Source organism: Litorilituus sediminis (assembly GCF_004295665.1).
GTDB lineage: Bacteria > Pseudomonadota > Gammaproteobacteria > Enterobacterales > Alteromonadaceae > Colwellia > Colwellia sediminis.
The window spans coordinates 2076175-2133845 of the sequence record NZ_CP034759.1 but is presented as its reverse complement, the minus strand read 5'-3'; the positions used below and the strand labels follow the sequence as shown (position 1 = coordinate 2133845).

Below are 57671 nucleotides of genomic sequence, written 5' to 3'. Positions count from 1 at the left end.
CAGTGACTTTTTCCAGCAGGCACTAGCTGAAGGGGTTAGCTTTACCCCAGGAGTGGTGTTTTCCCCTTCTGGAAAATATAGCAACTATATGCGTGTTAGTTATGGCGTTAAGTGGGGTGATGAAATAGAGGCAGCCATTATGACTTTAGCTAAACTAGTACATCAATACTCAGATAAAACTCTGAGCATGGGTGAGAGTTAATGGCCAATCAATCGATATCTTTAAAGCTGTTATTACCTTTATTGGCGGCCATATTGGCGGTATCGCCATTAGCGGTTGATATGTATTTGCCTGCCATGCCAACCTTGGCTGCGCATTTAGGTACAGATATGCCAATGATCCAAAATAGCCTAAGTATCTATTTACTCGGTTATGCTCTTGGCCTAATTTTATTCGGCCCTATGGCAGATAAATACTCGCGTCGTAAATTAGTGCTGTTTGGTATAGGTGGTTTTGTTATCGCAAGTTTAGCCTTACCGCTGGTTAGCAATGTTGAGCAGTTTTTAGCAATTCGTTTTGCCCAAGCATTTATATCGAGCGCAGCTACTGTGGTCGTGCCTGCAACTATTCGTGAATTTTATGGTAAAGATACGGCTAAAGGTTTGTCGTACGTGAGCATGATCATGATGGTGGCGCCTATGATAGCGCCTAGCATTGGCAGTGTTTTGTTAGTTGCGCATAGTTGGCAATTAATTTTCTATGTGCTTTCTGGTTATAGTTTGCTGGTCTTTATTTTAGTGGCAAAGTATTTACCTGAAGTGGTGCGCAGCCAGCAAGTGCAAGAACTGTCGTTTGTGCAGCGCTATAAAATTGTTTTTGCCAATAGTGAAGCTAGGTTAGATATTATTACTTCTATGGTGATATCGCTGGCATTCTTTGCTTATATCACTGCCATTCCCTTTGTCTATTTAGAGGTGTTTGCTACCTCAGAATTTACCTTTAGTTTATTGTTTGCCCTAAATGTAGTTGCCTTGATGACAGCACATTTTACTAATACGCGATTGGTAGTACGAAAAGGCTCTAGAGCTATGTTATGGTATGGCTTAACCTTAGCTTGTGTTGCCGCCAGTGCGCTAGTTTTGGTGAACTATTTTGCCCTACCGTTAGCTTATACTGTGATGGCAATACTGCCGCTGATGGGTAGTATTTCTATGGTGGCGGTCAATAGTGATGCGCTTATACTAACCAAGTTTCCTGAGCAGTCAGGTACGGCAACCGCAGTTATTGGTACTTTACGTTGGGGAATTGGCGCATTGGCAGGACCCATTCTGGCATATTTTTATAATGGTACGGCACTGCCATTTGCTGGCTTGATGTTTACCTCGGTATTAATTGTATTAGTGTGTCAGTTGTTAATTAAACTGAGATCGGCTTAATTAAAGTGAAAGAAAAATAGGAATAAGAAAATGAAAAAAGTTGCGGTAATTTTAAGCGGTTGTGGTGTCTATGATGGTAGTGAAATTCACGAAGCAGTTTTAACTTTACTTGCCATTGAGCAGCAAGGGGCGAGTTATCGCTGTTTTGCTCCGAATATTGAGCAACACCATGTTATTAATCATCTTACTGGTGAAGTGAGTGAAACTGAAAGCCGCAATGTTTTGGTAGAGTCAGCACGTATTGCTCGTGGTGATGTTGAAGACTTAGCAGAGCTTCGCGTTGATGATTATGACGTCCTGATTGTCCCGGGCGGTTTTGGCGCGGCAAAAAATCTCTGTAATTTTGCGATTGATGCCGATAATTATACGATTAACGAGCAGGTGCTAGCTGCCGCACAAGCCTTTGCTAAGGCAGAAAAGCCAGCAGGTTACATGTGTATTGCACCAGCGTTATTACCGTTAATTTACCCTCAAGGTATTCAAGGCACTATAGGTACAGATACTGGTACTGCTAACCTTATTGCCGCTAAAGGCCTAGTTCATAATGACTGCCAAGTTGCCGATATCGTCGTTGATAATGCCCATAAAGTAGTGACAACACCTGCCTATATGTTAGCAACCTCAATGAGTGAAGCGGCGGCGGGCATTAATAAACTCGTGAAAAGTGTTTTAGCGTTAAGTTAATAAAGTGCCTACATAATGACTAAGCCCCTTGATAACGAGCCGTTAGTGTTTAGCGAATTAGAAAAACTGGTCGCGCAAAAAATTACGTTAGATATCCGCCACTTTGCCCAAAGTGATGATGCTGATGCGCAAGTTGGCGTTACTGAACTGCCTGCTGAGTTAGCTGAGATGATCACTCAGTCAAACCTAGGCTCTGTGGTATTATTCGCCGAGAACTTTGCTAATACTGAACAGGTGGTGAAGTTAACGCATGACTTACAGCAAGCCGCATTGGCATCAGCTGCGGCTAAGCCATTAATTATTTCGGTAGATCAAGAAGGCGGTCGAGTATTTCGTTTTGCTCAAGGCACAGCTTTTGCCGGCAATATGGCACTGGGGGCAACGCAAAATAATCATGGCGTTAAGCTTACCGAACAGGTCAATACCGCTATAGTCAAAGAGCTACTTGCCCTTGGTATAAACAATAATTACGCGCCTGTGGTTGATGTTAATAATAATAGTAAAAACCCGGTTATTAATACTCGCGCTTATGGCGATAACCCTGAGTGGGTGGCAAAGCATGGCATAGCGGCAACGAAAGCGATACAAGCACAAGGTGTGATGGCGACGTTAAAGCATTTTCCTGGGCATGGTGATACCTATGTTGATAGTCATCTAGGCTTACCGCGTGTTGACCATGAGTTTGCCCATATTAATGCCAATGAACTCGTGCCATTTAAGCAGGCCATTGCAGAAGTAAAACCTGCGATGATTATGACAGCGCATATTCAATACCCTGCGCTTGACTCTAGTACCTTCACTAGCAAAAGTGGTGAGCAGTTAATTATTCCCGCCACCATGTCGCGTAAGATATTGCATGATTTACTACGCGTTGAGATGAAGTTTGATGGCATTATCGCCACCGATGCGTTAGATATGGCCGGTATTGCACATTTTTATCAGCCTGTTGATGCGGTGGTGGCAACTTTTGTTGCAGGTGCAGATTTAGCTGTGATGCCATTTAAGGTCAGAAAGCCAAGCGATATAAATAAGTTTTATCATTTTATTAAACAAGTAGCTGCTAAGCTTGAGCAAAAAATTGAGCAGGCTGAAATAACCCAAGCAGAGCTGGAACAATCATTAGCGCGCATTAATCGTTATAAAGTCGCCTATATTAACTCAGTTGAGCTAGCGAAGACGCCACTCGCGCAACAACAGCAACAGGCGCAGCAAGTTGTTGCCAATACTGAGCATTTAGCGTTAGAGCAGAGCTTAATGACTGAAGCTGTGGTGTTAGCCAAAACCGACGCTAAACTTTTGCCGCTTGCTACCGCTAAACCTAAAAATATCCATATTATTGTTGAGAATGACTTAGAGTTAGCAGCATTAAGCCATGCTATTGAGCAAGCATTTCATCAAGCACAATGCGCTAAAGCAAATATAACTGCGCTGGTTGCTAGCAAGGTTAAGGTGGCTGATAAGGCTTCTCTGGATAACTTTATAACTTCAGCAGATCTCGTCATTGCTAGTATTAATGTTAGAACCGCAAGCTTGGTTGATTTAGGCGGTATGGATGATTTATTGGCAACGCAGTTTGCTAAAGAAAAAGGCACAAGTATTAACTATGCTGATGTGGTTGAGCAGCAATTAGTGAAGGCGCAGCAGGCTGGTATTAAGCGTATTGTTATTGCTCGTGGCTCGCCCTATCTTATGAGCAAATATACTCAGTTAAGTAATGTTTTGTTCTGCAGCTTTGATGATCGAAGTTATCTTCACCAAGGACAAGCGTTAAGCCCAGGTTATAACGCTAGCTTAGCTATTTTGCTGGGTAATCAAGCAGCACGTGGTGTTTTGCCGGTGCAGCTATAGTAAAGCGAGTGATAAGCTAGCGGTTTGCTATGACCGCTAGCCATTACAGGTAAGTGCTTATACAGATAAAGCAATACGTGGTTTTGCACCTTTGCTGCTGTCAATTTTTGGTGCACACAATAGCAGTCGTGACGATTCAATCTTACCATGCTCAATAACATAGTCTTTAAAGGCGTGCTCTCGTTGTTCACCAAGTTCTTTTAGGCGCTTAATATTGGCAGGATCTGTTAATGCCTTGCCGGCAGGTAAGCCGATATCTTCAGGCACGCTAATCGCGCAAATAGTGACCTTGGTATCTTTTTTATCTTGCATTAAGGCGATAAAGTCTTGCATATATTTTTGCTGGGCAGATTCAGGTTCAATTTGCTTCACTTGATAGTCAACATCATCAAAGCGTAGTTTTAAGGCAAACTCGCCTGCGGTAATAGCAACCGAAACAATATTGGCATAAGGCACAAAGGTGGTGATCAAGTAATCTTGTGTCGCCGACATAATGGCCTTTTGAGTGATCAGCGTGAGAATACTGCTTAAGCCAAATTTAGGGTCTGAGGTTGAGCCACTCACCGGTACATCTAACTCAACCGCGCCGTTTCTATCTTTTAGCATACCTAAGGCCATATTTAATGGTAAGGCGCCTTGCTCTATCAAGCTGCCAGCTTCATGGCTGTCAACAATGCCGGTTTCTAAGCCTTGTAAGTGCAGCAGCATATTACCGTCTAGCTCATCACCAATTAAGTTGATATTTAAATCGGTACTGAGTTGCCCTGTTTTTACTTCAAGGCTTGCCGCTTTTTTCAGGTAAGATGATAACGCTACTAGCGATAGCTCTTTTAAGTAACCTTCTACATGATAGTTAGGTACATCAACAAAGGGCTGTATATGACCTGTTAAGTTAAAATGCGCGTATTTATTGCTTTTGCCAGCAAAATGAAATGGCGTTTTTTCTTGGCTGGCAGCATCATTAGAGATACGACCTAAATCGAGTTTTTCAATATTTAAGGTTCGCGTAACTACGGGCTCAACACTGTTATCGGTTAACACCACTTTGTTGTCATTAACTAGTGCAAACTTATTTAAAGTGAAAGTAAAGGCATTATCAATAGCGCTTTGTTGTTGACTTGGCTGCTGAGCTAGTTGCTGCTCGTTTGGCTGACTTGCTTGTGCTTGCGCTGCGCTTTCTTCTTGTGCAAGTTTAATTAAGTTGGCAATGACTTTGTCTTTCAACACAATAACATCGCTTTGCAGTGTATCTAAGATAATTTCGTTAACGGCAAGATTAGTTTTAGTGAGGTTAATGTCATTAATGCTAAATTGCTTTAAGGTAACCAATGCGGGTAATTGCTGTTGATCATTTAGCTTTGAAGCGGCGATATCATCAATAATCAAATCAGCAATCTTGATACTAGGCTGTTCAATAAAATGAAAGCTTATATCTTCCATTAATAGGTTATCAAAGCTAAGTAACTGCTTACTATTATCTTCTTGGTTAATGCTGGCTTGGGCGAGTTTAATATCAGAGGTACCTTGGATATTGGTTAATTCATCTTGCTCAACCGTAACGATAACATTAGAGAAATTTTGCACAAAGCTAGCTAAAGTGAGCTCTTGCTGGTTTACTTTTGCAGCTAAATTTTTATTGCTTAGTTGCGCACTTTCAATAGTTATTGTCAGGCCACTTTTTAAGATATCAATTGCTTGTTTACTGTTAAGAGAAAGCTGTCCTGATAATGATGAGACTGGCTCAAGGTATGGTTGCAGTTTAACTAATGGGTAGTTATTTAAGGCTAAGTCACTGATGATTTTGCCTTCACCTTGTTGAAAGTGAGCCTGTGCTGAAAAGTTAAGCTCGGTATCATCAATTTGCGCCTGAAGGACGATATTGGCTTGTTGTTCGATAAGGGTTGCTGTTAACTCATTAACCTCTATGCGCTCAAGCTTGAGGTGGTGCAGCTTTTCTTTACCATGGGCAGATTTTTTTTCTAAGGCAATTTCAAAATTTTCTAACAGCAATTTAGGTAAAACCAGCTGATATGGAAAGCTTAGCTGTTCACTATTTTCGGCAGGGGCTTTGTTTGTATCTGTTGCTTCTTTATTGATGTTAATGCCAGCAACATACAACGTCTCATCAGTTTGCTTAATATGGATAAAACCGTCATTTAACTGTAATTGTGCTATGTTAATTTCATCAAAGAGTAGTTGAAATAGGGTTAGTTTTATTTCGAAGTTTTTCAGTGAAAAGACGGCAACGGAAGGCTCATCTTCACTACTTAAGCTGATATCAGATAAAGTTAACTTGCTTAAAAATGGGTTATATCGAATCGAACTCTCTTTGGCTAATATGAGCTTTTCTTGCGCTAAATAGGGCGTTAACTGTGCTTTAATAATGGGCGATGAGACTAACCAAATAATCATGAATAGCCCGATATAAAGAGCCAATAAAAATTTAATTAATTTATGACGTAAAAATGAGCGCGTTGCCGCCATGGTAACCTTATCCTTGTACTTCGGGGAGTTGCTGTAAAATTGGCCGCATGATAGCAAAAAAATACCTGAACAGATATTAATATCTAGTTAAGAAAATTTACTCTGTTAGATAGACAGGATACAATTGCCTCTGGTGAATTTTTACATTTTATTTACAGACTGAAGGACTAACCTCCCATGGATATAACCGTTGAAAAAGTTGAGCATTATGCACAAATGCTTGGTGAAATGAGCTTGCAATTCGGCGTTAAGTTTTTACTTGCCGTTGTTGTTTATCTTATTGGTAATTTTATTATTAATAAAGCGATTAACTTAATTGAATTAGCGCTGAACAAGAAAAAAGTTGAAGTAACGCTGCACCGTTTTCTATTAAGTATTGCGGCAACCTTATTTAAAGCAATTCAAATAATTATCTTCGCTTCAATGATTGGCATTGAAACGGCGTCATTAATTGCGGTACTCGGTGCAGCAGGTTTAGCGGTTGGTTTAGCCTTACAAGGCAGTTTAGCGAACTTTGCGGGTGGTGTGTTAATTCTATTATTCCGCCCATTTAAAAATGGTGATGCCATTGAGGCTCAAGGTTATGTTGGTGTGGTAGAAGAGATTCAAATTTTTAACACCATTTTAAAAACCTTTGATAATCAACGTATTATTATTCCTAATGGTTTACTTTCAAATGGCTGTGTGAAGAATATTAACGTTAATGGCACACGTCGTGTTGATATGGTATTTGGTATTAGCTATGACGATGATTTAACTAAGGCTAAGCAAATTTTACGTGACTTAATTGAAGCAGATGAAAGAGTATTAAAAGATAAGCCTGTTGATATTTGGATTGGTAGTCACGGCGATAGCTCAATCAATATTTTTGTTCGCCCTTGGTCAAAGGCTGAAGATTATTGGGGTATTTACTTTGATATGATGGAAAATGTGAAGTTAACTTTTGATAAAGAAGGTATTAGCATTCCATACCCACAACGCGATGTACATTTACATCAAGTAGCTGCTAAGTAATTAATTAACTAATTAATCATTTAAAAAGCCGTTAGCGAATACTCGTTAACGGCTTTTTTTATCGGCTTTATTTTTTAGGGTTTATTTTTTATGGCTTTAGCAAGGCTAATGCATCATATACAGTTTTCTAAATTGGCTTGGTGTGACTTCCTTAAACTGCAAAAAGCGTCGATTAAAGTTAGAGATATTATTAAAGCCGCATAAGTCACTGACAGTGGTCACCGGCATTGAGCTGTTAATGAGTAAAGAGCAGGCTTTACTAATACGCAGCTGGTTGACTAACTCGGTAAAGGTTTGCTCTGTTCTTTGCTTGATAAAGCGATGAAAGTGATTGGTACTCATATGTACTAGGTTAGCAACCTCTTCCGCTTTTAAGTTGTCGGTATAATGCTGGTGCAGGTGGCGAATGATTTTATCTAGCTTATCGGTTGAAGCATCTGAAGTGATGGAAATGTTATATCCTGAGCTGGAGAGAATTTCTGATGATTTATCATCAAGCATTAATTGTAAAATTTCCATCAAGCCGATAAAGCGTTGTGAAGGTTGTGCCTTGGCCATGCTTTTAAAAATAGCGGTGACTTTTTTCGCCACAGGCAAACTAAATTTAATGCCACGTCGCGATGATTCTAGCAGGGGCTTTAAGCCAACTAAATCTGGCATAGCGGTTAGTTGCTCTAGCCAAGCGACCGGGATTTGCGCTACATATACTTGTTGCTGTTGGCCGTCTTCTCGTGGCAGTGAACACCAAGTATGGGGTAAATGCGGGCCTAATAGTGTTAAATCAAAATCGCCATAATTTTCAATATTATCACCCACATATCTTTGCCCTGAACTATTCAGGGTTAGCGCAATTTCATATTCCGGGTGATAGTGCCAATTAAAGTCAATATTGTCCAATTCATAAAGCCAATAACGCCAAGATGAGTTTTCCGTTGGCAGTACTTTTTCAAACATTAATTTCATAATTAGCTGAGTTTTTGACCGATTCAAGGTGAATAGAAAAGTATCATAACAAGATAGAAAAGTGTAGCAATTAGTCAGAGGTGAATTGCAAACTAATTAGGCGTTAAGGGAACGTTACTAAAAATTAACATTAGGTTTTTGGCTGTTAGCAAAGTTTGAGGCCTCGACCTAAGTTGCATAAAAAGAGATTCACATAATGTCTAAAGCAAATTCAAGAATACCCAGAGCAATGAACAAAAAGCCGCTCGCAGTTGCTGTATCGTCAGCACTTTTGAGTATGATGACTTTACCTGTAATCGCTGCAGATGAAGCTGAGGAAAAAACTGATAGAAACACGTTAGAAGTGATTGAAGTTACCGCGACTAAACATGTTACTAACCTAATGGAAACGCCTATCGCAGTTACCGCGATGAACCCAGAAACGTTAACACGCCAAAATGTAAAACAATTAGGTGATTTAAGCGGTATGGTGCCCAACTTACAATTGGGATTATCAAATTCAGACTCAGGTGTGAAAGCGTCTATTCGTGGTGTTTCATCAAATAACTTTACTGAAATTGCTGATCCCGCTGTAGGTATTCATATCGATGGCATTTACTCACCACGCCCACAAGGTTCATTAGCGTTAATGTTCGATTTAGAGCAAGTCGAAGTGTTACGTGGTGCTCAAGGTACGCTTTTTGGTCGAAACTCTACCGCTGGTGTGATTAATGTTATTCCAGCTAAGCCTGAGTTTGATGAAAACTATGGTTGGACAACATTACAGCTAGGTAACTATAACGCTCAGCAAATTCGCACTGTATATAATTTTGGCATTAGCGATAACTTTGCCTTACGTGCAGCACTAATGATAGATAAACGCGATGGTTATATTAATCAAAAGCAAGATTTAACCGACCGTGGCATGAAGCTACCTGATCCTGATGGTGAGTGGGGTGATTCAATTTGGAGTGGTCCAGATGGTAAGCCAGATGTTGATATGCGTTTAAATAAAAAACTTGATGCCTCAGATTATTATTCAAATTCAGATCAATGGGGCGGTCGTTTAACCGGTTTATGGCAAATTACCGATGATTTGGCTTGGACTATGGGTTTTGAACATTATCAAAATAATGGTGCAGGTCATGTTAACTTAAAAGACTGTTGGGCGGCAGAAGGTACTGATTATGCTTGTGATACTGAAAGTCATTTTGACCAAGAGGTGCTGATTAATGTACCGGGCAAAATTGATATGAGCATAGATACAGTTCGCAGTTTACTTACCTATGATATTAATGGAAATACCGTATTAGAGCATAGATTTGCCTACGCCAATCAAAAAAGGGTTCAACATCACGATGATGATGCCGGTCAACACTCTTTAATGTCTGAAGTAGATATTATGTACTCTTGGGGTAACTGGGGACGTCAAACCGTTGATGATAGAGCAACCTACACAATAGATTCAGAATATAAATCTTATGTTAATGAACTGCAATTAAAGCAAACTTTTAACAATTGGCAGTATGTGCTTGGCGCATTTTGGATGTATGAAAACAACAAGATGGAATTTGGTCAAGATATGCTAGTGCAAGCGCCTTGGGGTATGCCATATAGCCAATACTATGATCAACCAAAGCGTGAAATTGATTCAAAAGCGATTTTCTTCCAAGCAGATGTAGAGTTAAGTGAAAAATGGACAGCAACTGCCGGTATTCGCTACACCCAAGATGAGCGAATTGATAACGAAGGTGAAACCTGGGGTAGTTGGAGCGCCGACACTCCTTGGTACTACAATGGTGCAGACGGTTTGCCGGTTAATGAGTTAGGCATGGGCTTACCTCATAATGGTACTGATTTAACCATGAATATGGGGCCTTTTGCCGGTAAACCAGCTTATGGCGATACTAAAGTGGTTAACACCTATGCAAAAGATTGGGATCAAACCACTTGGCGCTTGGGCTTAAACTACCAATTGGCTAATAAGCAATTTATGTTTGCCAGCGTGGCAACCGGTTATCGTGCTGGTGGCTTTGGTGATAGAACCGATGCCTGTGGCGGCGGTACTTGTGCAGATGGCAGTACTGAGCAGTGGACGTACTTAGATTATGATCCTGAAACTACCATTAACTATGAATTAGGCTATAAAGCGACCTTACTAGATGACAGCTTAAATTTATCAGCAGTATTCTTCTTCACCCAATATGAAGATATGCAATACACCAATATGCACCCTATCGGTCAGAAAATTGTTGATCGTGAATGTCCTGATTGGGATCCAGCCTGTGACATAGTACAAGCGTGGAAAACTGAAAATATTGGCGACTCAGAGATTTATGGTATCGAGTTAGAGTTTGACTATATTCCTTGGGAAAATGGCCACCTAAATGGTTTCTATGCTTATTTAGGTACGGAAATTACCTCGTATGATTCTTACAATGATGACTGGATGTGTGGCTATCGTGAAGAGAATGGCGCAGAGGCTTGTGCCGAGTTATTCATTGAGCCGGGTAATCCGTTAAGTGGTCGTCAATTATATGATGTTACCGGTAATCAGTTACCTAATTCTCCAGAGCACTCTATGGGTCTGAATTATTCGCACTATATCGAAATGGGTGAGTATCAATTGGTGCCTTGGGTTGGCTTACGCTGGCAGGATAAAATGTACTTTACCCCGCGTAACTTAGATAACCGCGCAGTGGGTGATTACCAAGAAGCGTATGCTAACGTTGATGCCTCGTTAAAATTCTCACCTGTTGATGAAGATTGGTATATAGAGTTATACGGCAATAACTTAACTGATGAAGTGGTGATTAACTGGATGGGCCAAGGCGCAAATGGCGGTTGGAAGTCTAATTCGTATAATCCACCGCGTATGTACGGTATTCGTTTTAATATTTCCTACTAATGAATGGGCGAACACTTTTGTCGGCATGCGCTAAGTGTTCGCTTTATCGGTAGAGTACAGATAACGTACAGAGAAAGTTTTGCTGAGCTTAGGTTACTATTGCCAAACTCAGCAAAAAGTGAGGCGAGATGTCGACTTTCCCACCTCATTTTTTAGCTGATCTCATTGAGATCAGCTCTTTTTATTTTTATCGTTAGGCGTGCTAAGTTTTAAGCGCTGACAGATGTAAGCAGAGGCAGTTATGAAAAGCAATTTTGTTGCAGTAATCTTAGTGTTAGTCACTTTTTTTGCCATTTCATTTATTACCAATATTATTGGGCCAATTTTTCCTTCCTTGGTAAAGGATTTTGATATTAGCCTGGCAGTTGCTGGCTTCTTGCCGTTTTCTTTTTTTGCTGCCTATGGCGTGATGTCGATTCCTGCTGGCATGCTGGTGGATAAATATAGTGAAAAACCGGTATTACTGGCGGCCTTTATTATGTCGGCATGTGGAGCATTGGCATTTGCGCTACTGCCAAGCTTTTTTATGGCCATGGGTTCTTTGTTTCTGATTGGTACTGGTATGGCAATGCTGCAAGTAGCCATTAATCCACTGCTGCGGGTTTCAGGCGGTGAAGAAAACTTTGCTTTTTATTCGGTACTAGCTCAACTGTTATTTGGCGCAGCGGCTACCTTAAGCCCGCTAGTATACAGTGGTTTAGTTCAAGGTATGGCAGAAACAAATGCTAGCGGTATTAGTGGTTTGCTAAGCAATGTAGTGCCAACTGATATGCCTTGGCTGTCTATGTATTGGTTATTTGCCGTTATTTCAGTGCTGATGTTGCTATTTATCGCGGCGATTAAGTTACCTAAAGTTGAGTTAAAGCAAGAGGAGTCAGTGGGTGCTTGGGGTATCTACCTAGAGTTATTTAAAAATAAAACCGTGATCTTATTCTTTATTGGTATCGCCGCTTATGTTGGCACAGAGCAAGGCGTTGCCAATGCTATATCACTATTTTTACAGCGCTATCATGGCCTCGACCCATTAACTGTTGGCGCGAGTACCGTCAGTGATTTTTGGTTAATGCTTACGCTTGGCTGTTTTTTAGGGTTGGCGTTATTAAAAGTGCTTGATAGTCGTTTGGTATTAAAGTTGTTTTCGCTAGGCGCGTTATTATCTCTAACCGCAGCGCTATTTGGCTCAGCTGAGGTGGCATTAATGGCTTTTCCTTTGGTGGGCTTTTTCTTATCGGTTATGTGGTCGGTTATTTTTTCACTGGCACTGAATTCTTTGGCTGAGCACCATGGCTCATTTGCCGGAATCTTATGTACGGGCATTGTTGGTGGTGGTTTAGCATCACCTATTGTAGGTTTGATTGCTGATTTAACCGGCGACCTACGCATGGGCATGATAGTTGTTTATGTTACCCTAGGCTATATCTTTGCTATTGGCTTTTGGGCTAAACCCTTGGTTAATAACAAAACGGTACAGCTATTTAAAAAAACACCTGTAGATAGCAAAGCGCCTCTATAACTTCTTGTTGAGCACGAATAAATGAAAATTAATGCAAATATCCCCTTTTATGCACTGCTAGCTAGCAGTGTTTTATCTCTTAGTGCTTGCCAAGAGCAGCAAGCAACCGGCGCAAAGCAACAAGCTGAGCAAGCAAAGTCAGTGTCTTCGTTATCACAACAAGATATTGATAACTTAGCTAGCTCTTTAGCTGTTAAATATCGCTTTTTAAGTAATATTGAAACAGATTGCCCTGATAAAGATAATCAGCCAGTAGCGCATTGTTATAGTGCGGAAATATTACTGACTAATAATACAAATGCAGATGTATTTGCTGATGATAAATCATGGCAATTAAATTATTCACAAGTGTATCCTGCTTATGCCAGTGAAAGTGATGATTTTAATTTGCTGCACCTTAATGGCGATATTCATCAAATTACCGCTAAAGATAGCTTTGCTGGCTTTAAGGCAGGTAAAACCCATAAGGTAAAATTATGGGTAAAAAGTACGTTAATTGGTGAGCCTGAATTAATGCCCAATTACTGGCTGGCGGCAAATAATTTACAAGCACGGGTTATTGCCAGCACTAAAACCTCACTTGATAGTGAAACTGGTTTAGAAGTACAACCTTATGTGGTGCCGTTTAGCGATACCGTTAAACAAATCAAGTCAGCACCTAATGATATTAATGAGTACTCATCACCGGCTTGGCTTTATGATAATGCCGTAAAAATTGAGACTAGTATTAGCCAGCAACAATTAGCTAGTGCCATTATTCCTACGCCACAATCGGTAAAATTAACAAAGCAAGATACCTATTTAGATATCAGCAAGGGCTTAGCCTTTAGCTTTGTTGGCGATATTAGGCAAAGTGATATTGATGCCGCTATTGAGCGCTTGTCACTGTTAGGTGTTAATCGTGTAGGTTCAGGTGATAAAAGTGATGCAGCAGTTCCTGTGACTATCACATTAAATGAGGCAAAACCTGCTAATTGGCGTGCGGGGCATTATCAACTAAGCATAACTGAACGCGCTATAGATATTAGCGCTCAAGACAAGGCGGGCGCATTTTATGCCTTGCAAAGTATTGCTAGTTTAGTGCAACTTGGCGCAGCTGTTCTGCCATTAGTTGAAGTAACTGATCAACCTCATTACGACTATCGCGGTCAGCATGTAGATGTTGCTCGTAACTTTCATAGCAAAGAATTTATTTTTGCTTTAATCAAGCAAATGGCCGCTTATAAACTTAATAAGTTACATCTGCACTTAGCTGAAGATGAAGGCTGGCGTTTGCAATTGCCAAGTTTTCCTGAGCTTACCCAGATCAGCAGTAAGCGCTGTATGGCGTTAGATGATAAAGCGTGTTTGCAACCTCAATTAGGTGGGGCAGCTGCCAGCGATAGAGATGGTTATTATTCGGTAGAAGATTACCAAGAAATATTAACGTTGGCGAAAGCGCATTATATTCAAGTGATCCCATCGCTTGATATGCCAGGGCACTCGCGCGCAGCTATTAAAGCGATGGAAGCTAGATATCATGCTTATATGAAGCAAGAAAATGAGTTAGAAGCCAAGCGTTATTTACTTACCGATTTTGATGATAAAACTAAATATAGCTCTATTCAAAACTATAACGACAATACCTTAAATATTTGTATGGAATCGACTTATGCTTTTGTTGATAGAGTATTAGAAGATTTAAAAGCCATGCATGAACAAGCAGATCATCCGCTAAACATATATCACATAGGTGCTGATGAAACGGCAGGAGCTTGGTTGGAGTCACCTGTTTGTCAGGCATTAGTGGCTGATAAGAGTAATGAAGTTAACGATATTAAGCATTTAAGTGCTCATTTTATTGAGCGAGTTTCAAACATGGTGGCCAGTAAAGGTATAGGTGTTGCGGGTTGGAATGATGGTTTAAAAGAAACCGATGTATCTCGTATGCCAAGCCAAGTGTATTCCTATATTTGGGATACCCTGCCGTGGGGCGCACATATCCAAGTGAGCGAACAAGCACATCGTAACTGGCAAGTGATCTTATCTACCCCAGATGCCTTTTATTATGATTTGCCTTATCAAGTTGATCCTAAAGAGCGTGGCTATCATTGGGCGGCAAGACGAGTGAATACTCGCAGTATTTTTAACTTTATGCCTGACAATTTGCCAATTCACGCTGAGTTTCGTCTTGATACCTTAGGTCAGCACTTTGTTAGTGATGATACTAAGCAAGTGGATGAGCAAGGTAAATTAGTGCATCAACCGTTACCAAAAAACTTCTCTGTCTATGGCGTGCAAGGTCAGCTGTGGAGTGAAACCATACGCAGCGAACAACAGGCAGAGTATATGATTTATCCACGATTGCTCGCCTTAGCTGAGCGCGCTTGGCATAAAGCAAGTTGGCAAGTGCCCTATAACGAGAAAGGGCAACGTTTTGATAAATCATCAGGCGTTTTTACTGAAGAGTTAGCGAAGCAGCGTGATCAGCAGTGGTCATTATTTTCACAAGTTATCGCACGAAAAGAGCTCGCTAAGTTAGATAAGGCTGGCATTTTTTATCGCATTCCAAGCCCCGGAGCTAAAATTATTGCTGGTAAATTATATGCCAATATAACTTTTAACGGTTTGCCGATTGAATACAAAGATACTTCTGGCGTTTGGCAATCGTACCAACAAGCTGTGGCTGTACAACCGCCAGTTGCCGTACGAGCAAAATCGGCTGATGGTCAGCGTGCTGGTAGAAGCCTAACTCTCACTGAATGATCAAATAGTTAATTCAATTGTTTTTACAATAAAAAGCCAGTGGGTGAAAACCTACTGGCTTTTTTAGTGGATGATTTTTAAAGAAAAATACCACCCTAGATGGCAATTTTTGCTTGGGTTGAAAAGTATTGTTATTGGGTAGATTAGTATCTATGTCGGGCGGTTTTTTTTAGCAAACTAGCCTTAGTTTCTCATGTTATTTAGTGATTTTTTATGAAGCAGTCTTCTATTGTTGTCATAGATCTTGGTGGCACAAAGATTAATATTGGCTTGTATCGGCAAGGGCAAATTATTCATCATAAAGTGCAGCCATTTAATGCCAATGTATCTCAAGCTGAATCTATCTCATTTTTAGCTGAACGTATTTTAGCTATGCTAGAGCCAGATAGCGTTGCAGTTGCCATCGGTGTGCCAAGCATTGTTGATATTGAGCAGGGTATCGTTTTTGATGCGGTGAACATTAGTTCATGGCAGCACGTGCCATTAAAAGCAACGCTTGAAGCCTTAGTTAAACTGCCGGTGTATGTTAATAATGATGTGAACTGTTTTGTTAAAGGTGAGCATAGCTTGCATAAAGCACAACAGGTTTCTGATATGGTGGGCTTGTGTTTAGGTACTGGCTTAGGTGCAGGCATTGTTTTACAAGGTAAGCTTTACACTGGTATTAATTGCTGCGCTGGTGAATTAGGTAGCATTAGCTATTTAAAGTCGACATTAGATGATTATTGCTCAGGAAAGTTTTTCAAAGATCATTACGGTGAGTGTGGCTCGATATTGGCAGAAAAAGCGCGTCAAGGTGAAGAATTTGCAATAGCTGCCTTTGAGCAATTTGGTAAGCATGTTGCGGTGGCGATTAGCCACTTACTGTTAATTATGGATCCGCAGTTAATCGTGTTAGGTGGCTCGGTTGCCAAATCATTTGATTTATTTATCGATTCGGTTTGGCAGCAATTAAATGCCTTTCCTTACAAAAATGTCATAGCGAAATTAACAATTAAACAAAGTCAGTATGAAAATAGCGCTTTGTTAGGGGCGGCAGAGCTTTATTTAGCACAGGAGCGAACAAATGCTTAGGAACTTTAGTAAAGGCTTTTTTTACGGCATATTTGCTGTATTAGTGAGTGCGTTAACAGCGTGCGGGAATCAGGTATCAAACCAGGTATCAAACACAGAAAAACCAATAAACATCGCTGTGCATGTTAATCAGCTTGCCTATGAAAGTAATGGCGTTAAGGTGGCGGTTATTAGCGTGGCAGGACAGGCTGATTTAACGGCAAAGACGTTTCAAGTGCTTGCTAAAAATGGCAGTGCCGTTTATCAAGGTAAGTTAACAGCAGCAGGGCAAGTGCCTGAATGGCAAAGCGCTTATCAAAGTGACGTGCCAGTTAATTACTATCTTGCTGATTTTACCAATTTTAGCTCAATTGAGCACAATGATAACTATCGTGTAAGCATTAATTTTGAAGGTGTTCAGCAGCAAAGTGCGCGTTTTGCTATTGCTAAACAAGCACTATTTCGAAGTACGACATCATCATTGCTAAGCTACTTTAACGGTAGCCGTAATGATGAAGAATATAATTATCAACAAGACAAGCATATTCGTATCTTTGATACTCAGCGTTATGTTGACGTAAGCGGTGGTTGGAATGATGCTGGTGGGGATACAGGAAAGTACTTATCGCATTTATCTTATGCAAATTATATGAACCCACAACAACTTGCTATGGTGGCTTGGGCACTAGCCTATTCCTACCAAGAAGTGCCGCACTTATATGATGAACTTAAGCTAACAGATGCTGTTGTTGATGAAGTCTTTTGGGGCGCAGATTATTTACATAAGATACTCGACCCACAAGGCTATTTTTATATGACGGTTTTCGATAAGTGGAACACAGGTAATGCTGAGCGTGTTGTGACCGCTTATGTTGGCTTAGAAGGTATTTACACTGAAAAATATCAATCAGCGTTTAGGCAAGGCGCAGGTAGTGCAATAGCTGCCTTAGCGCGAGCTTCAGTATTGGCAAAAGCAACGGGAAAACAAGGTCAGTTTAGTGGCGAGCAGTACTTAAAGGATGCAAAAAAAGCATTTCATCACTTAAATGATAACCAAGCGCAAAATAATAAGGCCTATACCGATGATGGCAAAGAAAACATTATTGATGATTACACGGCCTTATTAGCAGCCATTGAGCTGTATAAAGCAACAAATGAAAACATTTATTTAACTGCGGCAAGGCAAAGGGCTGATAATCTAGCCATGAGGCTACATCAGGATGGCTGGTTTATTAGTAATGACATTAACAGTGACAATTTAAGACCATTTTATCATGCCGCAGAAGCAGGGTTTCCGGTCGTTTCGCTAGCCTTATACCATGCGATTGAGCCTGAAAAAACTAAGCAAGATAATGTTGCTGGGGTAATTAGTCGACATATGAGTTACCAATTAGCATTAAATAACAAGGTAGATAATCCGTTTAACTATGCTCGTCAGGCATTTAAAACTTACGATAATGATCAGCTTTCAACTGAGCAGCAAGAAGGTTTTTTTATCCCGCATGCTAATGAAACTAACTACTGGTGGCAGGGAGAGAGTGCGCGACTATCGAGTTTATCTATGGCCGCCAGTTTAGCTAAACCACTCATTCAAGCGAGTGAAAATAAGGCAAGTGTTAAAGCGTTAGATTATTTTGCTCAGCAGCAGTTGGATTGGACTTTAGGTCGTAACCCGTACGATTTAACTATGCTGAATGGTTTTGGCGAAAATAATCCTAAGCCTTATCATGGCTTAAGTATGGTCGCGGGTGGTATTTCTAACGGTATTACTGGCGAGAGAGAAAGTAAGGCTGGACGAGGAATTGAATGGGCGCCAGAGCCAGATTGGAAAAACTGGCGCTGGGTTGAACAGTGGTTACCGCATTCTACTTGGTTTTTATTGGCAACAACTGAAATGGCAAAGTAAGTAATCTATTGAGCAAGCTGCTGTGTGATCTCTTGCTCATACAGCACTTTCTTTGTGCCATTAAAACCTGTGTGAGCACTAACTAGCTCACCCTCTCTGTTAAATAAGTAGCTGCTTGGCATACCTTTAAGTTTGAACTGTTTCGCGAGTAAACCTTTTTCATCGTAAAGAATGTGGAAATCTGCTGGTGTTTGCTGAAGAAAGGCTATGGCATTGTCACGTTTACTGTCGAGGTTAACACTGACAACAACTAAACCTGCTTGCTGATATTTTGCTTGCATATCATTCATCCAAGGAAACGATTTACGACACGGAGTACACCATGATGCCCAAAAATCTAAATAGATTACCTTGCCTTTATGTTGTGCTTTAAAATCGGCAAATTCCTGCAAAGGTTTTGTGTCATCACTGGCAAAGCAGCTTGCCGATAAACAGGTCAGCACAATCATTAAGCTGGTAAGACGTTTTAACATAAATACTCCATTTTTAACCTCAACCACACATAAGCTATGCGATTCTAGTAGTTATTTTTACTGACTTCTACGTTGTTTTGAAGTGAAATAGCTGGCTATTCCTACTTCAAAAAGCCTTGAATTCAGACAAAAACCTCTAACTAGAAACTATAAACATACATAAGTCATTAATAAAATAAATTTATCGCTATTTCTTATGTAGCCTGAGGTTAATTTGCAAACTAAAGAAAGCGCAATTCGAGTTCAGATTATTCTATACTTAATCTAGATGATAAAGCACAATAGCGTTATTGAATATGTTTGAAAAGTCTTGAGCCTTAATTGTATGAAAATACTACCTTTGTTAGCGATAAATCTGCTTTTAGCCATGCTAGCTATAAACCCTCTGACAAGTTATGCAAGTGCGAGTACACAAAACAGTGATAATAGCCTTGATCGCGATGCTTGGTTAAAGATGCGCTTTTCCAAACAGCACGAGGAGTTGATCCCTGTTGTTGCTGTCGCGGATATGTTTTTTAGTTGTAATCGAGCGCGTAAAACCGATGAGCAGAATTACCAGTTAAAAGATTTAGTGCAGAAAATGGATAAAGGTGAGCTTGCAGAAAAACTTGCTGATTGTTTAGGGGAAGATAATATGCAATCAGAAGCGGCATTAAATTTTGGTTTACTTGGCTGTTTTCATGATCAATTAGCGCATTTACCCGAACAAGAAAAAAAGCAAAAAATGAAGCTGGTTAAGCAAGCGATTGCTTCATTATCTCGAAGTGAACGACAACGCAGTTTTACTCAATGTGTCACTGAGCAGTCGATTCACTATTTAAAATAGCACAGCGCATATAATTACAGTGTAATCGTGCTATATTCATAAATTGTAACAAATACTTGTTGGCTTTTACCTTTGGTTTTTATGATTGCGACTTAATATCAATTATAGTGGCAGTAACTAACGAATATAGCTATGTGAGAAAACTATGACACATGAAACGCAGAAAATTTTAGTAGTAGATGATGATATGCGCTTGCGTTCATTGCTGGAACGCTATTTAGTAGAGCAAGGCTTTACGGTAAGAAGTGCCGCGAGCTCGGAGCAAATGGATCGTCTACTTGAAAGGGAAAACTTTCATTTGTTAGTGCTTGACTTGATGCTTCCGGGTGAAGATGGCTTATCTATATGCCGTCGCTTACGCCAAGCATCAAATAACATCCCTATTGTTATGTTAACCGCGAAAGGGGATGAGGTTGATAGAATTATTGGTTTAGAGCTAGGTGCAGATGATTATATGCCTAAGCCATTTAATCCAAGAGAGCTATTGGCACGAATTAAAGCGGTATTACGTCGTCGCGTACAAGAAGCACCTGGTGCGCCATCGTTAGAAGAAAATATCATTGAATTTGGCGAGTACCAGCTAAACTTAGCTACGCGTGAAATGCAAAAAGATGATGTGAGTATGCCGCTTACCAGTGGTGAGTTTGCAGTATTAAAGGCGCTAGTAACGCACCCAAGAGAGCCGTTATCTCGCGATAAATTAATGAATCTAGCCCGTGGTCGAGATTACTCGGCATTAGAACGCAGTATTGATGTGCAAGTTTCACGTTTGCGTCGTATGTTAGAAGATGATCCTGCCAAGCCAAGATACCTGCAAACGGTTTGGGGATTAGGGTATGTATTTGTACCAGACGGTACGCCGGCATAACCCTGCAATTTAGTGAGCGCTAAATCTATTCTTGTTGAATAATTTAGCTGCTCACCAATACTATTTAGACATTCCTCAATGAAAATAATCCCACGCAGTGCTTTTTATCAAACCGTTTTATTAATTGGCTTTTTGCTTTTTATTAATCAGGTGGTTACCTACATTTCTTTTGCTTTATATGTCATAGAGCCAAATCAGCAACAAATGAATCAGTTGTTGGCTAAGCAGGTGCGGGTAGTGTTTATTGATATTAAAGATGCCAATTTGAGCCCGAAAATGGCGGAAGCTTTCCACCATGAAACCGGTATAGGGGTTTATCGCGAGCAAGATGCCCTGCGCTTAGGGTTAGCCAAGGCGGCATATTACCCGTATCGCTCTGAACAAATGTCGATGTTACTCGGTGGCCCAGCAGAAGTGCGAATTTCAGAAGGTGATGAATATCTGTTTTGGATCCGTCCGCCACAAGCGCCACATTTATGGGTAAAAATACCTCTGCTTGGTCTTGAAGAAGCCAATATTTCTCCATTAATGCTGTATTTATCTATTATTGGTGTGCTTAGCGTTATGGGCGGCTGGGTGTTCGTTCGGCAGCTAAATAGGCCGCTTAAAGCGCTGCAAAAAGCCGCTGAAGATGTCGGTCGAGGTGATTTTCCTGAGCCGTTAAAAGAGCGCGGCACTTCGGAGATTATGGCGGTAACGCAAGCCTTTAATCATATGTCTAAAGGTATAAAGCAGTTAGAAGATGATAGAAACTTGTTGATGGCTGGTATTTCTCACGACTTAAGAACGCCGCTCACCCGTATTCGCTTAGCTAGCGAAATGATGAATGAACAAGATGCTTTTTTAAAAGAAGGCATAGAAAGCGATATTGATGATATGAACAATATTATCGATCAGTTTATTGATTATATTCGCCATGACAGTAAGGATAAAGCCGAGTTAGGTGACTTAAACGTTTTAGTAGAAGAAGTGCTTAATGTTGAAACGCCAAGCGATAGGGTTATCACCTTTCATCCACAAGACTGTCCTAAGCTACCTTTAAGGCATGTTGCCATTAAGCGGGCTTTAGCGAATTTAGTGCAAAATGCGCTGCGTTATACTGAAGGGGAAATTGAAGTATTTACTGGTGTTGATACCCGCAACAATACAGCCTATTTTATTGTCAGTGATAATGGTGATGGTATACCAGAAGCGGATATTGAACGATTATTCCAACCTTTCACCCAAGGCGATACAGCACGAGGTACAGAGGGTAGTGGGTTAGGTCTAGCGATTATCAAGCGTATTATTGATACCCATGGTGGTAAGGTGACTTTATCGAATAAAGAGTCTGGTGGTTTGCAGGCTAAAGTGTCCTTGCCTCTAACTTTCTAATCTATGTACTGGTTTTTTAGCACGGGTCAGCAATAAAAAAGCCTGTTAGCTAGCTAACAGGCTTTTTCGTTAGTCATGAAACTAACCGCGAAGGGTATCGTTACAGCTGCGGCCCTGCTGCAACTAATGATTTACCATTTTCTGTATCAGTGAACTTCTCAAAGTTGTTCACGAAACGGTTTGCTAAATCAACCGCTTTGTTATGCCATTCACTTGTATCTTCGTATGTATTACGAGGGTCTAAAATGTCACCTTCAACACCTGCGACACTGTTTGGTACTGCTAGGTTAAACATAGGGATAACAGTAGTTTCTGCATCATCAATTGAACCATCTAAGATAGCATCAATAATGGCACGAGTTGCTTTAATAGAAATACGCTTACCAGTACCGTTCCAACCTGTGTTTACTAAGTAAGCTTCTGCACCAGCAGCTTCCATACGTTTTTGTAAAACTTCAGCGTACTGTGTTGGGTGTAAGCTTAAGAATGCCGCACCAAAACAGCTAGAGAAGGTTGGTGTTGGCTCAGTAATACCACGCTCAGTACCAGCAAGCTTAGCAGTAAAGCCTGATAAGAAGTAGTACTCAGTTTGCTCAGGTGTTAGCTTAGAAACTGGCGGTAACACACCAAAGGCATCAGCGGTTAAGAAAATAACTTTCTTTGCGTGGCCGGCACGAGATACTGGCTTAACAATGTTATCAATATGATGAATTGGGTATGAAACACGGGTGTTTTCAGTGCGAGAGTTATCATCAAAATCGATTTTGCCATCAGCATCAACCGTTACGTTTTCTAATAAGGCATCGCGACGGATAGCATTGTAGATATCAGGTTCGTTTTCTTTGCTCAGCTTGATTGTTTTCGCGTAACAACCACCTTCAAAGTTAAATACGCCGTTGTCATCCCAACCGTGCTCGTCGTCACCAATTAGTTGACGTTTTGGATCGGTTGACAGCGTAGTTTTACCTGTACCAGATAAACCGAAGAAAATAGCGGTATCGCCATCTTTACCAACGTTAGCACTACAGTGCATAGAAGCGATACCTTGCAGTGGTAAGTAGTAGTTCATCATAGAGAACATACCTTTTTTCATCTCACCGCCGTACCAAGTACCACCAATTAATTGAATTTTTTCAGTTAAGTTAAAGGCAACAAAGTTTTCAGAGTTTAAACCTTGTTCTTGCCACTTATCGTTAACTGTTTTTGCGCCATTCATCACAACAAAGTCAGGCTGGTATGTTTTAAGCTCTTCTTCTGTTGGACGGATAAACATGTTCTTAACAAAGTGTGCTTGCCATGCTACTTGGGTAATAAAACGTACTTTTAAACGTGTCGACTCGTCAGCACCACAGAAAGTATCAACCACAAATAAACGTTGACCACTTAATTGCTTCGTCACTAAACCTTTTAAATGATCCCAAGTTTCAGGTGTCATAGGTTTGTTGTCGTTTTTACCTTGATCAGACCACCACACAGTATCACGTGTTGAATCATCACGAACAATGTATTTATCTTTTGGAGAGCGGCCAGTAAAAATGCCTGTGTTAACGTTAACAGCACCTAGTTCAGTGACAACGCCTTTATCGAAACCTTCTAAATCAGCTCTAGTTTCTTCAGCAAAAAGTAACTCATAAGATGGATTGTAAACAACATCGCTTACATCAGTAATGCCGTATTGTGACAAATCAATTGAGTTTTCTAAGGCGGTCATAGCACATCTTCTCCTAGGTATGACAAATAGTTTTTGGGGGTGAAAGTTTTCATACTTGTAATCAGGCGGTATTTTAGGCGAATAACTAACAAAACGAAAGAAAAAAATCGTTTATTGTGAAAGTTTTCACTATAACTGACATGAATGAGGCAATATTGCGATGATTTGTTTAATAAAAGTGAAGATGAATAAGGAAAATAAAGGTTTTAAAGAGGGGCTGTTGTTTATGCTTTAATCTAATGATGAACTAAAAAAAAGCATAAACAAGTAAAAAAAGCTAATAATTGAAAGTTGTTTTTAATGAGAAACTTTCGAAATGAAACTTTGTAGTTTAGCTTCATCAAAATCGTAGCTTGTTAAACAATAGTCGCAGTGCATCGAAATTTTGCCTTGCTCAGCCAAAATGGCTTTAATTTCACTTGGTTCAATTTGTGAAATTGCCGCTAAACACTTCTCTTCTGAACAACCACACACATAGCTAACCGCTTGCGGGTCAAACAAATTAACTTGCTCTTGGTGATATAAGCGATACAGCAAAGCTTCAGCTTCTAAGGTAAAGATCTCTTCTGCTTTAATTGTGTTGGTTAATTGGCATAAGTGTTCATAGTCAGCTTGTTGCTTGGCTTTATCTTCACCATCTGGTAGCAATTGTACTAAAGCGCCGCCCACTTGCTGTTTGTCAGTATCTGTGAAAAGCCAAATTTGTGTTGGAATTTGTTCTGATACCTCAAAATAGTGTGCTAAACAACCTGCAATAGTATCTTGCTCAAGTGCCACCACACCTTGGTAGGCTTCACCTTTGCTAGGGCGAATAGTGATAACCATAGTGCCTTTACCAATAAGCGCTCTTAGACCTGTTGCTTGTGTTGCTTCTTTAAGCTTGGCAATACCGCGCATTTGCTGATTGTTATTACCATTTACTGAAATATAACCGATAGGGCCATCACCTTGTAATTGAACAGTAATTTCACCTTCAAACTTTAAGGTGGCTGTTAATAGGCTGGTTGCTGCTAGTACTTCACCCAGCAATTGCTGAACACCAACAGGGTAGTTATGATTTTTTAGGATGGCTTTATAGCTTTCATCTAGTTGCACTAGTTCACCACGTGCGTGGCAATCGGCAAATAAATAGCGGTTTAATACATCAAATTGGCTCATGGAATTACATCCTTTCTTTAAATTGCCTGATTTGTCGGCGTTGTTTTTTATCTGGTTTAGTTTCACTGGCAGGGCTTAATAAAATGCCTTGCTTACGCGCTAAAGCATTTTTTTCACGGCTGGCTAAGCTTTGCTCTGTTTCTTGATAAAGGGTCTGGGCAAAGGTGGCATCGCGCCTTTTATCTGCAAGGGCAATGACTTCAACTTCTTTTTCTTCATAACCTTGGCGTATTTTTATAATATCGCCTAAGGCAACTGATTTACCTGATTTAGTGCGTTGGCCATTATAAAAAACCTTGCCGCCATCAATCATTTGTTTGGCAATGGCGCGAGTTTTATAAAACCTTGCTGCCCATAACCACTTATCTAAGCGAGTAGCGTTGTTATCTTTTTCGGCTTTAGATGCTGCCATAAAATAAGTACCTGCGTATCGCTACATGGAACTATTTATGTTAAAAGTTGCCCTAGTTGTGTAACGATAAAAAATGTAACTAAGTTATTTCAGCATAAGATGTGAAGCTTACCCTGAAAAATTGTGCGCAAATTAACATAAGTGTCATTTTTTCTCTATAAAATCGCACCTTGTTTTGTAAATAATAGTTAAAAATTGCCTCCATTGCTTGTTGCTAAGCGATTGCTCAAGTATTATCGGAAGCTTAACCTTAAAAAAAATTTACTTTTTATTTACTTTTGAAATTATAAATAATTACCATTCAACAGAATAAAAAGTCATGGTAAACAATAAGTGAAGTATGGCGTTTCCCTCTAATATGACACCTTACTTAGCCTTAGCTGCTAAGTTACCGCAGAAAAAAATAGCCCAACTGATCAGTATTTTATTATTGATTTATGTTGCTTATGTTTTTGCCAAAATAACTTGGTTGCTTGTGCCGCAACCTGCAATGACTCAGCCTGTGGCCGCAACTGGCTTGTCTAATACTGCTCTGGCTAATACAAATAAGTCTTTTAACATTGCTGAGTTACAAGCGTTAAACTTGTTTGGGGTTTATAACGAACAAGATAAAAAGCAAGAAACTGTAGTTGAAGTGCAAGATGCGCCAGAAACTAAATTGAAGTTGGTATTATCTGGCTTGGTTGCCAGTGATAGTGTTGAAACAGCAGCGGCAATTATTGAGTATCAAGGTAAACAAGAAACCTATGGTATTGGTGATCTAATTAAAGGTACTCGAGCGAGTTTAGAAAAAGTACTGATGGATCGAGTGCTGATAAAACAATCAGGCCGTTTAGAAACCTTAATGCTAGAAGGTTTTGATTTTAAAAAGCCAGCACGTGCTATTGAACAAACGGCATCGACCACGAAAAAAACGAGTCGTCCTAGCCCGAAAAAGTCTGAAGTGCTTGATCAACGTAATAATAAACAGTTAAGCGCATCAGCAAAAGATCTTCGTGCAGATTTAACAAAAGACCCGGGTAAAATAACGGACTATTTGCGTATTCAGCCTAAGCGTAAGCAAGGTAAAATCATTGGCTATGCTTTAAGGCCAGGTAAAAAAGCAGACTTTTTTAAAGCATCGGGTTTAATGCCGGGTGATGTTGCGGTACAAATGAATGGCTTCGATTTAACCGCTGCTAGTGAAGCCGCACAAGCGTTAGCTGAAATGAAACAAGCTAGAGATGTTTCATTATTAGTTGATCGCAATGGAAGTTTAACGGAAATCCTCTTTAGCATTGATTAGCTAATGATTTGAGAAAATAATAATTATGATGAATCTTTTCAAGCGCCAAAGCGCCTCTTTATTAACGCAAAATAAATCTAGCTTTTCTAAGGCTAAGCATTTGCTACTAGCGATTACTGCGGCATGTGCAATTAACACGGTTTGTTTGGTCAGCCAGTCTTTTGCTGCACAATATTCGCCGAACTTTAAGGGCACGGAAATAGCTGAGTTTGTCAATATTGTCGGTAAAAACTTGAAGAAGACCATGATTGTTGATCCTAATGTTCGTGGCAAAATCAATGTTCGTAGCTATGACTTGCTAACAGAAGAGCAATATTATCAATTCTTCTTAAATGTCCTTGAAGTATACGGTTATGCGGCCGTAGAAATGGATAACAACATTATTAAAATCATTCGCAATAAGGATGCTAAAACAGCGGCTATTCCAGTTGTTGGGAGTGGTAGCAATATTCTTGGTGATGAAATGGTCACCCGTGTTGTGGAAGTGAAAAATGTTACCGTACGTGAGCTAGTGCCATTATTAAGACAGCTGTCAGACCAAGCAGGTGGCGGTAATGTGGTTAACTACGACCCTGCTAACGTTATTATGCTAACGGGAACCGCGGCAACGGTGAATCGTTTAGTTAAAATTATTGAACGCGTTGATAGAGCCGGTGACCAAGACGTAGAAATCATCAAGTTAGCATATGCTTCAGCGGGTGAAATGGTTCGTATTATTGAAGCCATGAACAAGCCTACAGGTGGCGCCAAAGCAGCACAGCCAACCTTTTTAATTCCGAAAATTGTTGCCGACGATAGATCGAACAGCGTTATTATCAGCGGTGAAATTCAGGCGCGTGAACGTGTTGCTAAATTAGTTAAGCGTTTAGATAGCGAGCTAGAAACTAACGGTAATACTCGAGTCTATTATTTAAAATATTCAAAAGCAGAAGATTTAGTTAAGGTACTTAAAGGTGTTAGTGAGTCTATTGCTGAAGAAAGTAAAGGTACAACAACTAAATCTCGCGCTAGTCAAAAACGTGATATCAGTATTGATGCCCACGAATCAACTAATGCTATTGTTATAACCGCACAGCCAGATATGTTAGCGTCTTTAGAGGCGGTTATTCGTCAACTCGATATTCCACGAAAGCAAGTCTTGGTTGAAGCCATTATTGTTGAAGTATTAGAAGGCGATGGCGTTAGCTTAGGCGTGCAATGGTATAACGAGCAAGGTGGTTTTACCCAGTTTACTAATGGCCCTGCCTCTATTAGTCAAGTAGCGGCTGGAGCATATGCAGCTGAAGGTGAAGAAGCTAGTCAAACAAAAGTAACAAACCCTGATGGGACGATTACAGAGTCTAATAATCCTGCGACTAAAGGTGATTATACGCTACTCGCTCAAGTGCTCGGTAACGTTAGCGGTATGATGTTTGGCGTTATGAAGAATGATTGGGGCGCTATTGTGCAGGCGGTGAGTAGTGATACTAATTCCAATATTTTAGCTACGCCAAGTATCACTACCATAGATAATGAAGAAGCATATTTTATTGTTGGTCAAGAAGTGCCAATTATTACTGGCTCGGCAACGGGCAGTAATAATAACAACCCATTTCAAACGGTAGAACGACAAGAAGTAGGTATTAAGCTACGCGTTACGCCACAAATTAATGAAGGTGATGCGGTTCAACTAATTATTGAGCAAGAAGTTTCTTCCGTAAGTGGCGCAACAGGTGTTGATATTTCTATTAATAAAAGAGAAATCAAAACTACCGTTATGGCGGAAAATGGCGCAACCGTTATTCTTGGTGGCTTAATTGATGAAGACGTACAAGAAAGCGTGCAAAAAGTACCATTACTAGGTGATATTCCGATCCTTGGCCATTTATTTAAATCAACCACTAATAGTACGCGCAAGCGTAATTTGATGGTGTTCTTACGCCCAACGATCGTTAGTGATAGTGCCTTAATGTCAGAGATGAGCCAAGCGAAATATAACTATATTCGTGCCGATCAACTGCGTAAGCACGAAGAAGGCTTATCATTAATGAGTAATGAGAACATGCCAATTCTGCCTGAGTGGGATGATAAATTAACCTTGCCACCGTCATTTGAAGAATATCAGCAGTCAATTAAAGAGCAGAAACAGCAAGATAAGTTGCAAGAGCCATCGTTAGAAGATTATCAAAAGTTTCTTGATGCCGAGAAAGATAAAAAAGCAGCGGAAGAAAAACACTAATGACTGTTGAATTAGTACCAGAACAAACCGCAGAGCAAGACGATGAATTACTCGTAGCAGAAGAGCAAGCGAGTAACTCATGGTTATTGCCGTTTGCTTTTGCTAAGCGTCATAGTGTCTTAATCAGCCGTAATGAAGAAGAAGCTCCCCATGGTTGTTTATATACATTGCATTGTTTGGCAGAGGTTAATTTTGATATCGTTTTAGAAGTGCGCCGTATTTTAAAAGCACCTTTTGTTTTTGATATTTTACAGCCAACCGCCTTTGAATTATTGCTTACACAGGCATATCAGCGAGATTCATCTGAAGCACAGCAAATGATGGAAGATATAGGTAATGAAGTTGATCTTTATTCACTTGCTGATGAGATGGTTGAAAGTGAAGACTTGCTCGAAAATGAAGATGATGCGCCAATTATCAAATTAATTAATGCCATGCTCAGCGAGGCCATTAAAGAAAGCGCCTCTGATATCCATATTGAAACCTTTGAAAATGCCTTACAAATTCGTTTTCGCGTCGATGGCGTGTTACGAGAAGTCTTAAAGCCAAACCGTAAACTTGCCTCGTTATTAGTTTCGCGTATTAAGGTAATGGCAAAGCTTGATATCGCCGAAAAACGTATCCCACAAGATGGTCGTATATCGTTGCGAATCGGTGGTCGAGCGGTAGATGTGCGTGTTTCTACTATGCCAACAGGTCATGGTGAACGAGTAGTATTACGTTTACTGGATAAGAATGCCGCCCGCTTAGATTTACAAGATTTAGGTATGACAGATGCGGTGCGTGTTAACTTTTCACAGTTAATTGATAAACCGCATGGCATTATATTGGTTACAGGCCCTACCGGCTCAGGTAAAAGTACCACCTTATATGCAGGTTTATCACAAATTGATGCTAAAGAGCGCAATATTTTAACGGTTGAAGACCCTATTGAATATGCCATTGAAGGTATAGGGCAAACCCAAGTTAATACTAAGGTAGATATGACCTTTGCGCGTGGTTTAAGAGCAATATTACGTCAAGATCCTGATGTGGTCATGGTTGGTGAGATTCGAGATTTAGAAACCGCACAAATTGCTGTACAAGCGAGTTTAACAGGTCATTTAGTGTTATCGACACTTCATACTAATACCGCTGCTGGCGCTATTACCCGTATGGAAGATATGGGGGTTGAGCCTTTCCTACTTTCATCAAGCTTATTAGGTGTGTTAGCGCAGCGTTTGGTGCGTACCTTATGTCCGCACTGTCGTGAAAGTCACCTGCCTGATGAAGAAGAGCGAGAGCTATTAGGTTTGGCTGAGGGCTCAACTGAAGTGATTTATCGCGCGGTTGGCTGTGAAGAGTGTAGCTTTAAAGGTTACAAAGGCCGAACAGGTATTCACGAACTGTTAACGGTTGATGATAAGGTACGTGAGCTTATTCATAACGGTCATGGCGAGCAAACCATTGAAAAGTACATTCGAAAAACTAGCGCCAGTATTCGTCGTGATGGTTTTGATAAAGTAATGCTTGGGCAAACTACCCTAGAAGAAGTATTGCGTGTAACACGTGAAGACTAGGATGTAACAGCTATGGCAGCATTTGATTATCAAGCAGTAGATGCGAAAGGCAAAACTAAAAAAGGTGTAATCGAAGGCGATACACCAAGGCAAGTGCGAACCTTGTTAAGAGAGCAAGGTTTAATGCCGCTGGAAGTGACAGCAACGCTAGCTAAATCTAAAACCAGCTCCAGTAAAGTCAGTGGTTTAACTGATCGCAGCAGGGGGAAAGTATCTGCGGCAGATTTAGCATTAATCACTCGTCAATTAGCTACCTTAGTTGAATCAGGCTTGCCGCTAGAAGAATCATTAATGGCGGTTGCAGAGCAATGTGATAACAATCGTATTAAAAGTATGGTGATGGGGGTTCGCAGTAAAGTTACCGAAGGCTATGGTTTAGCTGAAAGTATGGCGGAATACCCTAAGGTTTTTAACCGTTTGTACCGAGCTATGGTTGCTGCGGGTGAAAAATCAGGGCACTTAGATAAAGTACTGAATCGCTTAGCTGATTATACTGAGCAAAGGCAGCAAATGCGTTCTCAGCTTATTCAAGCGTTAGTTTACCCAATCATAATGACCATAGTTGCCGTTGGCGTTATCGCTATTTTGCTAACCGCTGTGGTGCCAAAAATTGTTGGTCAGTTTGAGCATATGGGCGCAAATCTACCTGGTACGACGAAATTTTTAATTGCCAGTAGTGACTTTTTACAAGCCTATGGCTTGGGTATTGTTATGCTTATTGCTATTTTGATGTTGGTGTTTTCTCAATTAATGAAAAAGCCGAGCTTTGAATTAGCGTATCACCAAAAGGTGCTGAATATTCCAGGTATTGGTAAAGTTGCCCGTGGTGTCAATACGGCAAGATTTGCTCGAACCTTAAGTATATTAACCGCCAGTGCCGTGCCATTACTTGAAAGTATGCGTATTTCTGGCGAAGTACTTGATAACTTATATATTAAGCAGGAAGTTAAAGGCGCAACAGATAAAGTACGTGAAGGCGCGAGTTTGCGTGTCTCGTTAGAGCAAACAAAACTATTTCCGCCGATGATGCTACATATGATCGCCAGTGGTGAAAAAAGTGGCCAGTTAGAGCATATGCTAGGGCGAGCGGCAGATAATCAGGATAGAGAATTTGAAGCTTTGGTGAATATATCATTGAAAGCTTTTGAGCCAGCATTGATGGTAGCTATGGCTGGCGTAGTATTATTTATTGTTATGGCAATATTACAGCCAATATTACAATTGAACAGTTTAGTGGGCGGTTAAGTTCACAATACCAAGTGAAATAATTATTTGAACAGTTCAGAGCTCTGTCAGAGTGGTGAGATAAAGCAAATTTATGCTGGTGTAGTCATTTTTCAGCAAAAAAATTGTTAAATTATCAACTTCCTGACAAGCTCCCAAGGGCGAGTTTAAAAAGCTTATATGCTGTGTTATTGATTTTGACAAGGGAATAACCATTCTCTGCAATCAATGCCTTGCCTATAAGCCTTTTAATTCTCGCTGAATGAGCAACTAGTTAATTCAATTGGTATTATTAGGTTAGTACTGAGGGAGTGAGTACTAACATTATTATCTTTTAAAGTGCGTTATTAGGAAATGAATATGAATAAAGCAACACAACGAGGTTTTACCTTATTAGAAGTCATGGTGGTTATCGTGATCTTAGGTATTTTAGCAAGTATGGTAGTACCCAACTTAATGGGTAGCCAAGAGCGCGCCAATATGCAAAAAGCAGTATCTGATGTAACTGCACTAGAAACCTCGCTTAGTTTATACAAGATGGATAATTATGACTATCCAACAACAGAGCAAGGTTTAGAAGCGCTTGTTCAGCAAACGGATATTGAGCCAGAGCCGCGTCGATTCCCAGAAGATGGTTATATTAAACGTTTACCAAAAGATCCATGGGGTAATGACTATATTTTATTAAATCCAGGTGAGCACGGTAAAATGGATGTCTTCTCTGCTGGTCCCGATGGTGAAGCAGGTACCGAAGACGACATAGGCAACTGGAATTTGGGCGACTTCCAATAATTTTGTTTAAAAAACGCTTATTCTGCGTTGAGAAATACTCGTTTAGCGAACTAAACGTCGTATTTATCGCCTTGGATAAGCGCTTGTTAATTCAAAATTAACGCTTCATTTCATTATGGCTTTCTCTCAACCTCGCTTAACACAAAAGAAAGGCAACAAAGGCTTTACCTTAATTGAGGTAATGGTAGTTGTTGCCTTGATTGGTATTATTGTTAGCTTAGTGCAATTTACCTTTTTTGGTGAGCGTCCTGAAGATATCTTGAAAAAGTCGAGCCAGCAGTTTGCCGCTATTTTTGAAGCGGCCAGTGATTACGGTTTACTGAACAATGTTGAGTTGGGTTTAATTGTTAAAAAAGACAGTTATCAATTCTTAGGTTATGACGGCACTAAGTGGACAGAAATTCCTGAACAAGATTGGGTCGCTATTCAGCAATTACCGCCTGAAGTTGAGCTTAGCTTAGAGCTTGATGATTTGCCTCTTGAAGAGCTACAACTGTTTAATTCTGATGTTTATAAAGAGCAGGATGAAGAAGACTTCACCCTGTTATCTAAAGAAGAGCAAGAAGAGAAAATTATTCCTCAAGTGTATATCTTATCAGGCGGGGATATTACCCCGTTTAGCCTGACCTTTAGTTTTAGCGATGAAGCCTCATTACTTAATGACACAGAAGAGCTAGCTTACCGAGTAACGGCTTTATACAGTATTCCGCTAACCATTGAAGGGCCAGTGCTTGATGATTAAATTAGCGGTTAGTAAAAAAAGCAAAGTGGCAGCCTTTACTTTAATTGAGGTCATGCTGGCAATGGCTGTATTTGCGATCGCCGGTGTTGCTTTGTTAGGGGCGGCAGATAATAACTTTCGTCATATAAATCATTTAGAAGAAAAGATGTTTGCTAACTGGGTTGCTTCTAATCAGTTAGTGGCTGCCAGCTTAGATGAAACTTGGCCACCAAAAAATAATAAGAAAGGTGAAGTGGAAATGGCTGGCAGAACTTGGTTCTGGCAGCAAAAGGTGGTTAAGACGGCTAATAATGAAATGCGCGCGATAGTTATGGAAGTGCGAGCGAATGAAGACGATGAGCTGGCAACGGCAAGTTTAATGACCTATTTGGCACAAACAAAACCTTAGTTATGACTATTATCAAGCAGCCAAGTAGGCAACAGTTAAAGTTATTATCAGGTTTTACGCTGTTAGAAGTGTTGATCGCTATTGCTATTTTTTCCGTTGTTAGCTTAGCCAGCTTTACCATTTTTGATACTGTGCTGCGTGGCGATGAAAATTCAAAGTTACGCTCAGAACGCCATAACGAATTACAACGTGCATTTTTGATTATCGAGCGAGATTTAAGCCAAATTGCCCGTCGTACTATGCGCATTAATGGTGAAGCGGCGCAGAATAAGTTTTTACAAAGCTCAGAAGAAAGCTTTATTGATAATGAACAGGCGCTATTATTTGTTCGCCATGGTTGGACTAACCCTGGCTGGCTATTGCCTCGCAGTGAAATGCAGGCGGTGGCCTATAGAGTGAACGATGAGGTACTTGAGCGCCTTCATTATAACTTTGTTGATGCGGTAGTAGGGCAAGAGCCGAAAGTTAGACCGCTACTTAAGCAGGTAAATAAAATTAGCTTTCAGTATTATGATGGCAAAAAGTGGCAAGATACTTGGCCTAAGCCTAGCTTACCTTTAGCTATTGCCATAGAAGTGGACAGCCAAGACTTTGGTATTATTCGTCGCCAGTTTTTAGTCGCAGGTGATCTCGGTAGTGGGGCTGACAATGACGAGGGTTAGCCAAAAGCCGCGCGGCGTTGCTTTAATAACGGTTATGTTGATTGTGGCTTTAGCCGCAATTATTGCCGCGCAAATGACCACACGTTTACAAATGCAAATGCAGCGTAGTGTTAACGCTAGCTTTAACCAGCAAGCCTACTGGTATGCCAAAGGGGCGGAAGAATTTACCAAGCGAGTGCTAATAACCTCATTTAAAGATGAGCCAGATGTGACTCACTTAAGTCAAATTTGGGCGCAGGAAGAAACCACTTATCCGGTAGAGTATGGTGAAATAACCGGTGTGATAACTGACTTGCAAAGTTGCTTTAATTTAAACGCCTTAGCCATAGATAGATCACAAGACTCTGGCAGTGGCACAGGTAATAGAAAACCTGCGGCACGAGCAGCCTTTGAAAAGCTAATTGAGTCACTCAATGTTGAAGGGATCGGCTCTTTTGAGGCTGAGTCTATGGCTGATGCACTAACTGATTGGTTAGATCCAGATGGTTTTATTACTGGTACTGGTGGCGCAGAAGATGATGATTATGCCTCAAAAGAGTTTCCTTATTTTGCGGCAAATAATTATTTATCAAGCGTAAGTGAATTGCGCCTGATTGAGCATTTTACTCCGCAAGTGATATTAGCGTTAAAGCCTTATGTGTGCGTGTTAGAGCAGAACAACCAGTTATTAATCAATATTAATACCTTAGATGCAGAAAAGCCTGAGTTATTACAAGCATTGCTAGATTCAGGATTAGATGAAGCACAAGAAATCCTTGCTGCACGCGAAGAAGAAGGCTTTGAGAAAATAGAAGATTTTCTTAACTCACCTGAGATGAGTAAAATCCAATTAGAAGAAGAGCAAAAAAAGCTGTTTGTTGTCGATAGTGAATACTTTAAACTAACAGCAACGACAAGCTTTAATAACAGCTACTTCACTTTAAATTCAGTGATGCAAGTGGCTGAAGATCAGCAAATTCATATAATTAGTCGTACTATAGGACGTAACTAGTGGCAGAAACTTTATTTATTCGCCTTGGTAGTCAAGCACAAGAGGCGATTCAGTGGTTAGTTTATTCCACTGCTGAGCAAGAGATAATTGCCAGCGGAGAGCTTAGCCATGCGCAAAAGCTTAGTGAGCTAACCGAAAAAGCACAACAACGACAAGTCAAAGTTATCGTGCCAAGTAGCGATGTTTTACTGAAAAGTTTAACCGTTCCAGGCAAATCAAGCCGTGCAGTCAAGCAAGCTGTTCCTTATATGCTAGAAGATGATTTAGCACAAGATGTAGAACAGTTGTTTTTCGCGTTTCATGATGTGGGCACTGATGAACAAGGTCATAACTGTTTTACCGCCATTGTAGAACGGGCGCAAATGCAGTTGTGGCAATCTTGGCTTGCTGATGCTGGCATTAAGGCGGTCAGCATAGTACCGGAAGTGTTATTAATGCCCATAGCTGAGCAAGGCTGGAGTGCTATTGCTTTAGCCGAGCATAACTTATCACCTGTGGTTGTTAGGCAAGGAGAGTGGTCAGGCTTTACCTTAGATGCCATAACTTGGCAAATGCAGTGCCAAGCTTTAGCAAATGATGAAGATGCGATAGCTATCGATGCTTATTCAGCCTTACCTTGTGATGATAATCTTAACTTACATGTTATGCCTGAAGAATTGCCTTTAGCATTAATGGCAAAACAGAGTAAGAAAGTGAGCTTTAACTTACTTCAAGGTGAATTCAAAGTAAAAAGTCAGCATGGTGTTGCGATTAAAAATTGGTTGCTAGTGGCAAGCTTTGCTGCCTTTGCTTTGTTGTTAACCTTTGCTTATAAAGGTGCTCAACTGTGGCAAGTGAACGCTCAATTGGCACAGGTGGAGCAAGAGATTGTTGATACCTATAAAAAAGCTTTCCCTGAGACTAAACGGGTACGCGTAGCAACAATTAAATCGCAACTTAACCAAAAACTCGCCCAGCTTGGTAGCACTAGTGATAGTGAAGGCTTCTTAGCACTCCTTGCCAAAGTGCAGCCTGCTTTTAGCAAGGTGCCATCGTTAAAGCCAAGCTCATTGAAGTTTGACGGTAAGCGTCAAGAATTACGTATTCAGGCAATGGCTTCGAGCTACCAGCACTTTGAACAGTTTCAACGTGCTTTGGAAAATACCGGGTTGACGGTAAAACAAGGTGCACAGAATAACCAAGGGCAGCAGGTAACAGGCTCATTTAGTATTGTAAATAAGGCTGGCTCAGGGCAGAAGCGTGGTCGACAAGGTCAGGTTAATTTAGCCAACAAGACTCGAGGTGATAAATAATGAAAGCTTGGTGGCAACAATTAAATATTAGAGAGCAAAGACTAGTAGCCGTGATGGCTGTCGCTATTGCTGTATTTATTATCTATAGCCTTATCTGGCAACCGATGAATTCAGGGTTTAAAACCAGCACTAGCAAGTTACAAAGGCAGCAAGAGTTGTTGACTTGGGTTCAAGATAACACGGCGCATTACCAGCGCGCTAAAAAAACAACTGGCTCAGATAATCGTAAGGGCAGTTTGTCTAGCATCATTAACCGTAGCGCTAATGCTCATCAGTTAACCATTACGCGTATGCAACCTCAAGGCGATACGTTACAAGTATGGATAGATAGCGCGCCATTTACCCAGTTATTATTTTGGCTTGAGCATCTTGCTAATAATGAGGGTTTGCAAGTTAAAGCGATAGATTTAACCAAAGGCGATAACGCTGGAGAAGTGAAAGTTCGCCGCCTACAACTAGCCAGACGCTAATCGAGCAATTTTAAGAGAAATTTATGAAGAAGTATTTTGCCTATACAGGCATATTCCTAGTAGCTTATTTAGTGTTTGTGCTAGCAACATTGCCGGCTCAATTTGTGGTGAGCAAGTTAACGCTACCGAAAAACGTTGGCATTTATGGTGTTTCAGGAACCATCTGGCAAACAAATATTGAGCAAGTTGTAATAACCAATACTCAAATTCAAAAAGTTAACAGCAGCTTAAGTTTTTGGTCGCTATTTACTTTATCACCTCAAGTGGATTTAACTTTTGGTGATGCTATGTTGCCGGGGCCTGAAGGAAAACTTACTTTAACTGCTTCAACTAGTGAGCTTATGCTTAATGATGTCGATGTATTGATACCTGCTAATACTATTGCTCAGCAAATTGCTCTACCTTTGCCGGTTACAGCAAAAGGTAATGTTGAGATGCAATTAGCTGCGTTAGCTATTAGCTTAGGTGATAGTATGCAATGCACACAAGCAAGTGGTCAGCTAAATTGGTTAAGGGCAGGCGTTATCGCGCTTGAGCAAAACATTAAACTAGGTAAATTAGCTGCAGATATTGGCTGTGAACAAGGCGCTATCGCGGTTAATTTAGAGCCGAAAAATGATTTAGGTTTAACCTTTAGCGCCTATATTCGTGATAAAGGAAAAATTTCAGGTCAAGGACACCTAAAACCTGGCGCTAAATTTCCAGAGCAGCTTAAATCAGCCTTACCTTTCTTAGGCAAAGCTGATAATCAAGGTCGTTATCGTATTAATATTTAATCGCTCTAGATATAAGCCTTCATTGTTGAAGGTATTAACTATTTTGCAAAATATCAGCAACTAAACAATTAAAGTCTGTAATAGCGGGGAAGTCGTCAATCACATTGACGGCTTTTTTGCTATCAGGGTTGGCAACGGCAAGTAAATGCTTAATACCAAACCTTTGTGCAGACTTTAAAATGTTGATGCTATCATCAATAAATAAGGTGCTGTTATTGTCAAAGCCGTGTTTGGCTTGTAGTTGTTGCCATAGCTTTTGCGACTCTTTGCTAACGCCAAACTCATGGGTTGAATATAGTGTGTCAAAATACTGATCTAACTGGGTTCTTTCTACCTTTAAAGATAAGGCATCGGGATGAGCATTAGTAACTAAAACCACATCTTTACCGGCTTTTTTTAATGCGGTTAAAAAGGCATGAGCATCATCTCTCAGTTGAATAAGATGTTGTATTTCTCGCTTTAAGGTGGTGATTGGCAGTTTAGTTTGTGCTTGCCAATAATCTAAACAATACCATTCGATAGTACCGGCAACCTCTTGATAATTTTGCAATAGTTCTTCTTTAGCTTGCGCCAAACTAATTGACATTTTTTCGCTATAGCGAAGTGGTAAGTGTTCATGCCAAAAGTGGTTGTCAAAGTGTAAGTCTAATATGGTGCCATCCATATCAATTAACACAGTAGAAATTTCTGACCAATTAAACATTTAGCGGTTCCAATATGGTTGAATATCGTGTCATTATAGCGATATATCATGATGAGTATGAAGCTAAATGTTGTCGGCGAAATGAGTAATAAAAACCAACTTCCTATAATCAGACAGACAAAGCAAGTGGCCTCGAGCCGACTATTTGCCATTGAGCAGTTAGATCTCACCTTTAGCAATGGCGAGCAAAGGCAATATGAACGCATGAAAGGTAGTGGTAGAGGTGCTGTAATGATAGTACCTATGCTTGATAACGATACTTTGTTGTTAGTGCGAGAATATTGCGCCGGAACACATAATTATCAATTAGGCTTTCCTAAAGGGCTTATTGATGAAGGTGAGCAAGCAGAGCAAGCAGCCAATAGAGAGCTTAAAGAAGAAATTCATTATGGCAGCCAAAAGCTGACCAAAATTAGCCAAGTAATGATGGCGCCGGCATTTTTTAATGCCAAAATGGATATATTTTTAGCGCAAGACTTATTTAAAGCGTCATTGCCGGGTGATGAGCCAGAGCCGCTTGAATTGGTTTCGTGGCCGTTAGCCGATTACAAGCGCTTATTACAACAAGAAGATTTCAATGAAGCACGCAGTATTGCTGCACTAATGCTAGTATTGGATCTACTGAGAGGGTAGCTAATGATGAGTGATGAAAAGTTATTAGACATAGCATTACAAAGCGCCAAAAAAGCCGGCGCTGAGGTAATGAAATATTATCGCCAAGGTAACTTTACCGCCGAAACGAAAGCAGATGAAAGTCCGGTCACTTCAGCAGATCTTGCCGCGAATGATATTTTAATGGATCAGCTTAAAACGCTCACGCCAGATATCCCGATTATTTCTGAAGAGGTTGGTGCGCTGCCGCTTGAGCAGCGTGGTAAGTGGCAGCGTTATTGGTTGCTTGACCCTATTGATGGCACGGGCGAATTTATCATAGGTAGTGGTGATTTTGCTGTGAATATTGCTCTGGTTGAAAATGGCTGGCCAAGCATTGGCGTTATCCATGCCCCTGATCACCGTCTTACCTATTATGGACAAAAACACTTAGGCTCTTTTAAAGATAATTGCCAAGGAAGTCATAAAATTGCAGTGGCTGATTATCAGGAAAATAGACGTATTAAAGTGGCGATAAGTCGTCGTCAACAGCTTGAGTTAATGGGCCAGTATTTAAGTGATGATTTTAATTATGACTATATTGCTTTGGGCAGTTGTTCGCTAAAAAATTGCTTAATAGCAGAAGGCGGCGCAGATTGTTATTTACGTATTGGCGTTACCGGTGAGTGGGATACTGGCGCAAGTCAATGTATTTTAGAGCAAGCTGGCGGTGATATATTAGATAGTGAGTTTAATCCGCTAACTTATAACCAAAGGGAAAGCTTACTTAATCCTGACTTTATCAGTTTAGGGGCAAGAGATTTTGCTTGGCAAAAAATCATTAAAGCACACAGGCAACATTATTGATTAGGGCGCTTGCTATTGCACGGTAAAGCAATAGCGATTAAAATAGCGACGATTTAGTATTGCTCAATAGCGATTGAGTAAACATAAAGATTTTAGAGTAAGTAATTTAGGCTATGCCTTTAAGCAGACTATTTTTCACTAACCCAATCAAGCAAGCAGGGCTTCGTCCTTGTTTCTTTAAAAGTATCGATCAAATCTAAATTTTGATGGATAGCATTTGCTGTCGTCAAAATTTCCATTCTTTGTTATTTTACTGACTGTTGATTGCTATTCATTCACATTTTTATTATTTATTTGTAATGAGAGAAAAATTATGACAGCGAAAGTAATGGAATTATTCGACAATATTTGGCAGCAGTATATCAGTGTTACTCCTTCGGCAAAGAGTATCCATCAATTGCTGGGTAGTGGCAGTGATGTTATTAATGATCATGTCGCTTATCGTACCTTCAACTTAGAAAAAGTTGCGTTAGATAAATTGGCTAAGCATTTGTTAGCATTAGGCTATAGCGAATGTGGTCAGTATGATTTTGAAGCGAAAAAATTAACCGCTAAACACTATGAGCACAGTGATGACACTATGCCAAAAGTATTTATTAGTGAATTACGAGTTGAAGAGTTCCCTGAAAAGATACAAAAAATTATTACTGAGCTAGTGGCGCAGTTACCTGATGATATTTCAGATAGAGCAGATTTCTTATACTCAGGTACGCCTTGGCAGGTGAGCTCAACTGACTACAACACATTACTAGAAGAAAGTGAATACGCAGCTTGGTTAGCAGCATGGGGCTATCGCGCCAATCATTTTACGGTAAGCATTAATCATTTAGAAAACTATGACTGCATTTTAGCTGTTAATAGTGCCCTTAAAGATGCTGGCTATGCGCTAAATACTTCTGGCGGCGAAGTGAAAGGTAATGAAGAAGTTAAATTAGAGCAATCTTCAACCTTAGCAGATAAAGCACTGGTTGAATTTAGCGATAAAAGCATGGAAATCCCAAGCTGTTTCTACGAATTTGCCAAGCGTTACCCATTAGCAAATGGTGAATTATATACCGGCTTTGTTGCCGCTTCTGCTGATAAGATTTTTGAAAGTACTAACGCTACAAGTTAGAAATCAACCTCAGCTTCCTAGAAATCAGAAAAGCTATCACCTGTTGATTTGGTTAGCTTTGGCACTATTTCTTATGCAAACCTGAGGTTAATCAAAATCCATGAAAAAGCCCTGATAGTTGCTGCTATCAGGGCTTTTTTGTCAGCTGAATTGAGTTGTTAGCATATAACCACTTAATTTTTATAGGTTAACTCTGCAATTTTATCCTGACGGGCTATAGTTATAAGGGCTAATGAATTTTACTACTCGATATACTCCGGCCAATAAAAAACTGAAAAGTGTATAAGTCATGTTGAAATTAAATATTCGTCAAAAGGTTGTTATAACCACAGTCATTGCGGTACTGCTCTCTATTATCATTGTCAGTGCCTTCGCGTTAAGCTCTAGTCGCAGCATTATTGTTGAGGCGGTTAATGAGCGTGAACTACCTGCTGTTTTAGGGGAGGTTAGCAGTAATATCGATAGTCAACTATTGTTACCTATTACTGTGTCACACACTATGGCTAGTAGTGTCTATTTGCAGGAGTTTATTAATAATGGTGAGCTAGAAAGTCAGCATGACAAACTAATTGACTACCTTAAAACAATTCAGCGTGAATTCAATAGCATTACTGCCTTTGTTGTTTCGGCCAATACAGGTTATTACTTTACCCAAGATGGGCTAACAAAGACAATTTCTCAAGAAAATGAAAAAGATCAGTGGTTTTATCGTTTTATCAGCTCAGGTAAGGATTATGAGCTTAGCTTTGATATTGATGAAAGCACCAATGTACCAACGCTATTTATTAACTATTTATTAAAAGTTGATGGCAAAGCAAGTGCTGCTGTTGGCATAGGTTTATCGCTAGATAATATGGTAAAAACCATTAGTCAGTATCGTTTAGGTGAGCAAGGTAAAGCGTTTTTAGTGGATGGCAAAGGGCACATTAAGTTGCACCCTGATACGACAATGATAGGTAAATCTCTTACCAGTATTGGTATTGAGTCAGCAGATAGCCTATTAGCACAAAACAACTTTGCGGCGACTGAGTTTGAATTAGATGGCGTTACTATGCTGGCTGCAAGTCAGTATCTGGCAGACATTGGTTGGTACGTTATGGTTAAAGTACCTAAAGCAGAAATTCTAGGGGCATTAGAGCAAGCTACCTGGTCGCTACTGTTAATAGGTAGCGTTATTGCTGTGATTTCAGCTGTGGTCAGTACCTTATTAATTTCTAAGCTGGTATCGCCGTTTGGTCATCTGGCTGAACTTTTGCAGGAAATTGGCCAAGGTGGCGGCGATCTTACACGAAGGTTAGACGATAGTCGTCAAGATGAAGTTGGTACTATGGCGCGTGGTTATAATGACTTTGTTGCTCATTTAAGTGTGTTACTTCAGCAAGTGTCAGAGACTAGTCAGCAGTTATTGCAAGCAATAGAACATATTGATAGCCAAGCAAAAAAAATGGAGCAAGATATTAGTGAGCAGGTGAGTCGGACAGAACAAATTGCTACGGCTATTCATGAAATGGGTATGAGCGCAGAAGAAATTGCCACGAGCGCAAATAGTGCTGCACAAAGCGCACAACAAGCTGATGAAACGGTACAACAAGGTAATATATCGGTACAGAAAACCATTGCCAGTATTGGTTCGATGACGAGTCAGCTAGCATCAACCAGCGATATGATTAAACAACTGGCAGAAGATGCCAGTTCAATTGATTCTGTTGTTGAGGTAATTCGCGGTGTATCAGAACAAACGAATTTATTAGCCCTCAATGCTGCCATTGAAGCGGCGAGAGCAGGAGAGCAAGGGCGAGGTTTTGCAGTAGTAGCTGATGAAGTTAGAACACTTGCCTCAAGAAGCCATGACTCAACTGAAGAAATCCGTAGAATTATTGAGACATTACAAGATAAAACCAAAGAAGTGGTTAGGGCGATAGAGCAAAGTAATGAATTAAGTAGTAATAGTGAAGCTGAATCTAGCCACTCAGGCGATCATTTACACACTATTTCTGAAAGTATTGCCGTAATGAATGATATGAATTTACAAATAGCCAATGCCACTGGCGAGCAATCAAATGTGGTGGGTGAAATTAATCCTCATGTGACAGCGGTTGCCGATATCTCAAGAATGAGTAGCGAGGTTGTTCAGCAAACGTCTGCTTCTTGTAGTGAATTAAAAGATAAAGCGCAAAAGTTAAATGAGTTAGTGTCGCACTTTAAGTTTAACTAACATTAGCTTTACTCTAATTTTTATTGCTTACTCACTCGGTATTTTTTAAGAATTGCTTCAATAACACCTTGTTGATGAAATTTGCTTAACGTTTTGTTTAAGTCAGCTAATGTTATTGGCGCATTCGGTGAAAGAGCCGCGTAGATTTTGTGTTCACTTACATGGAAAGGCAGTACTCTAAATTTATTGGCCTTACTAGATTGCTGTAAATGAAAGTTTATTAAAATTTCTGAGTCGACTAAGGCATCTATTCTGTTTAACTCTAGGCGAATAAAGTTAACATCGACACTACTAACGTCATAACGAGTAAAGTAGTTTTTGTCAAAATATGGTTGTAAGTTGGGGTAGCTATAACCTCTGATTGTTCCTATGGTCATATGCTTTAAATCTTTAAAAGCATGGTAACTATTAGGGTTATCAGCTTTTACAACCAGCTGATCACGTTCGGTGAACAGTGATTGGCTCCATTGTAGCTTATCGCTATTACTGAGCCATTTGGGGTTGGTAAACAATACTAAATGAATGGTATCGCTTTCTAAATAGCGTTCAATACGCTTTCTCGGCGTTTTTTCAAATTGAATATCAATATCTAGCTCAGCAGATATTTCAGTAACCAAATCTTTGATTATGCCAGCCTGTAATTGTTCCCCTGCCTCAATTGCGTACGGGGCACCATTGTGATCGCCATAGCCGACAATTAACTTTGTCGATTCAGCAAAAACTAAATAACTAAAGAAAAGGTTAATAAATACAATTATTTTGATAATCATGCAGTTAATAAATGTCGTTGCTGAGTTATTGAGTATCAGTATAGAAGACAGTTTTGCTTTTCAACAAACAAAGCTTTAAAGAATTCCTTCATGTAAGGATCATTTTTTTGTCACAAAAAAGTCATAGGTGCTGGTTAAATTTTAGTTCTTTTTTATGACAAAGGTTTATTGAAATGGCTAATACAAGCAATGTAAGCAACTGGGATGAATTAAATTTTCTTGATTCAATGGAAGAATTTGAGCAAGTAGCAAAGCATAAAGGACGTTCACGTAAGAGAAAATGGCGTGAAATTGAATCTATTAAAGAGAAACATCGCCTTAAGCGAGAACTAGAAGAATACGAGCATTAATTAGCGAGTTAGCTTTATACTGTGTTATATAGCCTGTTGTTTGGTTTGCTCTAGCACTATTTCTTATGTAAACATGAGGTTATATGGCTAACTTTCCTCATGTTCACTGTATTTGTCGCTAGGAATAATGTTAACTGACTCATAAAGTTGTGAGTAAACGATAAGCGCTTCACCTTGGTGTAATCGCTGTTTTACTTGGGCAATTTTAACTTGTTGGCTAGTGTTAATATCAGTTTGTTCAGTATCTTCTCTTAATATGAAGTCTTCAATAATGGCTGTTAAGGTATCTTCAGATAACTGATCTAATGGAATAATCATAAAAAGCTGGCTCGGTTATATAGCAAAATAGTTGGCAAAAAATTCAGGGACGCGCTGTTCTAGCCAAAACTTTGGCTTAAACGGATTTTTGCCAGTAATAAAACCAACATGACCACCTTTGTTTGATATTTCAAAGGTGAGGTGTGCTGGTAGTGGCTCTTTTGGTAATGTTTGCTGATGGTTTAAAAAAGGATCATCGCTGGCATGAATAAATAAACAGGGCTGCTTGATCTCTTGTATGGTGGTTTTACCGCTCGCTTGTTGATAATAGTCCATAGCATCGCTAAAACCATTAAGCGGTGCCGTTATTTTTTCATCAAACTCTTTGATAGTTTCAATAGCCTTAAGCTTGGCTGTACAAATATGAGAAATAAGCTGTGCTTTTATTTTTTTGAGGGCACTGGCTTTAAGCATGTCGAGTAAATATTTTTGATAAACACGAGAAAAACCAGAATTGATACGCTCGCTACAGCTAGCTAGATCTAGCGGAGCACAAATTACAGCGGCAGCCTGATACGGATTGTCTGGATATTTTGCTAGATACTTTGTCAGTACATTACCACCTAAAGAAAAACCTAACGCTGAAAACTGGCAATGCTTAAATCGTTGTTGTAATTGTGATGTTAAGTAGTAAATATCGCGTGTGTCACCACTGTGATATGATTTGGCCAAGCGATTTGTTTGCTGGCCACAGCCGCGAAAATGCATCAGTAAGCCTATCCAACCGTTGGTTTTTATGGTCGACAGAATACTGCGGGCGTAATGACTGTTTTTAGAGCCTTCTAAGCCATGAAGTACAACAACAATAGGCTTAGTATTTTGGTGTTGTGGCGTTTCTGTCCATGCCAGTTCAACAAAGTCGCCATCAGGTAATGTTAATATTTCAGGGTAAGTGATGATTTTTTTACGTTGAAATATTTTTGCCCCTAAGGTTTGTAAGTGTGGATTTGATAACCACCAGGCAGCTTTAAAGTTACTTTGTGTTGGCATTTACATAATGAGAAAGGCGTTAATCATAGGCGCTAATAATATCATTAACCGTTAGTTAAACAAGTTGATTGAACAATAGCCCCTTGCGCTCTTCTTCATTTTGCTTAGTTAAAATGGCGGATTGCAGTAACACTTCGGTTTTTTGTTGTTCACTGGTTTGTTTGGCAAAATCAGTATCCTCAATGCGTGAGCGTGAAGCACTGGTATTAACGATGGCGGCCTCATAACTTAACACTTGAGATGATAGTGCATTTGAGCTTGCCCCTAAACTAGCGTTGTTTTGATTAATTAGCGTACTGGCATTTTCTAAAATGGTTTGGGTTGCTGCGGGATCGCTGGCATCTAAGCCGCTTAAAAAGTTGTTTTGTCCTAATACTTCATCAGCTATGGCGTTGACCTGTTCACTGATGCCATCTAATTCTTGCTGAATTATATTACTGTCCGCTAATGGGTTACCTGATTGAATGGATAATTCATTTGCACGCTGTAAGCTAGTATTTATAGCTGAAAGTGCACTTGATTGGCTTGAGTTGATATTGATTTGGTCTTGCGCATTAAAACTTAGTTGCTGGTTTTGCGCAATATTGCTACTTAGCCGAGAAGCAACTGGTTTTGCGCAATATTGCTACTTAGCCGAGAAGCAATTTGCAGACCTGCTGCATCATCAGCAGCACGATTGATTTTTTTAGCACTCGCTAACTTTTCCGACTGTTCTTGCCTTTGCTGATTTAAGCGTTCTATGAAAGTTAAATTGGCAGAACTTTGCTTAATAGTATTCATAACGATACTCACTATAACTAATCAGTGTTGTTTTATAAATCAACCTAACTGATATAGATTATAGCAAATATCGCCAGTTTCCCATAAGGGAGGAAAGGTTAGTGTTTCGCCAGTATGTGCCTTTATTAGCTGTCGTCTTGAATATGCTTAATAAAGTAGTAAACATAGTAAGCGCAAATAGCTAAAACGATAGCTAAGCCACCGAAAGAAAACATTACTACAGGGTCATTGGTAAGCATTTTGAAGAAGTCCATAACAATCTCCGTAATTATCAAAGTGAACTAGTATTTCCTAAACAAGATTAGTGTAATTAATCCACACAATAATTAAGGTGATTTAGATCAAAATACTCGCTGCTTTTCCGCCATTTTTGCTTTGTTTTCTTGTTGTTCTTTGATTTTTTGGTAAATCTGATTAGCCTTTTCTCGGCCATTTTCAATTTTCATTTTTGATAAGTCGCGTTCATCCATTAGGCGACTTTTTTCAGCGTTGGGGTAGCCATTCCAAGAAGCAATGGTATTCCATACGTAAGACATTTCGGTGCTCTTTTCAACGCCTCTACCTTCGCTATAAAGTAAGGCTAAATTGTATTGTGCTAACGCATAATTTTGGTTAGCAGCGGTTTCATACCAGCGTGATGCCTTAAATACATCTTGCTTTACACCTTCGCCATTGGCATACATTACCGCTAAGTTAAACTGGGCACTTGCTAAGCCTTTATTGGCGGCTTTTTTGGTGAGCTCATAAGCATGTTTTAAATTCTTCTTTACTAACTTTCCTTCGGTGTAAATAAGGGCTAATTCAAACTGAGCATCTGCGTTATTTTGTTTTGCCGCTAATTCAAAAAGCTCAAGAGCTTTCATACCATCTTTACGAACACCATAACCATTTTGATAAATAACAGCCATTTGATATTGCGCAGGTGCATAGCCTTGTTCAACGAGTGGAGTAAATTCTGCGATAGCTTGTTTAAATTCACCGCGATTAAGATCGTATATGCCTTGCTCTAAGTTACCGCCTTGAGCAAGTACCGTAATACTATTTAATAGCAGTAACCAGATAATAAGTAATTTGGCACGCATTAGATTATTCCTTGTTAAGATAGTATGTTTATAGTGTAGCTTAGAAACTAATTTTGAACAGTCATAATCTGTTCAATTTCTTCGGCTAGTTCAAGCCAAAGCATTTCATTTTCTTCAATATTTTCTTTTAACTCAGCTTGGCGTTTTAGCTGCTCTGTTAGTTTAGCTTTATGCTCACTTTGATAAATCTCACTGTTGCTGAGTATCTCTTCAACTTGGGCAAGTTCAGCCTGCCATGCCTGAATGTTTTTTTCTAATTTATCAGCTTGTTTCTTTAATGGCGCAGCTTTTTGTCTTAATTGTGCCTGCTGTTGTCTGAGCTGCTTTTTATCAGGCCCTTTATCTAGTGCGCTGCTGCTAGTGCTTTTGGCGGCACTTACGGTAAGTTTTTTGTCATCATTTAACCACTGCTGATAATCGTCAATATCACCACTAAAATCAGCTACGCTGCCGTTGGCAACAAGGTAAAATTCATCAACACATGATTCAAGCAAAAACCTATCATGGGCAATTAAAATGATGGCACCACTAAATTCTTGCAGCGCCATCACTAAAGCTTGGCGCATTTCTAAGTCAAGGTGGTTAGTTGGCTCATCAAGTAATAATAATTGTGGCTTTTCGAGTACTATTAGGGCTAATACTAAGCGAGCTTTTTCACCGCCAGACATTGTTTTAATCGCTGATAACGCTTGATCGCCACTAAAACCAAAGCGACCAAGAAAAGCTCTTGCTTGCGGTTCGCCCATGCTAGGTTTAGCTCTAAGAATATGCTCCACAGGGCTAGAAGGTGCATGTAGTTGTTCAAGTTGGTGCTGGCTAAAGTAACCTACCTTTAGCTCTTGTGCGCAATAGCGCTCACCAGCTAATGTGGCAATTTCACCGGCTAAGGATTTAATTAAGGTTGATTTACCTGCGCCATTTCTACCAAGTAAGCCTATACGGCTGCCTGGTACTAAGGTTAAATTTACCTTATCGAGTATTATAGTTTGCTCATCACTGTTAGCTTGAGTGTAACCACAGCGGCTGTCTGTTAAGGAAAGTAACGGATAGGGCATGTGCTCTGGTTGTTCAAAGCTAAAGGTAAATTGGGTGTCTATATGTGCTGGCGCTAAGTCAGGCAGTTTCTCTAATCTTTTTAATCTACTTTGTGCTTGTTTAGCTTTACTTGCTTTCGCGCGAAAACGATCAACAAAGGCTGTTAGGTGAGCTGCTTCTTTTTGTTGCTTTTGATATTGAATTTCTTGCTGTGCTAAATGTTCAGCTCTTTGTCTTTCGAAGGCGGTATAGTTGCCGCTGTATAATTTGGCTTTATGATGTTCAATATGAAGAATTTGCCCGATAACTGTATCTAAAAAGTCGCGATCATGTGAAATTAATACCAGCGTGCCGGTATAGCGCTTTAGCCAGCGTTGCAGCCAGATAACCGCATCTAAATCTAGGTGGTTGGTTGGCTCATCCAGTAATAATAAATCAGCTCGGCTAATAAGTGCTTGCGCTAAGTTAAGGCGCATACGCCAACCACCAGAAAAGTCCTTAACAGGTGTTGCTAATTGCGACTGTAAAAAGCCTAAACCATGTAACAATTCCCCTGCGCGTGCGGGGAGGCTATAGCCATTAATGGTATCTATTTTATTAATAATGGTTGCTTCAAGGCTGCCATCATTGGCAGCTCTAGCTTGTTCAAGCTGCTGCTCTAGCTGGCGAAATTCTTTATCGCCATCCATAACATAGTCTAAAGCTGATTGTGTAAGAGACGGAGTCTCTTGTTTTACCGTGGCAATATCCCAACTGCTTGGCATAGTTAATTCACCTGAATCTGGTGCTAACTCACCTAAAAATGCGGCGAAAAGTGATGATTTACCACAGCCATTGCTACCAACTAAGCCTACCTTATGATTGGGGTGAATGGTAAAAGTAGACGCTTTAATTAGATTTTTAGCGCCTCTATCTAAGCTTAAATCAGTTGCGGTGATCACAAGGTAAGTCCTCAGAGGTTGATATTATCAGCAAGAGTTGCATGCGGTGTGCATTGTCGCTTGGGTATAGTGACTATTCAAGGTAAAATAGCGAGAATTTATTAGATGACATGCAGTTGGTTATTGTTAAGATGAAATCTCGCGTAAAAAAACGTTTTATTGCTGGTGCTATTTGCCCGCAATGTAAGGCTCAAGATACCATGGCGCTCACTAAAGAAGATGGTGTTGAAAAAGTTACCTGTGTTAGTTGTGGTGAGCAGATGGTACAAGCTGAAGCGCAAGTTGAAAAAGAAGTGCGTGATAGCGAGCAAGTGATTGGCGTATTTAAGCCGTAGGCAGCGGCTTAATAATGTGGCGGTGGTGGCTCAACTTGCTCTTTACTTGATAAGTTGCCAGCCTCTTTAAGACGACTCGCCACTATTTGTATTTGTTCTTTTAGCTCAGTAATTTCACTTTGGTGGACTGCTAATTCTTGGCTTAATTGTTCAATCACATCATCTTGAAAAACATTTCTTGATTCAAGCGCGTCAACTCTTTCTTCAAGTTGCTTAATGTAATTATCATTATTGCTATGAGCCGTTAATGAGATTTCGGCATTGGCCATGATTCTGCGTATCCTGATGAGCTTTCGGTAAGTAAGGTGTTATTATCGCCAAATGCGACGCTATACACAACTGCGCCAGTAGGTCTTTTTGCTTCTTTTGCCGTGACATACCAGTGAGCGGTACGCTTTCCTGTTTCAATATCCCAAACACTCACCTTACGTGTGGCGGCGCCAGTAATTAATGTTTTGCCATCGCTAGAAAACCTGACTGAGCTAAATACTTCATGACGTTTTGTACCTTTTAGCGTAGTTATGAGTTTACCTGTTTTTAAATCCCATATATGTGCTGCGCGCATACTATCAGCTGAAAAAGCATAGCGACCTTGAGGATCTAAAGCGACTTTAGATACCCGACTGGTATGATTGAATTGGTAAATAACTTGTCCTGATTGGCTATCCCAAACATAAGCAATAAAGTCGTTACCACCTGACATGGCAACACGGCCATTGGGTAACATATCAACACTGTTAATTTTCTCGCTATGACCTAGAAACTCTAGGCGTCTACCAGTGTCTATCGCTACATGAACTACGGTACCACTGCTTTTGCCTATTAAGACAAAGTTGCCTTGATTACTTACGGCAATATCACGAATGTTTGAATCTCTTACCTTCCAATAACCTTCTGATTTGCCATTTTCAAGATTCCATAGAGCAAAATCACTTCTGTTGGCGGTGACAACATGGCTAGCGTTGTCACTGATATCTATCGCTAAAACTAAATTATCACTGCTGGTTTGTTCTTGCGCCCAGTTGTACTTGCGATCATTGGTTTTTAGATCCCAGACACTAATGCCATGATGAATAGAGGAAACGACACTGTATCGACCATCTCGTGATATTTCACCCGCATAGGAGCCTTCTACTGCATGTTGCCAGCGCTGAATAGGTGAAGTTTTGTTGGGCTGGCAGGCACTTAACATGACAGTTAGCGTTAACAGAAAACTTGCCTTATAGATCTGCTTACAAAGTTTCAAAATATTAATACTTTTTTATCTGGGCGATTACCGTTAGTATAAGGGGTTTTTAAATTTTGTTTAGTTATATTTTGCATTTTAAGATAACTAAATATAAAGGCTAATGCGAGTTGAAGTCAGGCTTCAACAGTCAGATAAGTATGGAGAAATAAATGAAATTGTTCAAACCTACGTTAGTTGCTGTGGCGTTAATTGCAGTTGCTGGCTGTCAAGAGAAAGCAGTTAAAGAAGAGGTTGTTAAAGCACCTATGTTAGAAACTGAAGTGCAAAAACAAGCTTACGGCTTAGGTGCTTCAATTGGCATGTATATGCAGCGTAATTTGGAAGAGCACGACAAACTAGGTTTAAGCTTAGATAAAGAGCTTATCGTGCGCGGTTTTGTTGATAGCATTGAAGGTAAAGCCGTCATCGAAAAAGAAGAGATTCAAGCATTATTAATGAACCTAGATGCAACGATGAAAGAAAAGCAACAAGCTAAAATTGCAGCAGAAGCTGAAGCAAGTTTAGCTGAAGGTGCCAAATACCTAGAAGAGAATGCTAAAAAAGAAGGCGTTCAGGTAACTGAATCTGGTATTCAATATGTAGTACTTTCTGAAGGTAATGGTGAAAAGCCTGCGGCAACGGATACAGTTAAAGTTCACTATAAAGGTACTTTCTTAAATGGTGAAACATTTGATAGTTCATATGACAGAAATGAGCCAGCAGTATTCCCACTAAATCGTGTAATTAAAGGTTGGACTGAAGGTGTTCAGTTAATGCCTGTGGGTTCTAAGTACAAGTTTACTATCCCATCAGATTTAGCTTACGGACCAAATGGTAATCCACCACGTATTCCTGGTAACTCAGTGTTAGAGTTTGAAATTGAGCTACTTGAGATTCAAAAGCAAGAAGAGTCAGAAAAAGTGGGTGATACCCATACGCACTAATTTATTAGCTTAAATGAGTTAGTGAAAATGCCGCTGCACTGTGTAGCGGCATTTTTTTATCTTTTATAAAGAGTTTGTACAGTGAAAAAGTTATTAATTATTGGTTATGTTTGGCCTGAGCCTAATTCATCGGCAGCAGGTAGCCGAATGATGCAGTTAATTCAGTTTTTTCAGCAGCAAGGTTATCAAATAACCTTTGCTAGTCCTGCCCAGTTATCTGAGCACATGGCTGATTTAGTGACTATTGAGGTATCTATTGCTGAAATTAAACTTAATTGTACTAGCTTTGATAGCTTTATTAAGCAGCTACAACCTGATGTCGTTATGTTTGACCGCTTTATGATGGAAGAGCAATTTGGCTGGCGAGTAAGCGAATCTTGTCCAGATGCTTTAAGAGTGCTTGATACAGAAGACTTGTTTTCTTTGCGCGATGCGCGTCATAAAGCCTTTAAACAAGGTCAGGCATTTTCCGAGCAAGACTTGTTAACTTCAGATATGGCTAAACGCGAGATCGCGGCAATTTATCGCAGTGATGTAAGTTTGATGATTTCACCTGTAGAAATTGAACTACTACGACGCTTATTTAACGTTGACGCTAACTTGTTACACCATTGCCCATTTATGCTTGATGACACACAGTTAAACCAAGATACGCCGAGTTATCATGAACGTGATGGCTTTATGGTGATTGGTAATTTCCGCCATGCCCCTAATTGGGATGCGGTGCTTTGGTTAAAACAGCAAATATGGCCACTAATTCGCAAGCAACTACCAGATGCTCAGCTATGTGTTTATGGTGCATATCCGCCACCTAAAGCAACCGCACTGCATGATGAAAAAACAGGTTTTCTCGTGAAAGGCTGGGTTGATGATGCGCTCAATGCGATGAAATCTGCTCGAGTTTGTTTAGCGCCGCTTCGTTTTGGCGCCGGCATTAAAGGCAAGCTTGCTGAGGCCATGATTTGCGCAACCCCTTCAGTGACCACAGAAATTGGTAGTGAGGGCATGCAATGTGGTTTGCCTTGGCCGGGTAAGATTTGTGATGATGTCCAGGCATTTGCTGACGCTGCCGTTGCTTTATATAAAGATGAGCAAGCATGGCAAGCAGCCAGTGTTGAAGGGCCTAAAAGTGCTAAAAAGATGTTTCAGCAAAGTAAGGCATATTTATCACTCGAAACAAAAATAAATACCCTACAAGCGAATTTAACTGAGCACAGGCAGCAAAACTTTATTGGTAGTATGCTTAATCATCATCACCATAAAAGTACTAAATATATGGCACAGTGGATAGCCGCTAAAAATCAACTTGCTGATTAATTTGTAGTCAATAGTGTTTTAATCACAACTTGTATTAGCAAGATAAGCTGATTACAGTAAATAATCCTTTCGCGATAGAGTTAAGTATTAATGAAGCAATTTAAACTGGTTTTAGCACTGTTATTTTTATTTAGTACAGTTAACCCTGCATTGGCAACTACGACTTTAAAGAGTGAAGAGCTGGTAGATTTAGTTAAGCATTACAAATATCTTCACCAACATCCTGAATTATCAAAAAAAGAACATAAAACCGGTGACTATATTGCTAAAGAATTAGCGCAGTTGGGTTTTACGGTAACACCTGGTTTGGCAGGTACGGGGGTTGTTGCCTTGTATGCTAATGGTGACGGTCAGACTTTAATGTTAAGAGCTGATATGGATGCACTACCAGTAGAAGAGCAAACAGGCTTGCCTTATGCCAGTCAAATACCTGTGATGCATGCTTGTGGACATGATGTTCATATGACGGTTGTTCTAGGGACAGCGAAGCAACTTATTGCCAATAAGCATGCTTGGCAAGGTCAATTACTTTTAGTGTTTCAGCCTGCTGAAGAGATAGGTTTTGGTGCAAAAGCTATGTTAAATGATGGCTTATTTGAAAAGTTTCCACAGCCTGATTTTAACTTAACTATGCATGTGGCGGCAGACTTACCCGCAGGAAAGATTGGCTATGTTAAAGGGTATGCTATGGCGAATGTTGACTCGGTTGATATTAGCGTGTTCGGCCGAGGCGGTCATGGTGCGTATCCCCATAAGACGAAAGATCCTGTGGTGTTAGCGGCGCAAATTATTACTCATTTGCAAACCATTGTTAGTCGTGAAATTTCTCCGCTTGATTCTGCGGTTATTACCGTTGGCTCTATTCATGGTGGTACAAAACACAATATTATCGGCAACGAGGTCAAACTTCAATTAACGGTTCGTTCCTATTCAGATGAAACCCGTGAATATCTGTTAACTCGCATTAAAGAAGTCAGTGAAGGCTTAGCGCGTACATCAGGCTTGCCAGAAACATTATTACCTAAAGTTGTAGTAAAAGATGAAAATACCCCGTCTGTTTATAATGAGCCAGAATATACACAGAAATTGGTTAACCAGCTTACACGCGCTTTAGGTGAGGCGCAGGTGGTTACAGTAGACCCTGTCATGGCGGGGGAGGATTTTGCTCGCTATGGCCGTACTAAAGCAAAAATCCCCAGTGCGTTATTTTGGTTAGGTGCGGTTGAGCCAACACGCTATCAGCAAGCGAAAAACACAGGCCAAGCATTGCCATCATTACACTCAGCAAAATTTGCTCCTGATGCAGAGAAAACTATTGCCACAGGGGTAAAAGGCATGACCACTATGGCGCTGAGTTTGTTAGCTAAATAAGCAGCTAGCGTGTGGCAAGCAGACGATAACGGCTTGCCTTATTTATTCAACGAATATTTGCATTTCTTCGCCAATTTGTTTGCGCATCTCCATCAGTTTAACGGCGCTGGCGTGTTGTTTTTTATCTGCTTCGGTTTTTGGTATCCATTGCGGAACTTGCTCTGATTGACCATTTTGATCAACAGCTACCATGATAACAATACAGTGGGTTGTTAAGCGGCGGTTAAGTGATTTTGGATCACAAGCATTTACTTCAAGCGCAATATGCATAGAAGAGTTACCGGTATAAATAACCTTGGCTTCTACTTCAACTAAACTGCCCACGTGAATAGGAGCGACAAAGCGTATACCACCTGCATAAGCTGTTACACAGTAACGGCCACTCCAGCCAGCGGCACAAGCGTATGCTGCTAAGTCTATCCATTTCATTACCGCGCCACCATGAACTTTTCCACCAAAATTGACATCTTGTGGCTCTGCTAAGAATCTAAGTGTTACATCTCTTTGTGGTTTATTCATTTGTTCACCGTGGCTTATTTCTGACTTTGTTCACCATCTTACTTGAGAATGATCTTATTTTAAATTTTTACGTACTTTCTCTTAGTAAAAGAGTTTACAAAATAGATTATGAGTATATAATGAGAATCATTCTCATTTGTGTTGGTGTGTTATGGAAGTTTGGCAATTACTGCTACAAAAAGGCAATTTCCACTTCAATTATGAAAATTGGTATGAAGCAGAGGAGTGCTATCAGCAAGCACTTGAATGCTTAGAGCAGTTTTGGTTGGCGGATATGGAAAATAGCACTTTATTGCTGGCTTGGATTGGCTCATTTCATAATTTGGCTGTGTTGTATGAAGTACAAGGCAAGGCGCAGTTGGCTTTTAAGTATTTGCAAATACCTCACCAAAGAATGATGGAATTATCGCGCTGCAATGATATTAGCCAAGATTTGCAATTGATGGCATTAACGGCAATTAAAATCACTTTAAGCCCCATGTTAGCTTTTAGTAAAAAGCATAAAGCGTGTGCTGGCTGTCTTAAATCATTGCAGCAGATGGAAGCTGAAGTCAGTGCTCAGCAACCTGTATTACATTAATTAAAGGATCTTTACCATGAACAAATTATCATTACTTGTGACATTTTTATTGACGCTAGTGGCTGTGGTTTCACTACCTGTAGCAGCACACTCGGGCCATGATCATAGCGCTGCTGATGCTGGCTTGATTCATTTGTTATGGTTGGCTCCTATTATTATTGCCGCTGGTGTTTTGGCATTTAAAGAGTTAACAAGCTCTAAACGAGATAACTAAAGCAGGAGGATATATTATGATTTATCAAATTATTGAGAAGTTAGATGAAAAACTAAATTTTCCTGTGGTTTCTGCTCACTGTGATATCCCTTGTAAAATATATGACCCAATTACTGCACAAATTGCCGCCCTAACGCTGATTCGTATGGTTGATTTGATTGCAGAGTTGCAAGCGAAAGAAAGTCTAACGCTAGCACAGCAAGCTGAGTTTATTCGCTTAGTCAATCAAAAAGAACAGCATGCTATGGAAGTAAAACAGGAGATCGGCATTATTTGGGGCGATTATATTAAAGCGCCACAACTAAGCGCATTTCCTGAGTTACATGAATTAACTCACGATATTATGCTAACAGCATCAAAAGCAAAGCAGCACATCAGTAAAGAGCAAGCCTTATTATTGTTAGATAAGGTTAATCGCTTTGCAGAAATCTTTTGGCAAACAAAACAAGTAGCGACATTTACTGCTGTTTGCCCATATCCACCAGCCCAGAATGTGGTATACCCTAAATTAGGAGACTGATTATGTTAGGCTTTCACTTTTGTAAAGTTCGCGGTATGAGTATGTCACCTGACATTCCTGAAAATAGCTACATTTTTATCGTGCCTTGGTTAAGGTTAAGACAGCTTAAAGAAGGTAGCATATTAAAGGTGTTTCATCCTAAGCATGGCTTTATTGTTAAATCGCTAGCTAAGATAGACAGAAATGGTTTATTTTGGCTTAAAGGTCTGCACAAAAGTAGTATGCCAATTGAAAAGCTGGGTCCTGTCGGTAAATCGCAAATTTTAGGTAAAGTTCTGCTGGTATTTCCGCCTAAATAAGCCAATTTATTGGTTTTATTCTACGGGTGAAAAATGATGCTTTACGGGGAATAAAAAAGCCTTCCTCTTTCGAGGAAGGCCTGAACTGCTCGCATTATGGTCTTGTTAAACAAGCTTCTTATTAGTTATTTATTTTCTTATTATTGTTATTATTTTCTGTAGCGCAGGCATTTTATAACAAACCATTTTTTTCGCTGCAACAACTTTAATAGAGCATAAACTCCACGACTTTTTTCGTATTTAGGCGGTATTTGCCATACTGGTTGATAAGTTCTTGATTCAAAAACACTTGCCAAAAAACAACCGTATTTTTAAAGAAAAAAATTATTTTTATTGGAGAGATTTGTGGTCAGTTGATTTGGCGCATAGATCAAAATCAATGGCGGTGGTAAACTGTGCGCCATAAATAATTAGCTGTTATAGCTAGAGTGAAGTGGAATATAGCTAAGAAAGCTCAACCATACCAAGTTAAGAGGATATATTGGTGACAGAATTAAAGAATGATAACTATTTACGTGCGCTATTAAAGCAACCTGTAGATTACACACCAGTATGGATGATGCGCCAAGCTGGCCGTTATCTGCCAGAATATCGTGAAGTAAGAAAAGACGCTGGCGATTTTATGTCGGTTTGTAAAAACGCTGAGCTTGCTTGTGAAGTAACAATTCAGCCATTACGACGTTTTCCATTAGATGCGGCAATCTTGTTCAGCGATATTTTAACTATTCCTGATGCTATGGGTTTAGGTTTATATTTTGAAACCGGTGAAGGACCTAAGTTTGAACGTCCTATTACTTGTAAAGCTGATGTAGATAAAATTGCTGTACCTGATCCAGAAGATGAGTTGGGTTATGTTATGAATGCTGTTCGTACTATCCGCAAAGAACTGAATG

At 40.0% G+C, this 57671-nt stretch carries 57 protein-coding genes (2 of these 57 only partly in view); 39 read left to right on the top strand and 18 right to left on the bottom strand.

Going from position 1 to position 57671, the window contains the following annotated elements; genetic code table 11:
• The 4 genes in view from EMK97_RS09520 to EMK97_RS09505 are tightly spaced (at most 30 nt apart) and all read left to right on the top strand, a layout consistent with a single transcriptional unit that may run on beyond the window.
• Positions 1–202, top strand: the 3' portion of a protein-coding gene (locus EMK97_RS09520) for an aminotransferase-like domain-containing protein (RefSeq protein ID WP_246028921.1). It extends 1283 nt beyond the left edge of the window; only the last 202 of its 1485 coding nucleotides appear in the window; the start codon falls outside the window, past its left edge; its stop codon occupies positions 200–202.
• On the top strand, positions 202–1377 hold the full coding sequence (locus EMK97_RS09515; RefSeq protein WP_130601596.1) for a Bcr/CflA family efflux MFS transporter: 1176 nt from the start codon (positions 202–204) through the stop codon (positions 1375–1377). Before EMK97_RS09520 ends, EMK97_RS09515 begins: the two co-directional genes overlap by 1 nt.
• A gap of 30 nt (positions 1378–1407) precedes the next feature.
• Positions 1408–2061: an isoprenoid biosynthesis glyoxalase ElbB gene (elbB, locus tag EMK97_RS09510; RefSeq protein ID WP_130601594.1), complete on the top strand. Its 654-nt coding sequence runs from the start codon at positions 1408–1410 to the stop codon at positions 2059–2061.
• A gap of 15 nt (positions 2062–2076) precedes the next feature.
• Positions 2077–3909, top strand: coding sequence for a glycoside hydrolase family 3 N-terminal domain-containing protein (locus EMK97_RS09505; RefSeq protein ID WP_130601592.1), 1833 nt, complete (start codon positions 2077–2079; stop codon positions 3907–3909).
• 57 nt (positions 3910–3966) lie between these two features.
• Here the strand turns inward: EMK97_RS09505 and EMK97_RS09500 are convergent, their stop codons facing one another.
• Positions 3967–6393 carry a DUF748 domain-containing protein gene (locus EMK97_RS09500; protein ID WP_130601590.1) on the bottom strand — a complete coding sequence of 809 codons (2427 nt, stop codon included), beginning with the start codon at positions 6391–6393 and terminating at the stop codon, positions 3967–3969.
• Positions 6394–6570: 177 nt separating this feature from the next.
• On the opposite strand from EMK97_RS09500, the gene EMK97_RS09495 reads away from it, so the two are divergent.
• Positions 6571–7407, top strand: coding sequence for a mechanosensitive ion channel family protein (locus EMK97_RS09495; protein ID WP_130601588.1), 837 nt, complete (start codon positions 6571–6573; stop codon positions 7405–7407).
• Positions 7408–7512: 105 nt separating this feature from the next.
• On the opposite strand, the gene EMK97_RS09490 is transcribed toward EMK97_RS09495, so the two are convergent.
• A complete protein-coding gene (locus EMK97_RS09490; RefSeq protein ID WP_130601586.1) occupies positions 7513–8370 on the bottom strand; it encodes an AraC family transcriptional regulator in 858 nt (285 codons plus the stop codon).
• Between the two features lie 196 nt (positions 8371–8566).
• On the opposite strand from EMK97_RS09490, the gene EMK97_RS09485 reads away from it, so the two are divergent.
• The 5 genes from EMK97_RS09485 (at position 8567) to EMK97_RS09465 (ending at position 18474) form a co-directional block, all read left to right on the top strand.
• A complete protein-coding gene (locus EMK97_RS09485; protein WP_130601584.1) occupies positions 8567–11257 on the top strand; it encodes a TonB-dependent receptor in 2691 nt (896 codons plus the stop codon).
• Positions 11258–11498: 241 nt separating this feature from the next.
• Complete coding sequence (locus tag EMK97_RS09480) at positions 11499–12770, top strand: MFS transporter (protein ID WP_130601582.1); 1272 nt, start codon at positions 11499–11501, stop codon at positions 12768–12770.
• A 21-nt stretch (positions 12771–12791) separates the two neighbouring features.
• Positions 12792–15515, top strand: coding sequence for a family 20 glycosylhydrolase (locus tag EMK97_RS09475; RefSeq protein ID WP_130601580.1), 2724 nt, complete (start codon positions 12792–12794; stop codon positions 15513–15515).
• A gap of 213 nt (positions 15516–15728) precedes the next feature.
• Positions 15729–16589, top strand: a complete 861-nt coding sequence (locus EMK97_RS09470; RefSeq protein ID WP_130601578.1) for an ROK family protein — start codon at positions 15729–15731, stop codon at positions 16587–16589.
• Entirely contained in the window at positions 16582–18474 is a 1893-nt protein-coding gene (locus EMK97_RS09465) for a glycoside hydrolase family 9 protein (RefSeq protein ID WP_130601576.1), read from the top strand. The genes EMK97_RS09470 and EMK97_RS09465 overlap by 8 nt, the downstream gene beginning before the upstream one ends.
• A gap of 5 nt (positions 18475–18479) precedes the next feature.
• Here the strand turns inward: EMK97_RS09465 and EMK97_RS09460 are convergent, their stop codons facing one another.
• A complete protein-coding gene (locus EMK97_RS09460) occupies positions 18480–18947 on the bottom strand; it encodes a TlpA disulfide reductase family protein (RefSeq protein WP_130601574.1) in 468 nt (155 codons plus the stop codon).
• 325 nt (positions 18948–19272) lie between these two features.
• Between EMK97_RS09460 and EMK97_RS09455 the strand changes: the two genes are divergently transcribed.
• The 3 genes from EMK97_RS09455 to envZ all read left to right on the top strand — a co-directional run bounded on the left by EMK97_RS09455 (position 19273) and on the right by envZ (position 22015).
• On the top strand, positions 19273–19773 hold the full coding sequence (locus EMK97_RS09455; protein ID WP_211342292.1) for a hypothetical protein: 501 nt from the start codon (positions 19273–19275) through the stop codon (positions 19771–19773).
• 145 nt (positions 19774–19918) lie between these two features.
• Positions 19919–20641 (top strand): osmolarity response regulator transcription factor OmpR, encoded by a 723-nt coding sequence (ompR, locus tag EMK97_RS09450; protein ID WP_130601572.1) that lies wholly within the window; start codon positions 19919–19921, stop codon positions 20639–20641.
• 78 nt (positions 20642–20719) lie between these two features.
• A complete protein-coding gene (gene envZ, locus EMK97_RS09445) occupies positions 20720–22015 on the top strand; it encodes a two-component system sensor histidine kinase EnvZ (protein WP_130601570.1) in 1296 nt (431 codons plus the stop codon).
• A 100-nt stretch (positions 22016–22115) separates the two neighbouring features.
• Here the strand turns inward: envZ and pckA are convergent, their stop codons facing one another.
• The 3 genes from pckA to EMK97_RS09430 form a co-directional block, all read right to left on the bottom strand.
• Positions 22116–23726: a phosphoenolpyruvate carboxykinase (ATP) gene (gene pckA / locus EMK97_RS09440; protein WP_130601568.1), complete on the bottom strand. Its 1611-nt coding sequence runs from the start codon at positions 23724–23726 to the stop codon at positions 22116–22118.
• 297 nt (positions 23727–24023) lie between these two features.
• Positions 24024–24884 (bottom strand): Hsp33 family molecular chaperone HslO, encoded by an 861-nt coding sequence (gene hslO / locus EMK97_RS09435; protein WP_130601566.1) that lies wholly within the window; start codon positions 24882–24884, stop codon positions 24024–24026.
• Positions 24885–24888: 4 nt separating this feature from the next.
• Entirely contained in the window at positions 24889–25296 is a 408-nt protein-coding gene (locus EMK97_RS09430; protein ID WP_130601564.1) for an RNA-binding S4 domain-containing protein, read from the bottom strand.
• Positions 25297–25636: 340 nt separating this feature from the next.
• Here EMK97_RS09430 and gspC point away from each other — a divergent pair, with 340 nt between their 5' ends.
• The 12 genes from gspC to EMK97_RS09370 all read left to right on the top strand — a co-directional run bounded on the left by gspC (position 25637) and on the right by EMK97_RS09370 (position 37695).
• Positions 25637–26581 carry a type II secretion system protein GspC gene (gene gspC, locus EMK97_RS09425; RefSeq protein ID WP_130601562.1) on the top strand — a complete coding sequence of 315 codons (945 nt, stop codon included), beginning with the start codon at positions 25637–25639 and terminating at the stop codon, positions 26579–26581.
• A gap of 25 nt (positions 26582–26606) precedes the next feature.
• A complete protein-coding gene (gene gspD / locus EMK97_RS09420; protein WP_246028920.1) occupies positions 26607–28799 on the top strand; it encodes a type II secretion system secretin GspD in 2193 nt (730 codons plus the stop codon).
• Entirely contained in the window at positions 28799–30358 is a 1560-nt protein-coding gene (gene gspE / locus EMK97_RS09415) for a type II secretion system ATPase GspE (protein WP_130601560.1), read from the top strand. Before gspD ends, gspE begins: the two co-directional genes overlap by 1 nt.
• Positions 30359–30370: 12 nt before the next feature.
• Positions 30371–31603, top strand: coding sequence for a type II secretion system inner membrane protein GspF (gspF, locus tag EMK97_RS09410; RefSeq protein ID WP_130601558.1), 1233 nt, complete (start codon positions 30371–30373; stop codon positions 31601–31603).
• 333 nt (positions 31604–31936) lie between these two features.
• Entirely contained in the window at positions 31937–32374 is a 438-nt protein-coding gene (gene gspG / locus EMK97_RS09405; RefSeq protein WP_130601556.1) for a type II secretion system major pseudopilin GspG, read from the top strand.
• A 115-nt stretch (positions 32375–32489) separates the two neighbouring features.
• On the top strand, positions 32490–33116 hold the full coding sequence (gspH, locus tag EMK97_RS09400; RefSeq protein WP_130601554.1) for a type II secretion system minor pseudopilin GspH: 627 nt from the start codon (positions 32490–32492) through the stop codon (positions 33114–33116).
• Positions 33109–33504 (top strand): type II secretion system minor pseudopilin GspI, encoded by a 396-nt coding sequence (gene gspI, locus EMK97_RS09395; protein ID WP_130604442.1) that lies wholly within the window; start codon positions 33109–33111, stop codon positions 33502–33504. Before gspH ends, gspI begins: the two co-directional genes overlap by 8 nt.
• A gap of 2 nt (positions 33505–33506) precedes the next feature.
• Positions 33507–34166: a type II secretion system minor pseudopilin GspJ gene (gene gspJ, locus EMK97_RS09390; protein ID WP_130601552.1), complete on the top strand. Its 660-nt coding sequence runs from the start codon at positions 33507–33509 to the stop codon at positions 34164–34166.
• On the top strand, positions 34153–35157 hold the full coding sequence (gspK, locus tag EMK97_RS09385) for a type II secretion system minor pseudopilin GspK (RefSeq protein WP_130601550.1): 1005 nt from the start codon (positions 34153–34155) through the stop codon (positions 35155–35157). The genes gspJ and gspK overlap by 14 nt, the downstream gene beginning before the upstream one ends.
• Positions 35157–36449, top strand: a complete 1293-nt coding sequence (gspL, locus tag EMK97_RS09380; RefSeq protein WP_130601548.1) for a type II secretion system protein GspL — start codon at positions 35157–35159, stop codon at positions 36447–36449. The genes gspK and gspL overlap by 1 nt, the downstream gene beginning before the upstream one ends.
• Entirely contained in the window at positions 36449–36919 is a 471-nt protein-coding gene (gspM, locus tag EMK97_RS09375) for a type II secretion system protein GspM (protein WP_130601546.1), read from the top strand. The genes gspL and gspM overlap by 1 nt, the downstream gene beginning before the upstream one ends.
• Positions 36920–36942: 23 nt before the next feature.
• Positions 36943–37695, top strand: coding sequence for a type II secretion system protein N (locus tag EMK97_RS09370; RefSeq protein ID WP_130601544.1), 753 nt, complete (start codon positions 36943–36945; stop codon positions 37693–37695).
• 34 nt (positions 37696–37729) lie between these two features.
• Here EMK97_RS09370 and yrfG read toward each other — a convergent pair whose 3' ends face one another.
• Entirely contained in the window at positions 37730–38398 is a 669-nt protein-coding gene (gene yrfG / locus EMK97_RS09365; protein ID WP_130601542.1) for a GMP/IMP nucleotidase, read from the bottom strand.
• 81 nt (positions 38399–38479) lie between these two features.
• On the opposite strand from yrfG, the gene nudE reads away from it, so the two are divergent.
• From nudE to EMK97_RS09345, 4 genes are all read left to right on the top strand, one after another.
• Positions 38480–39031, top strand: a complete 552-nt coding sequence (gene nudE, locus EMK97_RS09360) for an ADP compounds hydrolase NudE (protein WP_130604441.1) — start codon at positions 38480–38482, stop codon at positions 39029–39031.
• A gap of 6 nt (positions 39032–39037) precedes the next feature.
• Positions 39038–39856: a 3'(2'),5'-bisphosphate nucleotidase CysQ gene (gene cysQ / locus EMK97_RS09355; protein WP_130604440.1), complete on the top strand. Its 819-nt coding sequence runs from the start codon at positions 39038–39040 to the stop codon at positions 39854–39856.
• Between the two features lie 313 nt (positions 39857–40169).
• Positions 40170–40970: a DUF1338 domain-containing protein gene (locus EMK97_RS09350; RefSeq protein WP_130601540.1), complete on the top strand. Its 801-nt coding sequence runs from the start codon at positions 40170–40172 to the stop codon at positions 40968–40970.
• Between the two features lie 289 nt (positions 40971–41259).
• Positions 41260–43185: a methyl-accepting chemotaxis protein gene (locus EMK97_RS09345; protein ID WP_130601538.1), complete on the top strand. Its 1926-nt coding sequence runs from the start codon at positions 41260–41262 to the stop codon at positions 43183–43185.
• A 20-nt stretch (positions 43186–43205) separates the two neighbouring features.
• On the opposite strand, the gene EMK97_RS09340 is transcribed toward EMK97_RS09345, so the two are convergent.
• Positions 43206–43955 (bottom strand): substrate-binding periplasmic protein, encoded by a 750-nt coding sequence (locus EMK97_RS09340; RefSeq protein WP_130601536.1) that lies wholly within the window; start codon positions 43953–43955, stop codon positions 43206–43208.
• A 173-nt stretch (positions 43956–44128) separates the two neighbouring features.
• On the opposite strand from EMK97_RS09340, the gene EMK97_RS09335 reads away from it, so the two are divergent.
• On the top strand, positions 44129–44305 hold the full coding sequence (locus EMK97_RS09335) for a DUF3545 family protein (protein ID WP_130601534.1): 177 nt from the start codon (positions 44129–44131) through the stop codon (positions 44303–44305).
• Positions 44306–44392: 87 nt separating this feature from the next.
• Here the strand turns inward: EMK97_RS09335 and EMK97_RS09330 are convergent, their stop codons facing one another.
• The 7 genes from EMK97_RS09330 to EMK97_RS09305 form a co-directional block, all read right to left on the bottom strand.
• Complete coding sequence (locus EMK97_RS09330) at positions 44393–44623, bottom strand: YheU family protein (protein WP_130601532.1); 231 nt, start codon at positions 44621–44623, stop codon at positions 44393–44395.
• Between the two features lie 15 nt (positions 44624–44638).
• A complete protein-coding gene (locus EMK97_RS09325; RefSeq protein WP_130601530.1) occupies positions 44639–45613 on the bottom strand; it encodes a hydrolase in 975 nt (324 codons plus the stop codon).
• 55 nt (positions 45614–45668) lie between these two features.
• Positions 45669–46196: a flagellin gene (locus tag EMK97_RS19410; RefSeq protein ID WP_342774646.1), complete on the bottom strand. Its 528-nt coding sequence runs from the start codon at positions 46194–46196 to the stop codon at positions 45669–45671.
• An 8-nt stretch (positions 46197–46204) separates the two neighbouring features.
• A complete protein-coding gene (locus EMK97_RS19190) occupies positions 46205–46393 on the bottom strand; it encodes a flagellin N-terminal helical domain-containing protein (RefSeq protein ID WP_246028919.1) in 189 nt (62 codons plus the stop codon).
• A gap of 125 nt (positions 46394–46518) precedes the next feature.
• Positions 46519–46647: a DUF3149 domain-containing protein gene (locus EMK97_RS09315; RefSeq protein ID WP_130601528.1), complete on the bottom strand. Its 129-nt coding sequence runs from the start codon at positions 46645–46647 to the stop codon at positions 46519–46521.
• An 87-nt stretch (positions 46648–46734) separates the two neighbouring features.
• Positions 46735–47475, bottom strand: coding sequence for a tetratricopeptide repeat protein (locus EMK97_RS09310; RefSeq protein WP_130601526.1), 741 nt, complete (start codon positions 47473–47475; stop codon positions 46735–46737).
• A 47-nt stretch (positions 47476–47522) separates the two neighbouring features.
• A complete protein-coding gene (locus tag EMK97_RS09305; protein WP_130601524.1) occupies positions 47523–49451 on the bottom strand; it encodes an ATP-binding cassette domain-containing protein in 1929 nt (642 codons plus the stop codon).
• Positions 49452–49582: 131 nt separating this feature from the next.
• On the opposite strand from EMK97_RS09305, the gene EMK97_RS09300 reads away from it, so the two are divergent.
• Positions 49583–49786, top strand: a complete 204-nt coding sequence (locus EMK97_RS09300; protein ID WP_130601522.1) for a YheV family putative zinc ribbon protein — start codon at positions 49583–49585, stop codon at positions 49784–49786.
• An 8-nt stretch (positions 49787–49794) separates the two neighbouring features.
• On the opposite strand, the gene EMK97_RS09295 is transcribed toward EMK97_RS09300, so the two are convergent.
• Positions 49795–50055: a SlyX family protein gene (locus tag EMK97_RS09295; RefSeq protein WP_130601520.1), complete on the bottom strand. Its 261-nt coding sequence runs from the start codon at positions 50053–50055 to the stop codon at positions 49795–49797.
• Positions 50031–50978 (bottom strand): WD40 repeat domain-containing protein, encoded by a 948-nt coding sequence (locus tag EMK97_RS09290; protein ID WP_130601518.1) that lies wholly within the window; start codon positions 50976–50978, stop codon positions 50031–50033. Before EMK97_RS09290 ends, EMK97_RS09295 begins: the two co-directional genes overlap by 25 nt.
• A gap of 206 nt (positions 50979–51184) precedes the next feature.
• Here EMK97_RS09290 and fkpA point away from each other — a divergent pair, with 206 nt between their 5' ends.
• The 3 genes from fkpA (at position 51185) to EMK97_RS09275 (ending at position 54646) form a co-directional block, all read left to right on the top strand.
• Positions 51185–51958 carry an FKBP-type peptidyl-prolyl cis-trans isomerase gene (gene fkpA / locus EMK97_RS09285; RefSeq protein ID WP_130601516.1) on the top strand — a complete coding sequence of 258 codons (774 nt, stop codon included), beginning with the start codon at positions 51185–51187 and terminating at the stop codon, positions 51956–51958.
• Between the two features lie 81 nt (positions 51959–52039).
• Complete coding sequence (locus EMK97_RS09280) at positions 52040–53275, top strand: glycosyltransferase (protein ID WP_211342291.1); 1236 nt, start codon at positions 52040–52042, stop codon at positions 53273–53275.
• Between the two features lie 90 nt (positions 53276–53365).
• Positions 53366–54646 (top strand): M20 metallopeptidase family protein, encoded by a 1281-nt coding sequence (locus tag EMK97_RS09275; RefSeq protein ID WP_130601514.1) that lies wholly within the window; start codon positions 53366–53368, stop codon positions 54644–54646.
• 42 nt (positions 54647–54688) lie between these two features.
• On the opposite strand, the gene EMK97_RS09270 is transcribed toward EMK97_RS09275, so the two are convergent.
• Entirely contained in the window at positions 54689–55165 is a 477-nt protein-coding gene (locus EMK97_RS09270) for an acyl-CoA thioesterase (RefSeq protein WP_130601512.1), read from the bottom strand.
• Positions 55166–55316: 151 nt separating this feature from the next.
• Between EMK97_RS09270 and EMK97_RS09265 the strand changes: the two genes are divergently transcribed.
• The 5 genes from EMK97_RS09265 to hemE all read left to right on the top strand — a co-directional run.
• On the top strand, positions 55317–55745 hold the full coding sequence (locus tag EMK97_RS09265) for a hypothetical protein (protein ID WP_130601510.1): 429 nt from the start codon (positions 55317–55319) through the stop codon (positions 55743–55745).
• Positions 55746–55761: 16 nt separating this feature from the next.
• Complete coding sequence (locus tag EMK97_RS09260) at positions 55762–55959, top strand: hypothetical protein (protein ID WP_130601508.1); 198 nt, start codon at positions 55762–55764, stop codon at positions 55957–55959.
• A 16-nt stretch (positions 55960–55975) separates the two neighbouring features.
• On the top strand, positions 55976–56479 hold the full coding sequence (sodN, locus tag EMK97_RS09255; protein WP_130601506.1) for a superoxide dismutase, Ni: 504 nt from the start codon (positions 55976–55978) through the stop codon (positions 56477–56479).
• A 2-nt stretch (positions 56480–56481) separates the two neighbouring features.
• Positions 56482–56778: a nickel-type superoxide dismutase maturation protease gene (gene sodX / locus EMK97_RS09250; protein WP_130601504.1), complete on the top strand. Its 297-nt coding sequence runs from the start codon at positions 56482–56484 to the stop codon at positions 56776–56778.
• A 484-nt stretch (positions 56779–57262) separates the two neighbouring features.
• Positions 57263–57671: the start of a uroporphyrinogen decarboxylase gene (hemE, locus tag EMK97_RS09245; protein WP_130601502.1), read on the top strand. The gene runs 659 nt beyond the window's last position; only the first 409 of its 1068 coding nucleotides appear in the window; its start codon is at positions 57263–57265; the stop codon falls past the right edge of the window.

What these genes read in the sequence shown, in the direction of transcription:
- EMK97_RS09515 (WP_130601596.1), top strand. Translation starts at nt 202, where the DNA reads ATGGCCAATCAATCGATATCTTTAAAGCTGTTATTACCTTTATTGGCG.
- elbB (WP_130601594.1), top strand. Translation starts at nt 1,408, where the DNA reads ATGAAAAAAGTTGCGGTAATTTTAAGCGGTTGTGGTGTCTATGATGGT.
- EMK97_RS09505 (WP_130601592.1), top strand. Translation starts at nt 2,077, where the DNA reads ATGACTAAGCCCCTTGATAACGAGCCGTTAGTGTTTAGCGAATTAGAA.
- EMK97_RS09500 (WP_130601590.1), bottom strand. Translation starts at nt 6,393, where the DNA reads ATGGCGGCAACGCGCTCATTTTTACGTCATAAATTAATTAAATTTTTA.
- EMK97_RS09495 (WP_130601588.1), top strand. Translation starts at nt 6,571, where the DNA reads ATGGATATAACCGTTGAAAAAGTTGAGCATTATGCACAAATGCTTGGT.
- EMK97_RS09490 (WP_130601586.1), bottom strand. Translation starts at nt 8,370, where the DNA reads ATGAAATTAATGTTTGAAAAAGTACTGCCAACGGAAAACTCATCTTGG.
- EMK97_RS09485 (WP_130601584.1), top strand. Translation starts at nt 8,567, where the DNA reads ATGTCTAAAGCAAATTCAAGAATACCCAGAGCAATGAACAAAAAGCCG.
- EMK97_RS09480 (WP_130601582.1), top strand. Translation starts at nt 11,499, where the DNA reads ATGAAAAGCAATTTTGTTGCAGTAATCTTAGTGTTAGTCACTTTTTTT.
- EMK97_RS09475 (WP_130601580.1), top strand. Translation starts at nt 12,792, where the DNA reads ATGAAAATTAATGCAAATATCCCCTTTTATGCACTGCTAGCTAGCAGT.
- EMK97_RS09470 (WP_130601578.1), top strand. Translation starts at nt 15,729, where the DNA reads ATGAAGCAGTCTTCTATTGTTGTCATAGATCTTGGTGGCACAAAGATT.
- EMK97_RS09465 (WP_130601576.1), top strand. Translation starts at nt 16,582, where the DNA reads ATGCTTAGGAACTTTAGTAAAGGCTTTTTTTACGGCATATTTGCTGTA.
- EMK97_RS09460 (WP_130601574.1), bottom strand. Translation starts at nt 18,947, where the DNA reads ATGTTAAAACGTCTTACCAGCTTAATGATTGTGCTGACCTGTTTATCG.
- EMK97_RS09455 (WP_211342292.1), top strand. Translation starts at nt 19,273, where the DNA reads ATGAAAATACTACCTTTGTTAGCGATAAATCTGCTTTTAGCCATGCTA.
- ompR (WP_130601572.1), top strand. Translation starts at nt 19,919, where the DNA reads ATGACACATGAAACGCAGAAAATTTTAGTAGTAGATGATGATATGCGC.
- envZ (WP_130601570.1), top strand. Translation starts at nt 20,720, where the DNA reads ATGAAAATAATCCCACGCAGTGCTTTTTATCAAACCGTTTTATTAATT.
- pckA (WP_130601568.1), bottom strand. Translation starts at nt 23,726, where the DNA reads ATGACCGCCTTAGAAAACTCAATTGATTTGTCACAATACGGCATTACT.
- hslO (WP_130601566.1), bottom strand. Translation starts at nt 24,884, where the DNA reads ATGAGCCAATTTGATGTATTAAACCGCTATTTATTTGCCGATTGCCAC.
- EMK97_RS09430 (WP_130601564.1), bottom strand. Translation starts at nt 25,296, where the DNA reads ATGGCAGCATCTAAAGCCGAAAAAGATAACAACGCTACTCGCTTAGAT.
- gspC (WP_130601562.1), top strand. Translation starts at nt 25,637, where the DNA reads ATGGCGTTTCCCTCTAATATGACACCTTACTTAGCCTTAGCTGCTAAG.
- gspD (WP_246028920.1), top strand. Translation starts at nt 26,607, where the DNA reads ATGATGAATCTTTTCAAGCGCCAAAGCGCCTCTTTATTAACGCAAAAT.
- gspE (WP_130601560.1), top strand. Translation starts at nt 28,799, where the DNA reads ATGACTGTTGAATTAGTACCAGAACAAACCGCAGAGCAAGACGATGAA.
- gspF (WP_130601558.1), top strand. Translation starts at nt 30,371, where the DNA reads ATGGCAGCATTTGATTATCAAGCAGTAGATGCGAAAGGCAAAACTAAA.
- gspG (WP_130601556.1), top strand. Translation starts at nt 31,937, where the DNA reads ATGAATATGAATAAAGCAACACAACGAGGTTTTACCTTATTAGAAGTC.
- gspH (WP_130601554.1), top strand. Translation starts at nt 32,490, where the DNA reads ATGGCTTTCTCTCAACCTCGCTTAACACAAAAGAAAGGCAACAAAGGC.
- gspI (WP_130604442.1), top strand. Translation starts at nt 33,109, where the DNA reads ATGATTAAATTAGCGGTTAGTAAAAAAAGCAAAGTGGCAGCCTTTACT.
- gspJ (WP_130601552.1), top strand. Translation starts at nt 33,507, where the DNA reads ATGACTATTATCAAGCAGCCAAGTAGGCAACAGTTAAAGTTATTATCA.
- gspK (WP_130601550.1), top strand. Translation starts at nt 34,153, where the DNA reads ATGACGAGGGTTAGCCAAAAGCCGCGCGGCGTTGCTTTAATAACGGTT.
- gspM (WP_130601546.1), top strand. Translation starts at nt 36,449, where the DNA reads ATGAAAGCTTGGTGGCAACAATTAAATATTAGAGAGCAAAGACTAGTA.
- EMK97_RS09370 (WP_130601544.1), top strand. Translation starts at nt 36,943, where the DNA reads ATGAAGAAGTATTTTGCCTATACAGGCATATTCCTAGTAGCTTATTTA.
- yrfG (WP_130601542.1), bottom strand. Translation starts at nt 38,398, where the DNA reads ATGTTTAATTGGTCAGAAATTTCTACTGTGTTAATTGATATGGATGGC.
- nudE (WP_130604441.1), top strand. Translation starts at nt 38,480, where the DNA reads ATGAGTAATAAAAACCAACTTCCTATAATCAGACAGACAAAGCAAGTG.
- cysQ (WP_130604440.1), top strand. Translation starts at nt 39,038, where the DNA reads ATGAGTGATGAAAAGTTATTAGACATAGCATTACAAAGCGCCAAAAAA.
- EMK97_RS09350 (WP_130601540.1), top strand. Translation starts at nt 40,170, where the DNA reads ATGACAGCGAAAGTAATGGAATTATTCGACAATATTTGGCAGCAGTAT.
- EMK97_RS09345 (WP_130601538.1), top strand. Translation starts at nt 41,260, where the DNA reads ATGTTGAAATTAAATATTCGTCAAAAGGTTGTTATAACCACAGTCATT.
- EMK97_RS09340 (WP_130601536.1), bottom strand. Translation starts at nt 43,955, where the DNA reads ATGATTATCAAAATAATTGTATTTATTAACCTTTTCTTTAGTTATTTA.
- EMK97_RS09335 (WP_130601534.1), top strand. Translation starts at nt 44,129, where the DNA reads ATGGCTAATACAAGCAATGTAAGCAACTGGGATGAATTAAATTTTCTT.
- EMK97_RS09330 (WP_130601532.1), bottom strand. Translation starts at nt 44,623, where the DNA reads ATGATTATTCCATTAGATCAGTTATCTGAAGATACCTTAACAGCCATT.
- EMK97_RS09325 (WP_130601530.1), bottom strand. Translation starts at nt 45,613, where the DNA reads ATGCCAACACAAAGTAACTTTAAAGCTGCCTGGTGGTTATCAAATCCA.
- EMK97_RS19190 (WP_246028919.1), bottom strand. Translation starts at nt 46,393, where the DNA reads ATGAATACTATTAAGCAAAGTTCTGCCAATTTAACTTTCATAGAACGC.
- EMK97_RS09315 (WP_130601528.1), bottom strand. Translation starts at nt 46,647, where the DNA reads ATGGACTTCTTCAAAATGCTTACCAATGACCCTGTAGTAATGTTTTCT.
- EMK97_RS09310 (WP_130601526.1), bottom strand. Translation starts at nt 47,475, where the DNA reads ATGCGTGCCAAATTACTTATTATCTGGTTACTGCTATTAAATAGTATT.
- EMK97_RS09300 (WP_130601522.1), top strand. Translation starts at nt 49,583, where the DNA reads ATGAAATCTCGCGTAAAAAAACGTTTTATTGCTGGTGCTATTTGCCCG.
- EMK97_RS09295 (WP_130601520.1), bottom strand. Translation starts at nt 50,055, where the DNA reads ATGGCCAATGCCGAAATCTCATTAACGGCTCATAGCAATAATGATAAT.
- EMK97_RS09290 (WP_130601518.1), bottom strand. Translation starts at nt 50,978, where the DNA reads ATGTTAAGTGCCTGCCAGCCCAACAAAACTTCACCTATTCAGCGCTGG.
- fkpA (WP_130601516.1), top strand. Translation starts at nt 51,185, where the DNA reads ATGAAATTGTTCAAACCTACGTTAGTTGCTGTGGCGTTAATTGCAGTT.
- EMK97_RS09275 (WP_130601514.1), top strand. Translation starts at nt 53,366, where the DNA reads ATGAAGCAATTTAAACTGGTTTTAGCACTGTTATTTTTATTTAGTACA.
- EMK97_RS09270 (WP_130601512.1), bottom strand. Translation starts at nt 55,165, where the DNA reads ATGAATAAACCACAAAGAGATGTAACACTTAGATTCTTAGCAGAGCCA.
- EMK97_RS09265 (WP_130601510.1), top strand. Translation starts at nt 55,317, where the DNA reads ATGGAAGTTTGGCAATTACTGCTACAAAAAGGCAATTTCCACTTCAAT.
- EMK97_RS09260 (WP_130601508.1), top strand. Translation starts at nt 55,762, where the DNA reads ATGAACAAATTATCATTACTTGTGACATTTTTATTGACGCTAGTGGCT.
- sodN (WP_130601506.1), top strand. Translation starts at nt 55,976, where the DNA reads ATGATTTATCAAATTATTGAGAAGTTAGATGAAAAACTAAATTTTCCT.
- sodX (WP_130601504.1), top strand. Translation starts at nt 56,482, where the DNA reads ATGTTAGGCTTTCACTTTTGTAAAGTTCGCGGTATGAGTATGTCACCT.